Below are 56129 nucleotides of genomic sequence, written 5' to 3' on the forward strand. Positions count from 1 at the left end.
CGGCCACCTCCACCAGCGAGCGCACCGGCACGCCGGCCCGGCCGCCGCTCCGGCCGGGAGGGGCGGCGTCCGCGCCGCGAGGCGATGTCGACACCACCGTCCCAGGTGCCCCGGGCGCCGACCTCTCGGAGCTGCCGACCGGCGCCCTGGACCTCCCGGAGGTCGGCTCGGACGGCCTCGCCGAGCTGCCCACCGTCACCCCGGGCGACGCCTCCGGCACCACCGTGGCCACCGAGGCCGAGGAGCGCCGCGGCGCGGTGGCTCCCAGCGCGCTGCTGCTCTTCCTGCTGCTCCTCCTGCTGCTCGCCGCGCCGCTCGGCCCCGCCCGGCGGGTGCGGGCGGGCGACGGACCGTACCGGGGCCGGCGCCGGAAGCCCTGACCGTCCCGGCCTAGACTCGGGCCATGACCCACGTGCGCATCACCGAGACCCTGACGGCGGACGAGGTCGAGGCCGTCACCGCCCTCGCGGCGGCGGCCCGGGATGCGGACGGCGTCGGCCCCCTGTCCGAGCAGACGCTGCTGCGGGTGCGGCACGGAGCGCCCGCGGGCACCGCGCGCTTCCACCTGCTGTACGAGGGGCCCGAGCCGGGGACGGGGAAGCCGGCCGGCTTCGCCTTCGCCGAACGGGCGGCGGATCCGGCCGCGGAACCGGACTCCGCCGAACTCGTCGTGGCTCCCGACCACCGCTACCGCGGCCACGGCGCGCGGCTGCTGCGCTCGCTCACGGAGGACGCCGCGCGCGGACCGCGGGTGTGGGCCCACGGCCGGCTGGCCGGCGCGCAGGCGCTGGCACGGGCGGCGGGGTGGTCGCAGGTACGCGGGCTGTACAAGATGCGGATGGCGCTGCGCGACGCGGCGGGTGCGCCCGTCTCCCTTCCGGAGCCGGTGCTCAGGGGCGGCGCCGGGGACCGGTTGGCGATCCGCCCGTTCGAGGTGGGCCGGGACGAGCCCCTCTGGCTGCGGGTCAACGCCCGCGCGTTCGCGGACCATCCCGAGCAGGGCGCGGTCACGCTCGACGACCTGCGCCAGCGCGAGGCGGAGGACTGGTTCGACCCGGCGGGCTTCTTCGTGGCCGAGGACGCCGCCGGCGGCGCGTTCGCCGGGTTCCACTGGACGAAGGTGCACGCCGATGGAGCGGGCCTCAGCGATTCCGAGCCCGTGGGCGAGGTGTACGTGGTGGGGGTCGATCCGGACTGGCAGGGCGTCGGCCTGGGCCGCGCGCTGACGCTGGTCGGGCTCCGCCACCTGCGGGACCGCGGGCTGCCGTGGGTGCTGCTGTACGTGGACGAGGCGAACCGGGCGGCGGTGCGGCTGTACGAGTCGCTCGGCTTCACCCTCTGGGACGCCGACGTAATGTACGCGCCCCCGGCCTGACCCGCCCACGCCGGCCGCCGCGCGTCCGTCCGGCTCCGGCGGCCGGAAGCGCGCACGCTGCGTGAGCGGACCCGCGTGGGCTGAGATCAATCCTGGTCATGACACCCACATAGCCGACAAATTACGCATATTCGGGCTGGTTCACCTGTTCGCCGCCCGTCATCCGCCCGCTCTTCCCGGACATTCGGTGCGCCGTTCACCGTGCGTTCACTCTCGCTGGGATAGCTGGTCATCTGCCCTCCCTACCTTCACATTCGGCAGGGGACGCTACGGACCTGCCCAAAGGTGTACAGAGTCCAGAGGAAGGACACCAGGGCTGTGAAGCTCTCAAGGTATGGCCAGTTCGCGGGAGTGGCACTTGCCGGCGCCCTGGCGCTTTCCGCCTGCGGCAGCGACCAGGCGGTCGACCCGAGCGAGGGCGGCGCCTCCGCCGCGAGCGACGCGAACTGCGTCGAGGGCGGCGGCACGCTGGCCGGTGCCGGCGCCAGCTCGCAGGAGAACGCCATGAACGGGTGGGTGGCCGCCTACACGGGCGCCTGCGAAGGCACCACGGTGACCTACGACGCCGTCGGCTCCGGTGCGGGCGTTTCGCAGTTCCTCGACGGCGCGGTGGCCTTCGCGGGCTCCGACAGCGCCGTCGCGGACGAGGAGCTGGAGCAGGCGACCGAGCGCTGCAACGGTTCCAACGCCGTCAACCTCCCCGCCTACATCAGCCCGATCGCCGTCATCTTCAACCTTGAGGGCGTCGAGTCGCTGAACCTCCGCCCCGAGGTGATCGCCGGCATCTTCAACGGCGACATCACCACCTGGAACGACGAGGAGATCGCGGCCGACAACCCCGACGTCGAGCTCCCCGACACCGAGATCGTGCCGGTGAACCGCTCCGACGAGTCCGGCACCACCGAGAACTTCACCTCCTACCTCGCCGCGGCTGCCGGCGACGCCTGGCCGCACGAGCCGAGCGGCGACTGGCCGGTCGAGCCCAAGGAGGCCGCGCAGGGCTCCTCGGGCGTCGTCTCCGCCGTGGAGGGCGGCCAGGGGACGATCGGCTACGTCGACGCCTCGCACGCCGGTGAGCTCGGCACCGCGGCGGTCGGCGTGGGCGACGCCTTCGTCGAGTACAGCCCCGAGGCCGCGGCCGCCATCGTCGACACCGCCGAGGCCGTGCCCGGCAACGACGACGACCACGCCATCGAGCTGGACTACGCCACCGAGGACTCCAGCGCCTACCCGATCGTGCTGGTCAGCTACGAGGTCGCCTGCATGAGCTACGAGGACCAGGCCGAGGCCGACCTCGTCAAGAGCTTCCTCGGCTACCTGATCAGCGAGGACGGCCAGCAGGCCGCCGCCGACGAGGCGGGCTCCGCGCCGATCTCGGCCGAGCTGCGCGAGCAGCTCCAGGGCACCATCGACCAGATCTCGGCTGGCGCCTGATTCGCTACCCGGTAGCTCCAGGCAGGGGTAGGACCGCTCCCGACGGGGAGGGTTCTACCCCTAAGGGCGTTTCCGCGGGCCCGCGCCGCCCGCGGCGCGCCGACCCGCGGCCGTCCCGCCGCCGCGGTGGTCGCCGCCCCTCGGGACGGGGGCGGCCCGCCGCCCGCGTCACGGGCTCGGATACGGTACCCGACGGCCCGGCGCACACGGGCCCGAACCGAGCAGAGCACAGAATGTAACCGACCCCGTCACCGGCCGTCGGCGCGACCGCGGACCAGCGCGCTCCGCCCGGGAGCGCAACAGTGAACCATCTCGACCGGAGTCCCACATGACCACCACAGACTCGTCTACGACGGCCCGGATCCCCAGGGGCAAACGTCGGCTAGGCGACGTCGTCTTCGCCAACGGCGCACGCGGATCGGGCGTGCTGATCCTGGCGATCCTGGCGGGTGTCGCGGCCTTCCTCATCGGCCAGTCCTACGACTCGCTGAGCGCGAACACCGCCAACTTCTTCACCACCAGCGAATGGGCCGCCAACGTCCGGGAGGAACCGGCGTTCGGCGTGGCGGCACTGGCCTTCGGCACCATCCTCGCGGCGGCGATCGCGCTGCTGGTCGCCACTCCGGTGGCCATCGGGATCGCGCTGTTCATCGTCTACTACGCGCCGCGCCGCCTGGCCGCGGTGCTCGGCTACGTGGTGGACCTGCTCGCGGCCATCCCCAGCGTCGTGTACGGACTCTGGGGGATCGGCTGGCTGGTGGGCCAGCTCGGACCCTTCTACCTGCTGCTGGAGCGGTACCTGGGCTGGATCCCGCTGTTCGCGGGGCCGGTCTCGACGACCGGCCGCACCATGCTGACCGTCGGCCTGGTGCTCGCGGTCATGATCCTGCCCATCATCACCGCGATGACCCGCGACGTCTTCCAGCAGGTGCCGCAGGCGCACCGCGAGGCCGCGCTGGCCCTGGGCGCGACCCGCTGGGAGATGATCCGGATGGCCGTGCTGCCGTTCGGGCGGCCCGGCATCATCGGCGGCGCCATGCTCGGCCTCGGCCGCGCGCTCGGTGAGACGATGGCGGTCGCCATGATCCTGTCCCCCTCCCTGGTGGTCTCCTGGGCCCTGCTGCAGAGCGGCAACCAGACGATCGCGGCGCACATCGCGCTGCAGTACCCCGAGGCGACCGGCTACGGGGTGTCGGCGCTCATCGCGGCCGGTCTGGTGCTCTTCGCGATCACCCTGGTCGTCAACATGGTCGCGCGGTTCGTCGTCGCGCGCCGCAAGGAGTTCTCGTAAATGGCCACCACCACCGACCCGACCTCCACCGGCGCGGCCGGCGGCGCCCACCTCCGCAACGCCGGGCTGTTCGGCGGGACGCTGCCCCGCTGGGTCCCGCCGGCCCTGCTCGTGGTGCTCGCGGGCGCCGTGGCCGGCGTCCTGCTCGCCGCCGGGGCCTTCAACGCCCCGCTGCTGGCGGTGCTCACCACGGTGGCCTACGCGGTGGCGATCACCGTCGCCTCGGCGATCGTCGAGAACCGCCGCCGGGCCACCGACCGGCTCGTCACCGCGGTCGTCTACACCTGCTTCGCCCTGGCGATGGTGCCGCTGGTCTCGCTGCTGTGGACCGTGCTCGTCAACGGGCTCCAGCGGCTCGACGGCTACTTCCTGTCGGTGTCGATGAACGGGGTCACCCCGAGCATGGACGCCGGCGGCGTCTACCACGCGATCGTCGGGACCATCTCCATCACCGGGTTCGCGGCGCTCATCTCCATCCCGATCGGGCTGATGACCGCCATCTACCTCGTCGAGTACGGCCGGGGACGGCTCAAGCAGGCGATCACCTTCTTCGTCGACGTCATGACGGGCATCCCGTCGATCGTCGCCGGCCTGTTCGTGGTCGCGCTGTGGATGCTGCTGTTCGGCCCCGGCAACACCAACGGCGCCGCCGGCGCGATCTCCCTCTCCGTCCTCATGATCCCGGTCGTGGTCCGCTCTTGCGAGGAGATGCTCCGCCTGGTGCCCAACGAGCTGCGGGAGGCGTCCTACGCGCTGGGCGTGCCCAAGTGGCTCACCATCGTCAAGGTGGTGCTGCCGACCGCGATCGCCGGGATCACCACGGGCGTCATGCTGGCGCTGGCCCGCGTCATCGGCGAGACCGCCCCGCTCATCCTCACGGCGGGCTCCTCGGCCGTGGCCATCAACTGGAACCTGTTCGACGGCCAGATGATGAGCCTGCCGGTGTTCATCTACTCGCAGGTCCGCATGGGCGGCGCCATCAACTACGAGCGCGCCTGGGCCGCGGCACTCACGCTCATCCTCGTCGTGATGCTGCTGTTCCTCCTCGCCCGCCTGGTCTCGCGGTTCTTCGCCCCGAAGCTGGGACGCTGACCACCCCGTCCCCGCTCACCACACGCTTTCCGGAAAACCAGAGGTACCCACCGTGTCCAAACGCATCGACGTCTCCGGACTGCACGTCTACTACGGCGACTTCCTCGCCGTGGAGGACGTGTCGATGACCATCGAGCCCCGGTCGGTGACCGCGTTCATCGGCTCCTCGGGCTGCGGCAAGTCGACCTTCCTGCGCACGCTGAACCGCATGCACGAGGTCACCCCCGGCGCGCGCGTGCAGGGCAAGGTCATGCTCGACGACCAGGACATCTACGCCCCCGAGGTCGATCCCGTGGCGGTCCGCCGCGAGATCGGCATGGTGTTCCAGCGGCCCAACCCGTTCCCGACGATGTCGATCTATGACAACGTGATCGCCGGTGCGCGACTGAACAACCAGCGCATGCCCAAGGCCCGGGCCGACGAGCTCGTGGAGCGCTCGCTGCGCGGCGCGAACCTGTGGGACGAGGTCAAGGACCGGCTGAACCGGCCGGGAGCCGGCCTCTCCGGCGGACAGCAGCAGCGGCTCTGCATCGCGCGGGCCATCGCGGTGGAGCCCGCGGTGCTGCTCATGGACGAGCCCTGCTCGGCGCTGGACCCCATCTCCACGCTGGCGATCGAGGACCTCATCTCCCAGCTCAAGGAGAACTACACGATCGTCATCGTGACCCACAACATGCAGCAGGCGGCCCGCGTCAGCGACGTCACGGCGTTCTTCAACCTGGCCGGCACCGGCAAGCCGGGCAAGCTGATCGAGATGGGCGAGACGAACAAGATCTTCACCAAGCCCGACAAGAAGGAGACCGAGAACTACATCACCGGCCGGTTCGGCTGATCCGCGCGCCCGCCGGCTCCGGGCCGGCGGGCGTGCCCACGACGGGCGGCGCGCTCCGGCGCGCCGCCCGTCCGCCGTCCCGGGCCCTCACGGACCGAGCAGTGCCAGCGCCGGCGGGTACGCCGTGGCGCACAGCAGGTACACCCCCGCGGCCACCGCGGCGCTGCCGGGCACGGTCAGCAGCCAGATGAGCACGATGTCGCCGGCCACCCCCCAGCGCACCGCGGACAGCCGCCGGGTGGCGCCGACGCCGACGATGGCGGCGGTGACCGTGTGGGTGCTGGAGATCGGCACCTGCCAGACGAACGAGGTGGCGTAGGTGATGACCGAGACCGTCGCCTCCGCGGCGAACCCGCGCGCGGGGTCGAGGTGGATGACCCGCCGGCCCAGCGTGCGCATGATGCGCCAGCCGCCGGTGGCGGTGCCCAGCGACATCGCCACGGCGGCCGCGACGACCACCCAGCCCGGCACGTCGTAGCTGCTCTGGTAGCCGGTGGTCACCAGGGCGAGCACGACCACCCCCATGGTCTTCTGCGCGTCCTGCAGGCCGTTGCCGAGCGCCATGGCCGCCGCCGAGACGCTCTGCGCGAGCCGGAACTCCCGCCCCAGCCGGCGCGGAGCGGCGTTGCGGAACGCCCACATGATCGCGAGCATCAGCAGGTAGCCGAGCAGTCCGCCGGCGAGCGGTGACAGCGCCATGGGCAGCACGAAGCTGTGCACGACACCGCCCCAGTCGACCGTGCTCGCCGAGACCAGCGCCGCACCGACCATCCCGCCCACCAGCGCCTGCGAGGCCGAGGCGGGGATGCCGCGGAACCAGGTGAACACGTTCCAGACGATCGCGCCGACCAGCGCGGCGAAGAGCACCAGCAGCCCGTGGGTGCCCGGGAGCGGGGCGATGAGGTTCGCGCCGATGGTGCGGGCCACGCCCTCACCGAGGAAGGCGCCCACCAGGTTCATGACCGCGGCCATGGCGACCGCGACCCGTGGTGCGAGCGCTCGGGTCGTGATGGAGGTCGCGATGGAGTTCGCGGCGTCGTGGAAGCCGTTGGTGTACGCGAACAGCAGCGCCAAGGCGACGACCGTGGCCAGCGCTGCGGTTTCGGGGGGCACTCGACTGGGCTTCCGGTTGGGGGGTCAGGATTCCTTGACCGCGATGCTCTCGACGGTGTTGGCGACGTGTTCGAAGGCGTCCGCGGCGGTCTCCAGCTCCTCGATCACGTCCTTGAGCTTCAGCACGGTGAGCGCGTCGTACTCGCCGCTGAACAGGTGGGCCAGCAGCCGCCGGTAGATCTGGTCGGCCTGGTTCTCCAGCTGGTTGATCTCGATCCAGTAGCTGGTGAGGTCCTTCATGGAGCGCAGCCGCGGCATGGCCTCGGCGGTGAGCTCGGCGGCGCGCTCCAGCACCTCGACCTGGTCGATGATGCCCTTGGGGAGGCGGTCCAGCTGGTAGAGGCCGATGAGGTCCACGGCCGCCTCCATGGAGTCCATGACGTCGTCAAGGCAGGAGGCGAGGCGGTAGATGTCCTCCCGGTCGAAGGGCGTCACGAAGCTCTCGTTGAGGCGCCGCATGATGGCGTGGGTGCGCTCGTCGCCCGCGTGCTCGCAGGCACGCATCTTCTCGGTGATGGCGTCGCGATCGGCGCCCTCGCTGATCAGCTCGACCAGCAGCCGAGAGGCTATGACCAGGTTGTTCGCGGAGTCCGCGAACATCTCGTAGTAGCTGTCATCACGCGGAGTCAGGCGCAGGCGCACATCTCTCTCCCGAAGTGCGGTGGTCGTCCGTGAGGATGCTATTGGCACCAACCGGGTAAACCCGGCAAAACCGACAACGAAGCCGCGCCGCTCCTCCGGGCGCGACCCCACGGCACCCCCGTCGCGTCGAGCAGGGGCGCGTCACTCCTTGTTCACTTGGGATCACGTGGAACGCCTCGACCCCCGGCAAAAGCCAAGGTCGCGGAGCAATCATCCTAACCGCCCCATTCCGCGGGCAACAGTCCGGAGTGGCGGGCCGAACGCCTCCGACCATCCACCTACCGGGCCGGCAGGCACGTGAACAGGACACAAATCACAGTAGAACACACCATTCGCCGCCCCGGTCACCAGACGGAACCACGTCGCCACATCCGCTTTCCCTTCCGGTCGGACGGTGTTCGTCCGCGCCGCCGGATCCGAGCGCCGGGTCGGCCGGACGTTCCCGTTGTTGCGCTGCCCGTTCCGGCGGGCCGCCATCGGAGCCGCGCGCCGATCGTTTCGGGATCGTGACGCGGCGCGCCGAATCGGTCCAGCGGCGGCGCGTGCCGCGCACTGGCCTAATCTCGGGTCCGTGCCCTCGAAACCCACCGCGGCGCAACGCCGGCACGCCGCCCTGCGGTCCGCCCTCGACGACCAGCTCGCCGCGCTCGGCGAGCCCCCCTACGACGGCCCGGACCGCCCGGCCCTGGTCCTGACCGCCTGCGCCGCGGCGGTGCTGCGCGCCGCCGACCGCGGTGCGCGGCCGGAGCGCGCCGCCGTACGCGCGGCCGTGCGGGGCACTCTTGAGGAGCTCGCCCGCCGGGCGCCCGGCCACAGCCTGGAGGTGCGGGTCCCGCCGTTCGGCGCCGTCCAGTGCCTGGAGGGCCCCCGGCACACCCGCGGCACCCCGCCCGGCGTGGTCGAGACGGATCCACTCACCTGGCTGGCGCTCGCGCTCGGGGGACGGTCCTGGGAGGACGCGGTCGCGACTCACGCGGTGGCGGCCAGCGGCGTCCGCGCCGATCTGGGGCGCCTCCTCCCGCTGTGGTGACGGATCCCGGCGGACCCGGTCGAGGCCATGCCCCGCTTGACGCGGTCCCGGTGATCAGCCACTAAGCTGGGAAGCGTGTCGCATCCCGACGGCCGGCTCAGCATGGACATCGATCCACTCGAACGCGGACCGCAGGACGCCTGTGGAGTGTTCGGGGTCTGGGCTCCCGGCGAAGAAGTCAGCAAGCTCACCTATTTCGGTCTCTACGCCCTGCAGCACCGGGGCCAGGAGTCCGCGGGTATCGCTCTCAGCGACGGCGAGCGCATCGTCGTCTACAAGGACATGGGACTGGTCTCCCAGGTCTTCAACGAGGCGACCCTCGACTCGCTCCAGGGGCACCTGGCCATCGGCCACTGCCGCTACTCCACCACCGGGTCGCCGGTGTGGGAGAACGCCCAACCGACCTTCTACTCGTCCCGTGACGGGGGCCTCGCCCTCGGGCACAACGGCAACCTGGTCAACACCCCCGAGCTCGCGGCGATGCTGCCGGCCGACCGGCTGAACGCGACGACCGACACCGAGGTCCTCACCAGCCTGCTCGCCGCCGACCCCGAGCTCAGCGTCGAGGAGGCGGCGGTCCGGCTGCTGCCCGACGTGCGGGGCGCCTTCTCCCTCGTCTTCATGGACGAGCGCACCCTCTACGCCGCCCGCGACCCGCAGGGCATCCGCCCGCTGGTGCTCGGCCGCCTGGAGAGCGGCTGGGTGGTCGCCAGCGAGACCGCCGCCCTGGACATCGTGGGCGCCACCGCGGTGCGCGAGGTGGAGCCGGGCGAGCTCATCACCGTCGACGAGCGCGGCGTGCGGTCCCGCCGGTTCGCGCCGGCCGCTCCCAAGGGCTGCCTCTTCGAGTACGTCTACCTGGCCCGGCCCGACACCACCATCGCGGGGCGCAACGTCAACAGCACCCGTGTGGAGGTCGGCCGCCGGCTCGCCCGCCAGCACCCGGCCGAGGCCGACATCGTCATCCCGGTACCCGAGTCCGGCACGCCGGCCGCGGTCGGCTACGCCGAGGGCAGCGGCATCCCGTTCGCCCAGGGGCTCGTCAAGAACTCCTACGTGGGGCGGACCTTCATCCAGCCCAGCCAGACGCTGCGCCAGCTCGGCATCCGGCTGAAGCTCAACCCGCTGCGCGACGTCATCGCCGGCAAGCGCCTGGTGGTCGTGGACGACTCGATCGTGCGCGGCAACACCCAGCGCGCGCTGGTGCGGATGCTGCGCGAGGCCGGCGCCGCCGAAGTGCACGTGCGCATCTCCAGTCCGCCGGTCATGTGGCCGTGCTACTACGGCATCGACTTCGCCACCAAGGCCGAGCTCATCGCCGGGAACCTCTCCAACGAGGAGATCCGCGCCTCCATCGACGCCGACTCGCTCGGGTTCATCAGCCTGGACGAGCTCGTCGCCGCCACCGAGGTGCCCAAGAACCGGCTCTGCAGAGCCTGCTTCGACGGCGTCTACCCGGTCGAGGTCGACGAGGACTCCCGCGGCAAGTACCTGCTGGAGAAGACCTGCGGCGCGCCGCGCGCCGCGCTGGCCCCGGCGCGCCGCTAGTCCGCTTCCGTTCCCGACACCGCCGGACCCCGCGTCCCGCGGTCCGCCGCCCCGCCCGGCGGGGCGGCACCGAAACCGTTGAGAGGTTCTTTCCGTGGCAGAGGGCGCCAACACGGCTCCGGCCTACGCCGCCGCCGGAGTCGACATCGCCGCCGGCGAGCGCGCGGTCGACCTGATGAAGAAGCACGTGGCGCGTACCCGCCGACCGGAGCTCGTCACCGACGCCAGCGGCTTCGCCGGGCTGTTCCGGCTGGACACCACCAAGTACCGGGCTCCGGTGCTCGCCACCTCGACCGACGGCGTGGGCACCAAGGTGATGCTCGCGCAGGCGCTCGACCGGCACGACACCATCGGAATCGACCTGGTCGGCATGGTCGTGGACGACCTCGTCGTCAGCGGCGCCGAGCCGCTGTTCATGACCGACTACATCGCCTGCGGCTCCGTCGTCCCCGAGCGGGTGGCCGAGATCGTCGGCGGCATCGCCGAGGGCTGCCGGCAGGCCGGCTGCGCGCTCATCGGCGGCGAGACGGCCGAGCACCCGGGCGCCATGCGGCCGGAGGAGTACGACCTGGCCGGCGCCGGCACCGGCATCGTCGAGGCCGACGCGATCCTCGGTCCGGACCGGGTGCGCCCCGGCGACGTCGTCATCGGCATGGCGTCCTCGGGACCGCACTCCAACGGGTACTCGCTGATCCGGCACGTGGTCGACCGCGCCGGCCTGGACCTGCGGGCGCAGGTGCCGGAGCTGGGCGCTCCGCTTGGCGAAGTGCTGCTCACCCCGACCCGGGTGTACGCCAAGGACTGCCTGGCGCTGGCCGCCGCGACGGAGGTGCACGCGTTCTCGCACATCACCGGCGGCGGGCTCGCCGGCAACCTGGCCCGGTCGCTGCCGGCCTCGGTGGACGCCGTGCTGGACCGCTCGACGTGGAGCCCGCCGCCGGTGTTCGGCTTCCTCGCCGAGCACGGGGAGCTGTCCCGCGCCGATCTGGAGGGGACCTTCAACATGGGGGTGGGCATGGCGGCGGTCGTCGCCCCCGACGCGGTCGACGACGCGCTGGCGCTGCTGGCGGAACGCGGACTGCCGGCGTGGACCATGGGATCAGTCACACCCGGGACCGGGCGGGTGCGGCTCGACGGTGACCATGCCTGACCCCGTCGGCCGGCCGGACCGGCGCGGTGGCGCCGCCGCGCCGGACGCTCCCGGCCTCCGGCCCCGCGCCGCGCTGCGGGGGCAGGCCGGTCGGGTGCGGACACAGACGGGCCGGCCCGATCCCATGGTGTGGATCGCACCGGCCGTATCTGCCTGCTGTCCGCGGACCCGGTTAGGCGGATGCCCCGTGCCGCCGACGGCTCAACCCCAGAAACTAGCGAAGACGGTCCGATCGCTCGGAGTCGTCCCCCGTGTCCCCCATGGCGTCGCCGCCCACGTACTTGTCGGCATAGTCCGCATAACGGTCGACCAGGTCGTCGTAAGGGTCTTCGTAGGCGCCGTCCGACGCACCCGCAGGCTCCTCGGACGACACGTTGTCCTCAGCGACACCCAGCTCTGCCCGCAGCCGATCAAGGTCGGTACCACCGGCTCTGTACTTCAACCGCCGGGCGACCCTCTGCTGCTTGGCCTTGGCTCGGCCGCGCCCCATTGGCTCGACCCCCTCAACGATTTGGGTTTTCCCAAACCCCAGATCACTAGCAAAACCGCAATGCCGGGCTGACGGCCGTCACCGCACTGACGACAGGCGCCAGCTTACGTACGGATACAACCGTACCCGGTTTGGAACCAACCTGCCTACGCCGCCCGCTGATAAGCGGACGTGCCGCTTCGGCACGCCCTCGACGGCGCGTCGTCTCAGCCTGACACACCCATATGTCCCGCTCGCCGCCCCTCCGCGTCTCGTCAGCGGTCCCCCGTACGCGCCCGGGAGCGCCGGCGGGTCGCCGAGACCCGCGCCGACAGCCGTCCGGCCCGGATGTCCGATCAGTGAGTGCCACCGGCCACGATATATGCCACGATGCGTTCGTGCTGCCCTACACCGCCTATCTCCGTGTCTACCAGCCCATTGCCGCATTTTCGAGCCGGGACCAGGCCTACTGGCGGGCGTACGCGGACTCCCCCGACCGGCCCAGGCGGGTGGAGGCGGTGGCGGCGGAGCACGCCGAGAGCCTGCGGCGGATCGTCGCCACACCGCCGATCGCCGTTCCCGAGCACGAGAGCGGGGACGCCTACGTGCGCCGGGTGGGCCGGGAGCTCTACGTCTGCCCGTGGCAGACCCGGCTGCGCTCGTGGCTGGCCTTCCGGGAGTTCCGGACCGCGACTCCCGCCCGCGTCAGCGCGGCGTTCGTCCCCGAGGCGGTGGCCCGGTCCGCGGAGCTCGGCTTCGCACGCTGGCAGGAGCGCGGCGAACAGCTCCGCACCCGGATCCTCACCAGCACGTGGACCGTCCCGTTGAGCTGGTTCCTCCCGTTCGCGCCGGCCGAGCGCTGCCTGGTGCTCGACGCGGCCCCCGGGCGGCCGGCGGCGCTCGACGACACCGCGGCACCGCACCACCTCCGCGGCCCGGCGCAGCCGGCCGGCGACCGGCCCGACCGCGTCCCGGCGCCCCGCGAAGCGACGCGCGCGATGCTGTATGTCGCCGACGTGGCCGAGGCCCGCCGACGGCTGGGCCGGGCGGTCTCGGTGCTGCGCGGATCGGTGGGCGAGGGCGTGCTGCTGACCGCGGCCGAGCAGCTGGAGGACTGGCTGTCGGCGGTGGCCCACCCGCGCGGGCTGCTTGAACTCGACTACGGCGGGCTGGTGCACCTCCTCGACGACGCCGGGCTGCGCGCTGACGAGTCCGTCGCCGAGGTCGCGGCGGCGGTCACCGGGCTGGAGAACGGCCAGGAGGAGCTGGCGATGGCGATGTACCACCGGCTGACCCGGCGCTGGCGGGCCGTCCAGGCGCTGGAGCACGCCAACTGAACACACGCGGCCGGCGGGGTCCTGGGCCCGCCGGCCGCGCGGGTCCGCGGGCGGTGCCGGCAGGGCGGCCGCCACCCCCGGCCGGGCACCGCTCTGAGCGGGACGAACGCGAAGGATCGTCACGTTCCGCCCCTCGCCACACCGCACCGAACCTGGAGTACCAGGTTTCTGTTGACGTGATTCTTAATCCCTATCGGGTACACGTGGGATAGCTCAGGACGAGTGACGCACCTTGCATCAACTTTACTGAAACTGGGCATACCACCCGATAACTGCCTACTCAGACCGCTCCCCACTCGTCGCCGAGCGCACGCTGAGTAACCGGAAACCCGTGCCACTGCGCCGATACAGCCGGCGGACGGGAGTTGTCGACCATGGGCCACGTAGCGACCGAGCGCCTCAGCCAGAGGCGCGTAAGGGCTGGTGAATGGGTGCGTGACACCCCTCACCCGACCCCCTTGCCCCCGTTTCGGACCCCCGGCGTCCTAGCACTTTCGGCCCGCCGGATCGAGAAAAACAGGGCCGGAGAACGAAGTTTTGACCGAATACGCCACATGCCACTAAACGTGTCGCTAGAATCACTCAGCGTGACGCGCCGCATTGGTGACTTTGAGATGCCCCATCCAACAAAGTCGCGTTAAGTGGTCGCGTAATCACCTCGGGTGATGCCAATATAGACCTAGAGGGCAATATTGGACATCCGGGCCAAGTGCCAGGATAAGGCTCAGGATCGGTACACAGATCCAGGAGGAGAGGCCGTACACATGTCAACTCGCACGCCCGAGGCGGAGCCCCTGTTGACCCCTGCCGAGGTTGCCACCATGTTCCGCGTGGACCCCAAGACCGTCACGCGCTGGGCGAAGGCGGGCAAGCTGACCTCGATCCGGACGCTGGGTGGCCACCGCCGCTACCGTGAGACCGAAGTTCGTGCACTGCTCGCCGGCATCCCCAACCAGCGCGCGGAGTAGTTCTCCCCAGCTCGTGCCGTAACCGGGGGAGGGGAAGGACAGGGGGGACCGCCTGCCCACCCCGACATGGGCCGGGTCGTCACCGACGGCCCGCCCGGGGTTCGCCCGGCAGAGCCGAAGACAGCGCCTGTGCGGGTGTCCGGAGGGAGAGGGCCGGACAACGACCAGGCGGACAGCAGGACCACGCGGACCGGAGACGTGACCGCCGCGGACGGCGCCGCTTCCCAGCGCCGGCGCCCAGGTCATCCCCACCGGTTCCGTCCGCGGGACCATCCCCCGCGGCGGCCGCGTAGCGGTCCTGACCGATCACCCTGACACGGCCACGGCACCGCCGCGGCGGACCGCCGGCGACGCGCCATCGGAACCCGTTCCCGACCGCGCGTCCGCCGCCGGGGCGTCCGCCGGCCGGAAGCAGAGGGGCGGACCGGGGCACCAGCCCCGGTCCGCCGCCATCGCCCGCAGGAGTCCGTCGGGGGCTCAGGACACCACGTGCCCCTGCACGTACTCGGGCCCTCGGGCCTCCCACTCCATGAAGCGCTCGGTCTCGCTCAGCAGGCTCGCGACGAGCCAGACCGCGACACCGACGTCGTCGGCGAGTCCGAGGATCGGCGCGAAGAACTCGGGCACGAGGTCGATCGGCGAGACGATGTAGAGCGCCGCCAGCACGAACAGCGCGAGCTTGGACGTGGACATCTCCGTGTAGCGCCCGCGCAGCCGCGCACCGAGCAGCCGCGGAACGGCCGCCGCACGCTCCCACAGACCCGGCTTGCCGGGCTTGGTGCTGTCGTGCACCACCTTCCAGGCCGCGGCACCGGCGGCGACACGGTTGGACTTGCGCATTCTCTTCACCTCGGCATGTGTCGGTGGAACGGGGGCCGCGTTTTGAGATATGACGCGTCTCCGCTCCAGGTTGTTCCCGAAGATCGGTGCCGGCATTCCCCTGGATTTCTCACATGCCAGGCTTTCCCGACCTCGGACGCTTCGTCCGTCCCGCTCGGCCCGGTGCCGGGGACTCCGCCCGTGCCGTAGGTTGTGGGGCGGACACGTCCGTCCGCCGGCCGAACCGTTCGGGGAGCCATTCTGATGACGCGCCGCCACCTCGCCGACCGACCGGTACGCCTGCGGGGGGCCGGCCTGCTCGCGATGGCGGCGGCCGCGCTGCTGGCGGCCGGCTGCGCCGGAACCGGCGGCGTTCCCACCACCGACGTCACGGCCACGCTGCCGCTGCCGGCCCCGGACGCACCGGGCGACGAGGCCCACTCGCCCCAGGCCGACGAGGCACCTCCCGCCGGTCCGCTCGCCGGCCTGACAGTGGTCATCGATCCCGGGCACAACGGCGGGAACGCCGACGCGCCCGAGGAGATCAACCGGCAGGTCCCCGCCGGTCCCGGTACCAAGTCCTGCGACACCGTGGGGGCCGAGACGGCCGAGGGCTACCCCGAGCACGAGTTCACCTGGGACCTCTCCCAGCGGGTCCGCGACCGGCTGGAGGCGGAGGGCGCCCGGGTGGTCCTCACCCGCCAGGACGACACGGGCGTGGGGCCCTGCGTGAACGAACGCGCCGAGATCGGCAACGACGCCGGCGCGGACGCCGCCATCTCGCTGCACGCGGACGGCGCACCGGCGGGGTACCGCGGCTTCCACGTCATCGCCCCCGGTGAGGTGGCCGGGTACACCGAGGACATCGTGGAGCCGTCGATGCGGCTCGCGGAGGACGTCCGCGACCGCTTCGCCGAACTCTCCGGCCAGCCGCCGGCCGGCTACGCGGGCGAGGACGGCATCGACGTGCGCACGGACCTGGGCGGGCTGAACATGTCGACCGTGCCCAAGGTGTTCCTGGAGGTCGGCAACATGGGCGACCCGACCGACGCCGGCCACCTCGCCGACGAGGCGTGGCGGGACCGGGCCGCGGCGGGCGTCGCGGCGGGGGTGGCGGACTACCTGCGCCGGGAGTAGCCCGCCCCCGGGCGGCGCCGGGCCGGGGCCCGGGGCGCCGCCCGGGGGGCGGGGCCGCGCTACCAGCGAGCGAGGTGCTCCAGCGGGAACGGCGGGTTGGCCAGCGGCTGGACCGCCATCCGCATCAGCGGCAGCGGGTTGTCGTCGCCGGCCGTCCGGTTTCCGTTGAGCGCGCCGCATCCGGTGCACCGGTGGATGATCGCCCATTCGCCGTCGCCGCGGACGGCGACCGAGATGGGTTCCATACGCGCCCCGCAGTCCGAGGCGCGGTCACCCGGGACCCGGGCGTCGACGTGCCGGCTCCACAAGCAGTTCGGGCAGTGGTTGCGGTGCGCCGTACCCGGGGCGCTCAGGGAGACGTCCAGTCGGCAGTTGAGGCAGCGGAACGATTCCGCGCGCCGGTGGGCGCGGGAACGGGAATCGCGTCGGGACACGTCGTGTGCTCCATGCGTGAGAGGCGGGTGGGTGCGAACGCGTGAGCGTTCCCCGCCGGCTCCGCGGAGGGCGCCGGATCCGTGCCGGTCAGGTGTCCGGCCCCTCGACGAAGACGCGGAGTACGCTCGGAGCCCACCGGGCCATAGGCCACCTCTCTCATTGGGGAACACCGCGCGGGCGCGCGGTCCTGCGGCCAGTCAATCCTGAGCCGCCGCAGGCGGGCAACGGGTTTTCCGGCCGCGCTGCCGCCCGGGGGCGCAGCCGCGCCGTCGGGACCGGACGCCGGTCAGCCCGCGTTCCGGCGGCCCGGGCGGCCGCGCCGCCAGAGCGCCCGGCGGAACCGGCCGCGCCCCTGGCCGTAGGAGACGAGCAGGACGGCGACGGCGCCGCTGAGGACGATCCCGAGGAGTCCGGCCTCGGGACCGAACGTGCCGCCGGACCACGGTTCCGGACCGCTGGTCTCGGTGCGGAACAGCGGGTGGCCGAGGTCGTAGCCTCCGACGGGAGCCCCGAGCACCAGCCCCCCTGTCACACTCCACGCGAAGTCGAGGGCGATCACGAACCACAGGCTGCGGGTCGCGCCGTATCCCACCCCGAGCAGGATGCCGAACTGCAGCGCGACCGCCGCCACCGACCATGCCGTGACATGCGGCAGGAGCGCGTGGGCGGCCCCGAACAGCACGGCGCTCAGCAGCACCGCCGCGGCCGAGCCGAGCAGCCACTCCACGGCGGTGTAGAGGATGCCGCGGAACAGGACCTCCTGCACCACGACACTCACCAGGACGGCGGCCAGGGACAGCGGCCAACTCGTGCGCACCCCGACGAAGTCGACGTCGTACCAGCCGGCTGCCTGGCCGACCAGGACGACGTCGGTGACGAGCACGGTGCCGATGAGGGCGCCCGCCGCGGCGTGCCGGGGAGCGTTGCGCACGCCCCGGCGGAGCCAGCGGGCGCACACCGCCGACGGCGACCCCCGCGTGCCGCGCGCCGAGGCCCCGCCGGCCGCGCCGCGGTGCCGCGGCACGTGTCCCTCCATCCGGCCTCCCCCGACCTCGCCGGCGGCGGAGCGGCCCTGGCCGCCCCGCCGCGTTCAGCGCCGCTGTGTCCGCCGCGCCCCGTCCGCGGCCACCGCCGGGCGGCCGCGACCGGCACCGGCCGAGCGGGTGCGCCGGCGGGCGAGGCGCCGGCAGCACGCCTCGACCGGTCCCTCTCCACGCCGCGCCAGCCACCGGCGGCTCCAGCACACCTGCCCGGCCAGGATGGCGGTGGCGACGGCGGCGGCCGCCCACGGGCTCGCGGCGCCGGGCGGCCCCATGAGCGAGCCGGCCGCCATCAGCACGGGAGTCGCCACCAGGTAGCCGGTCACCGGCGCGCGTCCGAGCGGGCGCAGTGCCCAGACCAGGGCGGGGCCGAGCAGCGGCGCCCGCAGGGCGAGCAGCACCGCGGCGGCCGCGGCCGCTGCCGTGAGCACGCCGGTGACGCTCTGGATCTGCACCTCGTAGAGCCCGCCCGGGGGCAGTCCGTAGCCGAGGATCATGCCGGCCGAGCCGGCGGTCCCCATGAGCAGCACCGTCCACAGGTCGCGCGGATCGCGGGGCGGCCACGCCGGGGGCGGGCAGCGGACAGCCGCCATGCCCAGGAGCAGCGCCCCCGGGACCACCCAGTGCCCGCCGGCCGCCGTCGCGCCGAGCACGGTGCCGAGCACGCCCGCGAGCATGACGATCCAGCCCGGCAGGCACGCGGCGGGGAGCAGCACGCCCGCCGCGATGGCGGCGAGGGGCAGCAGCACGTCACCGGGGTGCAGCACCCGGTGCAGCGCCCCGAGGGCGGCGAGCAGCACCAGGGCGCGCAGGGCCCCCAGCCACACGGCCGCGGGGCGGTCGCCGCGCCGGATCCGGTTGTCCGCCAGGAGCGTGCCGACGGCACCCGCCAGGAACGCGACCAGCGGGAGGACGCGCTGTTGGGCGGCCGTGCCGAACAGGACCGCGGCGTCACCGAGGCTTCCGGAGCCCGGTGCCGCGAGCACCGGACTGGATGCGAGGACCAGGCCGGCGACCGCGAACCCGAGCAGGGTCTCCGCCTCGGGCCCTCGGGCGTCGCACACCCGTGGATCGGGCACGGCGGCCCGCCGACTCACCGTGTGGGTCATCGGGCCGCTCCTCCAGGCTCCGGCGCCGCCCGGATCGGGCGGACGGTGTCGCCTTCTAGGAACGCGCACCGGAGGGGGCGGGGCAACGGCCGGGAGGGCGGTGTGCGGTCAACAGTTGCGAAAGAACCGACAAAGCGCCGAAGCGGGCGGTGACCGGAGTGCGGGGCAGGCGTCCGGTGCACCGGGCCGGGGTGCGGGGGCCGAGCCGGACGGCGACGCGGCCGTCGGTCCGGTCGTGCCGAGAGCCCCGGGGCGGTCGGACGAGTTCCCGGAGACCGCCGGCGTTCTGATGGCGTTCGCCGCCGGGACCACCGCGCGGCGGGGCCTGTTACGCGAGGAGCCGACCGAGTCGCGGGGGGGTGGCCGGGCCGCAGGCTGCTTGCCGCTGGCGAGCGGGCGGTCCGCGCTCGGTGCGTGGCGCGGGGCGTCCGCCGTCACCGCCGGTCCGGGCGCGCTCCCCCGGACCGGGCATGCCGACGCCGGCACGCAGCCGCGGTGTCCGTGCGGGCCGGTGTCCCGGGCACCGGCCACCCGGCCCGGCCGGGCAGCCGCGGTCCGCGGGGCCTGTTCCATGAGGGTGACCGCGTCGTTGGCCCGGCCTTGGGGGCGGGTGAGCGCGGCGCTTCGCTCCCTACCGGGCGCGCAGGGCCGGGTGACCGCCGCCGGCGGCAGGGGCCGGGCCGTCCCCGGCCGTACCGGCCGCCGCCTGCCGCGGGCCGTGGGGCTCCGCCTCGGACGCCGCGTCAGAGCTTCGGCCGGTGTTCCCCGCGGCGCGGGCCGCCGCCGTGAGAACGGCGGCACCGCCCCGCTACCAGGCGTGCACGGCGCTGCGCGCTGCCGGACCGCCCGGCCCGGCCGGAGGGGCGGTCCGCGATCAGCCGGTCCCGGTGGGCGCCGGGTCGGGGCGCAGGCTCGCGAGCAGCAGGTCAGCGTAGTAGCCCCCGATCGCGGCGCCTGAGAGCGCGCCGTCCGGCCGGTACCACATGCCGAGGTGGTGCACGGAGCCGAAGAAGTGGTTGACCACCAGGTCCGCGGGCACGTCGGCGCGGAAGACGCCCTGCCGCTGGCCGGTCCGGATCATCTCGCGGAACCGCTCGTGGTACCGGCGGCGCTCCTTGCGGACCGCTCCGCGCCGCTCCTCCGAGAGCATGTGCAGCGATCGGAAGAAGATCACCGTGTCGTCGAGGTTGTCCACCGTGGTGAGGACGACGTCGGCCGCTGCGGCGTGCAGCCGCTCCGCGAGCGGGCCGTCCGCCTCGGCGAACTCCTCCAGGCGGCGGGTCTGCATCGCGAGGACCCGCTGGTAGACGGCGAAGAGCAGGTCCTCCTTGGACGAGAAGTAGTGGTACATCGCGCCCTTGGTCACGCCGGCCGCGTCCACGAGTTCTTGGACGGACGTGCGCTCGAACCCGTGCTGGGCGAACAGCCGGGTGGCCGCGGAGAGCAGGCGTTCCGGCACCGGGAGGGAAGCGGGGTCCGGCGGAGAGGCCGACCGTCGGTCCGTCGCGTCAGCCATGGTCCGTTCCCCCGCCCGGTGTTCGTCGGTTTCGGCTCCGAGCGCGGTGCCGGCTCGTTCCGGGGTCCCCCGGCCCGCGCACATCCCCCCACAGTAGTGGACGGCACATACCGCCTGGTCGGTGGGAGGACGTGGCCTGCGACACTGGCAAGCCATGCGGCGGCTGCCCGCGCCGCGGTCGGCGCGCGCCGCGGGGGAACCGTCGCCGGTCGGGTGTCGGCGGGCCCGAGGACGGGCATCCGACGCACCCGAGCACCGCGGCGGGGGACCGGCCGGACCCGCCACCGGCCGCGGCGGAGCGGCTTATGACGCCGACCAGCGCGGTGCGGTCGGCCGCGCAGGGCGGCGACGTGCGCGGTGCAGGCGGCCCCGACGCCTCGCAGCGATCACCCGTCCGGCGTCGCCAACCGATTCCGCCGCCCCGGTGGCCGCCACGGCCAGCCGCAGGGCGCACGGTCCGTAGCTCCCGGGACAGCGGCACGGGCGTCGGCCCCGCCCCCTGGGCGGGGGCTGCCGTTGGCGCGGGCACGGCGGGCCCGCAGCGTTCGGGCGTGTCCGGCAATTCGCCGAGCCAGCGCACGAGGCCGGTCAGCAGCACAGCGGACCGCAGCGATGGGCAAGCCTGTCGCAACGGGGCGCGATCGCACGGAGCTGCTTGAGCCGAGCAGAGCACGGCCCAGTCAGAAGTCAGCCCGCCCCGCGACCGACCCGGCTCCTCCTGACCGACTCTCCGGGTTCGGTGAATCAACCGGTCTGATCGTCGCTCCGCGCGCGACACGCCGCGCGGGGGATGCCCCGGCGAGTTTCGCCGCGTCCGCACTGGTCATGGCGGCGCCAGCGGAACCGTATCGGCGACATGCCGAACGGGAGCCGCGACGCGGCCTAGGCTGAGCTTCGCGGTCGGAGGCCGGAGACTCACTGGTCATCGAACATGTGTTCGACTAGAATCGCGCCTCGTGAGTCTCTACAACGAACGGATCGACGTCAGGTCGACCACCGGCGGCCACCCTGCGCTCTTCGCCTGGCGCGGCCACATGTACCGCGTCCGCCGGATCATCGGTACCTGGGACAGCGCCCCGCACACCCCCGACATCGGCGTCCGCAACGGCACCGACGTCCGCCTGGTCCGGGTTGCGGCGGAGTCCGACCACGGCGAGGCCAACATCGCGGACATCAGCCTCGACACGTCCACCAACCGCTGGACGATGCGCCGCCTCTGGAGCTGACCGCCTCGCGGTTCCGGTCGGCCCGGCCGCGGTCGCCGGGCCGACCCGCACCGCGAAGCCGGTCCGGGCCCCGCGCCCCGGCACGTTCCCACCGCACGGCGGCGCTACGCCCGGCCCGACCGGAGGCGGCAGGGGGGCGGCACGGGCCCGCGGATGGTGCACGCGGTCTCCGTCACCACGGGCGGGGTCATCGCCCCGGGCACGGCCTTCGGTCCGGGCGGCTTCCCCGCTCGTCACTGGTAGCCGGCCCCCGCCGCGGCGGCTCCGGACCCACGAGCTCCGGCACGCCGGAGCGCCCGCGATGAATCCGGCAGCGCACGCGTCAGCTGGCGACCTGGTCTTCCGCGGCCTCCGACCCGCTGTCGCCCGGCTCGCCCTCGCTCTCGGGCTCCTCCGCGCCAGCGTCCTCGCCCACGCACGCGTTCGTCGGGGTGTCGCCCACGTCGCTGAAGCCGAAGGCCACGGCCTCCCACTCGCCCGAGTCGTTCACCTCGTACATGGCGTTGGCGGTCGCGATGCTGGAAGCCGGGGAGTTCGGCAGCTCGGAGACGTCACCGGTCTCCAGGTCCTTCATCTTCAGGTACTGCTGGTCTACGCAGAAGTCGATCTGCACCAGCTCCGCGGAGTAGGCACCGACCAGGCCGTCGTAGAGCCGGATGGAGCCGGCCGGAGCCGCCCCGGCCGCCGCCCAGTCGTCGAGCAGCTGGTTGAGCGGCTCCACCGACGGACTGTCCGCCTGCAACCAGGTGTCGATGAACCCGCGGTCCGCACCGCCGCCGTGCGCCGACTGGTACAGCGCCGCGTAGGTCTGGAAGAAGGCGTCGGTGGCCTCCTGCTGGGGCGCCCCCGCCGGCTGGTCCAGCTCGATGATCACCTCGACGTCCTCGGGGAAGCCGTCCTCCCAGCCGCCGGCACCGGGCGTCGGTTCGGCGCTGGCGGCCGTGTCGGCCTCTTCGCCGTCCGCTCCGGACGACGCGCACCCGGCGGTCAGCGCCAGGCAGGATCCGACCGCCGCCATGGCGAGCAGAGGCCCCCGTGTTCTCATGTTCGCAACGCTTCCTTCCTCGCCACGGCGTACCCCGTGGGCTGACCCGGCCCGGCGCCCCCTCCTGGCGCGCCGAGCGGGATCCACCCTGACCGCCGCAAACGCAGGGTCGCAAGGCGCGCAGCGTGTGGGAAAACCGACGGAACGTGACCGGCGCGGACCACATCTAACGGGTATTTGCGCGGCGCCAGAATCCGATGGCCGAGCGGTACTCAGGGCAGCGCCCGGCAGACTGGACCACCATGACCGCGAATCCGGCGACGCCACGCTACAAGGCACTGGTCGACGTGCACACCCTGCTGGTCCGGGACGGCCGCCTGCTCCTGCTGCGCCGGGCGAACACCGGGTACGCCGACGGCAGCTGGCAGCCGCCCGCCGGCCACCTGGAGGCGGGCGAGAGCGTCCTCGCGGCGGCCGCGCGGGAGGTACGCGAGGAGGTCGGCGTGCGGGTCGATCCCGCTGAGCTGAGGTTCGGCCACGTGTGCCACCACCGCAGCGAGGAGGGCCGGATCGGGTTCTTCTTCGTCGCGCGGACGTGGGACGGCGAGCCGTACAACGCGGAGCCGCACAAGCACGACGCCGTCGCCTGGTTCCCGCTGGCCGCCCTCCCCTCCGACACCGTGGCCTACTGCGCGGCCGGTGTCGCGGACTCGCTGGCCGGCGTGCGGTTCGGCCTGCACGGCTGGCCGGACGGCCGCTGACCCGCCCGCGCCCCGGAGGCACGGCGGAGTCGTTCTACGATGTCAGGCGATGCGCATACTCGTGGTCGAAGACGACGACCGGGTCGCACGGGGGCTGGTCACCGCGTTGCGCAACGCCGCCTACGACGTCACCCGGGTGTCCACCGCCGCGGCGGCGCTGCGCGCGCCGGCGGCGGACGTCGTGCTGCTCGACCTCGGGCTCCCGGACGCCGACGGCATCGACCTGCTCCGCCGGCTGCGCGAGCGCCCCGAGACCGCCATCATCGCCGTCACGGCACGGGCCGAGGAGCGCGAACGCGTCCGCGGGCTGCGGTCGGGCGCCGACGACTACGTCGTGAAGCCGTTCGGGATCGCGGAGCTGCTGGCCCGCATCGATGCCGTACTGCGCCGGACACGGGCCGCGCGCTCAGCGGCGGACCGGCCGGAGCCTCCGCTCACCGTCGGCCCGCTGTCGGTGGACGTCCGCGCGCGCCAGGCGGTGCTGGCTGCCGCTCCGCTGTCACTGACCCGCAAGGAGTTCGACCTGCTCGCGCTGCTGGCCGCACGCGCCCCCACGGTGGTCAGCCGCGAGGTGATCCTGGACCAGGTGTGGGGGGCCGCCTGGGAGTCGTCGTCGCGCACGCTCGACACCCACATCGCGGCGCTGCGCGGCAAGCTGGGCGACCAGGTGCGCATCCAGACCGCTCGCGGCGTCGGCTACCGGCTGACCGCCGGGGCGGGTTCGGGCTGAGCCGTGCTGCGCCGGCTGCTCGTGGTGCTGCTACCGCTCGCCTTCCTCGTGGTGGGCGCACTCGGCGTGCCGCTGGCGACGCTGGTCGCCCAGCAGCGGACCGAGGAGGCCTACGTCGACCGGCTGAACGACGTCGGCCGGTTCGCCTCGCTCGCCGACTCGGCGCTCGGTTCCGGCCGCACCGAGGCGCTGCGGATGGAGCTGGAGCGCTACGAGGACCTGTACGGGATCCCGGTCGCGCTGCTCGACCCCTCAAGCGAGGTGGTGATCAGCTCCAGTTCGGGCGGCCGGGTCACCGAGGCGCTGGCCGAGCCGGGGACGCGCTCGGTGCTCGGCGAGGCGCTCGCGGGCTACCGCCCGGAACCACCGACCGCCGTGTGGCCGTGGGACGACCGCCCGCTGATCCTCGCCGAGCCGGTGGGGCGCGACAGCGAGGTGGTGGGCGCTGTGGTCCTGGTCTCGCCCACGAACGAGCTCCGGTCGGCGATCCTGCGGGACTGGGGTGCGCTGGCACTGCTGGAACTGGTGCCGCTGACCGGGCTCGCCCTGGTCGCCTGGCCGGTGTCGCGCTGGGTGCTGCGCCCGGTGCGCATGCTCGACGAGGCCACGGCCGCCATCGCCGAGGGCGACCTCACCGTCCGCGCGGACTCCGCCGGCGGCCCGCCGGAGCTGCGGCGGCTGGCGGCGTCGTTCAACGCGATGGTGGACGTGGTGGAACGGGCCCTGCACCGGCAGCGCGCGTTCGTGTCGGACGCCTCGCACCAGCTGCGCAACCCGCTGGCGAGCCTGCGCCTGGCCGTGGAGAACCTGTCCCCCTACCTCACCGAGCCAGACGCGCGGGCCGCCTACGACGACGCGGTGGAGGAGGCGAAGGCGATGAACCGAATGCTCAACGCCCTCCTCGCCGCCACCCGGTTGGAGAGCTTCAGCAAGGCCGAGCCGGTGGACCTGGACCTGGTGCTGGACACCCGCCTGGAACGATGGCGGGCGCTCGCCGCCGAACGCGGCATCACCCTGAAGACGCACATCCCGGCGGGCCTGCGCCTGCTGGAACCACCAGGCGGACTGGGCAGCATCCTCGACGAGCTGATGAGCAACGCCACCCGCCTCTCCGCCGGCGAACGCATCGTCCTCCGCGCCCGCCCGGCGGACCCGGCCGGCGGCATGGTGGAGGTCCACGTCAGCGACGACGGGGTGGGCTTGGACCCGGAGGAACGGCAGAACGCGCTCCGGCGCTTCTGGCGGGCGCCGAAGCACCAGAACGTGGTGGGCACGGGCTTGGGACTGGCGATCTGCGCGGAGCTGGTACAGGCCGCCGGCGGGGAACTGGCGTTGCAGCCGGGGCTGCCGCAGCCGCATGGCGACGGGTACGGGCTCGATGTCACGGTTCGGCTGCCGGCGGCGCCGGTGGTAGTGGAATCCGAGTGATCGAAGTGCGGGGTCGGCCGATGGCGAGCTAGGACTGCTGTTCGTCGATCCTGTCGAGTTCTTCCATGTTCATCGGCGCCAGTGGTTTATCCGTCAGGTGATCATCGCGCTTCCCCCGTCGAATACCAAGGAATCCCACTTCAATAAAGCCCGTACCGTCCAACCTGAAAGCATTTCCCCGTTCGTACATCAACAGAAGAGGCTCGAACGGGTGCGAGAGGTTCGGGAGCCGCTCCCCGGCGTCGCGCAGAGCCTCGAAGTGCAACGCCCAGGCACATGTCCATATCGACGTCTGAGATACATGGTAAGGAATACTCTCCTCTACCGCGTCCACAAGGCTTTGATCGGCGCGAATATCGGGGTTCACACACGCGGCAATGTCAACGAACGGCCAAGGTATGTCCAGAGTCTTCGACCAGCGAGCCGAGCGCCGCAGGTATTCAGACATCAGGTCAGCCTGAGATTTCCTCTTTGTACGCGGATTCGGCCAAGCGAACGAGATGATCCTATCCGCAAGTTCTTGCACTCTATTCTTCATCCATAAATTCCTTTCGAATCACCGCGAGGAGATCGTCCAGGTTCGACAGGTCACCTTCCAGAGCAAAGTCTAGCGGCTCCCTGTCCATGCCACTGTAATGCTGAAAGTCACCATTCTTGTCGCCTGGCGCCATGTCATGCGCACCGTAATATTCGTGGACAGGGGAAGACATTCCCCTGTCATCGAACGCGTCTGGGTGGTCGGACCGGTAGGGAACCCCGTCTCTCATGAATTCAAGTTCAACACCTTCATGGGCGATGAGACTCCGAAAAGCCTCCTCCTGCTTGATAGACAGAGTTCCCTGTTCAGCCTTGAGCCAAAGTTCCCCCACTTCATGCATTGGAGCGAAACGCCCCACGTTTGAATGATTCGGCTTTATAGCCACTACGTGCTCATCGAAAAACAGATGTCTCTTGATTTGCTCCAATAGCTCCTTTGAATACCCGGTATTATCAGATATCCGTTCAACATCCGATGTCATGTTTCTAATTCGCTCGTAATAGCGCACAGCCTGCACATTGTCCGGCGTGTCGACGTAAACATTTCCATCGTTGTCAACCCAGTGCCCATTCGGATCAACCCGGCCGAGATTCACCCACTCCCACCGCCGCATGTCAAGAACTTCAGCAGCCGTCAGGTTATTCTCGTCGACGGTGTAGACGGTCCCGTTTACACCTCCATCGAACCCCTCCCTCCCCTCGACGCCATTGTCGCTGAAATGATCTGCGAGGTCCGAAACATCACCCGAATCCTGAGCACTTCCAAGACTCGAATAGGGTTCTCCGCCTTCCGTGCTTCCTTTGACATCGAATCGGTCATTGGCCGAGTTGAGGTGCGCTGACGCCACCGGGGTTAAGTGCGTCGTCACCATGTCCCCGGTCGCTGATCGATGCTTGCGCCCGGTGGTTGTCCGCACCCACCTGGACGAGGTGCCGGTCGTTGAGTGCCCCCACGATGCCGTCGGGGTGGGAGAGGTCGGCCAGGTCCAGGTCGGTGCGGAAGCGCTGCACCAGGTCCTGGATCTGCTGGGTGGTCGCCAGCTGGTCGGCGGGCCCTCCGGTCCGGGTGATGGACGCGGGGACGCCGATCCGGGTGTCGGTGTGCGGCAGGTGCGGAGCATCAGGCAGAGCGTGGCCTGTGCCGCTGAGGGCCTGCACCGCTCGCATGCCGCGGTTGGCCCACATCGCCGCACCCACCGGCGCGCCCACACCGGTGGCGAGCAGGGCGGTGCTGACCGCGACCTCGCCCAGGTTGAGCACTGACTGGCTGATCGTGTAGCCGGGCCGCTCGGCCCACTCGCGCCACGGAACGACCGAGTGCGCGACCTCCAGCCACGCCGCGCCCGCGTTGGCGCCCTGGGTACCGGTCCCCCATCCCTCGGGGCCGTAGACGCCGATCAGCGCGCCGAGCCCCTCCACGGTCTCCACCCGGTGCGCCACCGCGTTGTCGCCGATCTGCCCGAAGCCCTGATCCGCGGTCCACCACCCGTGCTCACCGTGCAGGCCCCAGTAGCCGCCCCGGTCCTGCACCAGCCCGACAGCGAGGTCGGCGACGCCGTCCCAGGCGTCCCGCCAGAACGGTGCGTCCCACTCCTGCGGTCCGCCCCACGGCATCACCGCGCCGTCCGGCACCTCGCCCATGCCGTACACCTGCTCGCCCGGCCGGCACTGGCTGGCCCCGGACGGATCGGGAGCGACGAAGGTGGTCCCACCGGGGAGCAGGCCGGTGATGGCGTTGGCGCACTCACGCTCGGCCTCCTCGTAGGCCGCCACCGCCGCGGTGACACCCTCGGTGAGCTGGTCGTGCTCATCGACCTTGTCCTGGTCCTTGCGCCAGTCGTCGTCACCGGCGATGGAGTCCAGGAAGGCGTAGGCGTCGGACCGCAGAGCGAGGAGCCGGGACTTGAGCTTGTCGGCCTCGTAGGCGAACGTCGTCAGCGCGTCCGCCGCGCCCGCGAGCGCCTCGGCGGCGTCCTCACCGTTGACCGCGACCGGATCCACGGCCGCGAACAGCTCGCCGGCTTCCGGCGCCTGGTACACCCCGTCCAGCCGGCTCCAGGTCTGCTTGATGTCGTGACCGGCTCCGGCGATGCGCTCACCGGCGGCCTTCAGGCTGCTCGCGGTGGTCAGAAGCTCCTCGGCGGCGACTCCGGGGACGGGGATGGCCCCGGGGTTGATCAGGTCCTGGCTCACCGCATCACCGCACTTTCACTCGCGGCCACGTCGGGGGATCGCCGGACACGCCATGGCGTGTCCGGACGGGTGCAGATCGTATCGGCCGGCCGTGACGCTGCGTGCACGGCGCTCGGCCCGGGAGCAGGGGGTCAGATGTCGAGGCCGCCGATGTTCCCGGCGTTGGCCTGGGCCTCGGCGGCCATCTCCAGGTTGCCGTCCAGGTAGGCGACCGTGGCATCGCCGCAGCCGGTGGCGGCGCTCGCCGCCTTGGCCACCATCGCTCCGAGTGTGCCGCCGACGGAGGTGACGAACTCCGCCAGTGCGGTGGAGATGGGACCGCTGGCCGCGCAGGAGGACGCGTACTCGGTGAGCGAGAGGACCTCGTCGACGTCACCGGCCAGGCCGCCCGCGCCGTCAGAACCACCGACGTACCCGCTGACCTCGGTGAGGATCTCCCCCACCCCGGCCGGGCGGATGTCCCACGCGGTCACCCCGCACACCTCCTCGCCTGGACCGATCGGCGCCGCGGTTACGCACCGCGACGTCGATCATTATCCCCTCCAACGGCGACAATCCAGCGGTGATATGGGGTCCGCAGTCCCGGGACGGCGTCGATTGACCGGATTCGGTCAGCCCACAGCGATACCCACCGTCACGTCCCCTGCGTCCACGCCGGCCCGTCCGGCTCCCCAAGCCAGACCTTGTGCGCCCCCTCATGGTTGACGGTCAGCCCGAAATCGGTGATCAGCCGTCACCGCTCTCGTGGTCGTGGCGATGGAGGCCGCCCGGCCCCGGAGGGGGTCTCGGGGCCGGGCGGCGGACTGACGGGTGGCTGGGTGGGACGGCGGTCACCCGCGAAGCGGTACCGCCCAGCGGGCGCGCGGTGGGCGGTGTGGCCGAGCGGCCGGGCGTATCTGCCGGGCAGGGCGCCGGGCGATGACGCGGGCCGGCGGTGGCGCGTTCATGGCGGGCATCGCGCGGCGGGTAAGGATTCGGCTCAGTTCCTCGACGCTGGCAGCCTCGATCAGGCCGTCGGTGGTCATGGCCCACCAGTTGGCCGTGCTGACGCCGTACCAGACGACGACGCCGGGGAAGTGGCGCTGGAGTTGGGCGGCGGCACGCTGGTGGGCGTGGGGCGGCAGGCTCACCGGGCTGCGCTGCGGAGGGGTCACCGGTCCACCGCCGGGCTCTGCTGCGCGGGGACCGCCGCCGCGAGGCGGGCGAGTAGCCGTTGCACGTCGCCGAGGGCCCAGCGCGTGTGCACGGTGCCGTCTGGCGTGCGGACGGTGTACTCCCAGCCGTCGCGCGTGGGTGTGCGGGTGAGTTCGTAACCGGAGGGAGCTTCCTCCGCGATGGCGGCGAACTTGCTCAGGTGTTCGGAGTGCTCCAGGTCGTCCACAGACATGAGGCATCGCTCCAATCAGGCCGGATCCCGGCCAAGGAATGAATACGAGCCCTAGAATGACATTGTCAGACTGACCCGTCAATAAGACAGTGTCAATCTGACAAAATTGCCCGACTTTGCGAACTCAGATTTCATGACCGCGCAGTCATGTGTCCGATCATCAATGGAGCGAATCGTGTCGAAACGGCGCAGCCCAACCATCCGACGACGTCGCCTTGCCGCCGAGCTCCGCAGAATGCGGGAAGCCGCTGGCTACACAGTCGAGGAGGCCCGCAAAGCCCTTGACTGGTCATCCGGGCGCCTGAACCACATGGAAGGCGGACGGCTCTCCCGTCCGGACGCGAGTGCGCTCCGAGATCTGATGAACCTGTACAACGTCACGTCTCCCGAGCGTCGTGACGCCATCCTCGCGCTGGGCCGCCAGTCCAAGGAGCGCGGTTGGTGGGACACCTACAGCGATGTGTTGACCGACTCCTACGTCGCCTTCGAAGCTGAAGCCAGCGCCATCAGCAACTATCAACCGATCGCCATCCCCGGGCTGCTTCAAATTCCCGAGTACGCCGCTGCCATCGCCCGAGCCGGGTTGGCACGGACGGACGCGGAGATCGAGCGGGTGGTCGAGTCCCGCCGGAAACGACAGGAAATACTGGAGGGTGACGATCCGCCCGAATTCCGGGTGGTGATCGACGAAAACGCGATCATGCGGCTGCTCCCGAACCCGGAGTTGGCTCATGCCCAGCTAACTCATCTGATCAAGGTCGCAGACGGTCTCAACAGTGTGACCATTCAAGTGTTGCCCTTCTCCGTCGGCCTGCACGCGTCGACGCACGGCTGCATGGTCATCCTGGACTATCCGGACCCACTCGATCCGTCTATCGTCTACCTGGAGACACGCTCAGAGGGGCTGTATCTGGAGGAGCCAGCGCAAGTAGCTGGTTACCGCCAGGCGTTCGAGCACCTGAGCATGGACGCGTTGTCCAAGTCCGGCTCAATCGAGTTCCTGAAGAGAGCCCTCCCGGACCGGTAAGGAGTCGTCGTGCCCCCCATCTCTGACCCCGTCTTCCGCAAGTCGTCTCACAGCGCTGGGGCGAACGAATGCGTCGAGGTCGCCTCCGTCCTCGGGAGTAGAGCCGTCCGTGACTCCAAACACCCCAAGCTGGGTCACCTCACCTTCGGCTCGCAGGAATGGACCGCCTTCCTCGGCACTCTCCGGCGGCAGACCACCTAGCAAGACGGCGGCCCGCGCACCATGGTGCGCGGGCCGCCGCTGTATTCATTCCGTGCCCGATACTACCCCGGCATCGCATCGGTCGCTTCTGACCGCCCCGCGAACCACGCCCCGCCGTCACTCGCCAGTCCGCGCCGCACGCGGTCGTGCACGTGCGGTGGCAGCGGGGGCAACCCGTCGACGGGGAACCACCGGACCTCCAGCGACTCGTCGCCGTCGGCACGGGGCTCGCCGCCGACCGGGCGGCAGCGGAAGGCGATGTCCAGGTACTGGACTTGGTCCCCATTGTCGTAGCTGAACGGCGGTTCGGTCGCCACGCTAGAGACCCACAGGGGTTCGGCCCGCACCCCGGTCTCCTCCATGATCTCGCGGACCAGGGCCGCAGCTGGCTGCTCGCCGGGTTCGAGGATTCCGCCGGGGGTGGACCACTCGCCGTCGTCGGCGCGGCGGTGCAGCAGGATCCGGTCGGCCGCGTCGAGGACGACGCCGGTCACCCCCATCAGCCAGAGGGGGTCGTGGCCGACCCGTTTGCGGAGTTCGAGGATGAACTCGGGTGTCGCCATGCCCCGACCCTACTGACCTTCGCCACTGACCTTCGCCACTGACCTTCGCCGGGTCGCCGGGGCTCACGCCTTCTGCTCCCGGAACCACCGCACCGCCCCCGGGTGCAGCGGGACAGGCCCGGTGGCGATGCCGGTGCGGACGTTGATGTGCGCGGCCTCCGGGCGGTCGGCGGCGATCGCGGCGGACTCGGTGAAGACGGTCTCCGTGACGAGGCGCGCGGTCTCCTCCGGAAGGTCGTCGCGGGCGAGCAGCAGGTTGGGGATCGCCACCGTGTCGCAGGCGGCGACGCCGGGGTAGGCGGTGGCGGGGATGGTGGCCGGGATGTAGGTGCTCGGGTAGGCGTCGGCCAGCCGGTTCGCCTCCTCGCGCAGGGAGACCAGCCGGATTTGGCTGTCCTCGGCGAGGCGGCTCACCGCCGGCGTGGGGATGCCGGTCAGCGAGAACAGCGCGTCGATGTCCCCGGCGATCAGGGCGTCCGCCGAGGACGCCTGGTCCATGCGGACGTCCTCGACGTCGAGTCCGGTCAGCTCCACCAGGCGGCGCATCGTGAACTCGGTCCCCGACTCCTTGGCGCCGAACGACACCCGCTGGCCGGCGAGGTCCTCGAACGCCTCGACCGGCGAGTCCGCGGCTACCACGAGGTGCAGGTGGCTGTCGTAGACCCGGCCCAGCGCGGACAGGTCCGGCGACGGTTCGCCGCTGTCCCCCACAGCGGCGTCCAGGCTCGAGAAGCCGATGTGCGCCCGGCGCTCGTGGAGCAGCCGCAGGTTCTCGGTGGAGGCGCTGCTCGGCAGCGCCGTGACCCGGGTCTCCGGGAGCTGCCGGTCGAGGACCTCGGCGAGCGCCGCCCCGATCTCGCGGAACACCGCGCCGGGCGGCCCGGTGGCCAGGACCAGCCGGGCCGGCCCGGACGCGCCGTCCGGCGCCGAGCAGCCGGCCAGCGCCGCGAGCGCCCCGAGCAGGACGGTGCGGCGGGTGACGACAGGGTGTCCGGGCACGTGGTCAGCCTATGCGGGGGTCGAGGCGCGCATGGCGTCGGCGATCCAGGTGAAGACGGTCGAGTCCTCCTCCCGGATGTCCTCGGACTCGGTCCCGTTGATCACCGCCACCAGGGACAGGTACCGGCCGTGGGTGTCGTCGTACACGGGGCTCTCGGCAGCGGCCTCCTCTTCGGCGATCCGGCGCATCATGTCGGGGAGCCGCCGGTACCCGTCGGCCATCCGGTTCCGGACTTCGGGGGTGAGCGGTGTGTCGGACAGCGCCGTGGCCGCCTCCATGAAACGCGTGACGGCCTGCTGCGCCCAAGGGGACCGGGGGGACTCACCGGCGCGGTACGCGGCGAGGACCTCCGCCACGAGCCGGCCCCCGTTCTCGTGCACGAAGTCCTGGAACGGCGCGCTCGCCACGTCCCTTCCCACATCCGTGGTGTAGGTCTCCCGAAGGTAGTTGCGGACCGCGTCGCGGAACGCCGGGTCCCGCACCAGGTCGCCCAGTTCGATCCACGCCTCAAGTTGGGCGGCCGTGGGGTCCGCGGACAGGACCGGCCGCATCGTGCGCAGCCGGTCGACGAAGCCGTCGGGCACGTCGAGGCCCTCACCGACCTCGTTCCAGAAGGCGTCGATGATCTGCTCGCGTTCCTCGTCGGTCATCGAGATGAGCTTGTGCATCAGGTCGGCCTGCGCGGTCGTGCAGCCCTGTCTGATCAGGGTCCTGAGCACCGCCCTCCTGGCCCGCAGGGCGTGCTCCTGGCGCTCGACGATCCCCAGGTGGGTGGTGAGGAGGTCGTGCAGGGTCGTTCCCCCTTCGAGCAGTCGGCGGATCTCGTCCAGCTCGGTGTCCAGTTCGCGCAGGGTGCGGACGAGTTCCAGGCGGGCGATGGTGTCGATGTCGTACAGGCGGTGGCCCGCCTCATTCAGGCGCGTGGGCTCGACGAGTCCTTCGTCGGCGTAGAAGCGGACGGCGCTGACGCTGAGGCCGCTGCGGCGCGCGGCGTCTCCGATGGGGTACAGCTCTTGGTTGCGCATGGCAGCCACCGTGGCGCCTCAAGCTGCTTGAGATGCAAGCCCATCGACCGTAGGGCCCATCCCGGGACCGTGGGACGCGCCGCAAAGCCCGCAAACCCCCCAAGAACCCCCGTTCTCCGCGACTCCCCACGCATCACCCATGGTGATGTTCGGCTACGCACCGGCGCGAAATGTCAGATGAATCTGAAGTTTCCCCCACGTGGCTTGCCTGTTACGGCCGGCAGTGAGGAGCATCACGTGACGCCCCGCACATGACGCAGTGAATGGAGGTGCCCCCGTGCCCGCCTTTGGACGAGCGGTCCCATCCGGCGACGGCGGTTCCCCGACCGACCCCGCACGCAAGGACGCCGCGGCCGGCCCGGCGGAGCCCGCCCGCCGCAAGCGCATCTACCACCAGCTCTACTTCTGGGTGCTGGTCGCGATCGCGCTCGGCATCATCGTGGGAATCGCCTTCCCCGCCCAGGCTTCGGGCATGAAGTGGCTCGCGGACCTGTTCATCAAGCTCGTCAAGGTCGTCATCGCGCCGACGATCTTCTGCACCGTCGTGGTGGGCATCGCCAACCTCGGCGACCTGGCCAAGGCCGGCGGGCTGGCCCTCAAGACGCTGACGTACTTCATCGCCACGACGCTGCTGGCGCTGACGGTCGGCCTGGTCACCGTGAACATCCTCCAGCCCGGTGTGGGTCTGAACCTCAGCTTCGACGAGGCCGACGCGGCCGCCACCCTCGACCAGGCCTCCGAGGCCGGCGGCGAGGGGGTCTCGGGCTTCATCCTGCACCTGGTCCCCGACTCGTTCTTCTCCGCGTTCGTGGACGGCCAGCTGATCCAGGTCCTCGTGCTCGCGATCCTGGTCGCCTGCGCGCTCACCATGCTGGGCGGCCGGGCCAAGGGCGCCATCCGCGCGCTGGACACCGGCGCGCACGTCATGTTCGGCGTCATCAAGATCGTGATGTACGCGGCGCCCATCGGCGCGTTCGGCGGCATGGCCTACACCATCGGCGAGTACGGCGGCCAGATCCTGGGCAGCCTCGCCTACTTCATGGCCAGCTTCTACCTGACCTGCGTGCTCTTCATCGTCGTCTTCCTGGGCATCATCTCCCGGGTCACCGGCTTCAGCCTGTTCAAGTTCATCCGGCTGATCCGCGACGAGCTGCTGATCGTGCTGGGCACCTCCTCCAGCGAGTCGGTGCTGCCGCGCATGATGGTGAAGCTGGAGGCCGCCGGCGCCAAGAAGTCGGTGGTCGGCCTGACCATCCCGACCGGGTACTCCTTCAACCTCGACGGCACCGCGATCTACATGACCATGGGCGCGATCTTCATCGCGCAGGCCACCGGGTCGGAGATCTCGGTGTGGACGCAGATCGGCCTGCTGCTCTTCATGCTGCTCTCCAGCAAGGGCGCGGCCGGCGTCAGCGGCGCCGGGCTCGTCACGCTCGCCGCCTCGCTGGCCGCCTTCGACAGCGTCATCCCGCTGGCCGGCATCGCGCTCATCGTCGGCATCGACCGGTTCATGTCCGAGGCCCGCGCCCTCACGAACCTGATCGGCAACGGCGTCGGCAGCCTCGTGATCGCCCGCTGGAACAAGGACCTCGACCGGGACCGCCTCAAGGAGGTCCTGGACAACCCCAACCTGATCGACATGGACGCGCTCATGCGTCCCGGCGGCGCGGACGACGAGGACGCCGCCCGCGCCGGCGAGTCCGCGGCGACCCCCGAGAGCAACGGGTCCGCCCCGGAGCGCCCGACCGGCGCCGCCAAGGAGCCCACTCCGGCCGGCTGAGCCGGCGAGCCCCGCGCCAAGCCTCACCGGCCGGCTCCCCGAGACGGGCGCCCGCGCACCTCCCCCGGGTGCGCGGGCGCCCGTCGCCCGTTCCGGCCGCCCGGCGGCCGGGCACGCCGGCCCGCCCCGTGCACGCGGCGCGTACGATCGGAACGGCCATGAGGACCATCAGACGCGGCGGCGAGTGCGAGACCGAGGTCAGGAGGTCGCGGTTCGTCTGCGCCCTGGCCCGGGTCGCCGACGAGGACGAGGCGCGCGCCTTCATCGCCGAGCGCCGCCGACTGCACTGGAACGCCACGCACAACTGCACCGCCTACGTGGTCGGCCCGGACGGCCGGGTGCGGCGGTCCAGCGACGACGGCGAGCCGTCCGGTACCGCGGGCGTGCCGATGCTGGAGGTGCTGCGCCACCGCGGCGTCACCGACACGGCCGCGGTCGTCACCCGGTACTTCGGCGGGGTCAAGCTGGGCGCGGGCGGCCTGATCCGGGCCTACGGCGGCGCGGTGTCGGCGGCGCTGGACGCCGTCGGGGTCGTGGAGCGGCGCACGCTGCCCGTGGTCGCGGTGATGGCGGACTACCTGCACGCCGGCCGGCTGGAGAACGACCTGCGCGCGTCCCGGCACCGCGTGCTCGCCGTGGAGTACGGCTCCGATGTCCAGCTCGACGTCGTCCTCGCCGAGGACGACCTCCCCGCCTTCGAGGCGTGGCTGGCCGAGGCGACCGGCGGCGAGGCGCTGTGCGAGGCGCGCGGCAGCACGACGGTCGAGGTGGAGCCGGACCAGGTGTGACGCGGGGCCGGCCGGTACCAGCCGGCCCCGCGCGGTCACGGCCGGGCGGCGAAGGGCAGGTGCCTCGGGCTCACCACGGCCGGTCGCCGTGCCCGGTCGCGGCCAGCCAGAGGGCCCGGAAGGCGCTCTTCGGACGGTGGTTGTAGTCGTCGTCCCCCGGTAGCGACGGCAGCAGGTCCAGGACGGCGGAGAGGTGCCCGCGGCGGGCGGCCTCCTCGATCAGCAGCTCGGTGGGCCGCTGCCGCCGGGCGCGGGGCCGCCCGAAGTCGGACGTGCGCCGGGAGACCGAGCCCGTCAGCCGGGCGCCGACCGCCGCCAGCCGGCTCTTGGCCTCGGCGCGCTTCATGGACCGGAAGGTGCCGGTCAGCACCACGGTGCGTCCTTGTAGTTCCATGGTCGCCAGACCCTGGTGCCGGCCGCCGACACCCGGCCGCGCCGGCGCTCCGGGGGCGGCCGCGGGCCGCCGGCCGGTCCCCGGGCGCGCCGGCCGCCCGTCTCAGGACGGCAGATGCTGCTCGATGGTGCGCACCAGGCGCGGGTCCTCCGGCTCGGTCGCGGGGCGGTAGCGGCCGAGGACGGTGCCGTCGGGTGCGACGAGGAACTTCTCGAAGTTCCACTGCACGTCGCCAGCCTCCCCGTCGGTGTCGGGGTGGCGGGTCAGTTCGGCGTAGAGCGGGTGGCGGTCCGCCCCGTTCACCTCGGTCTTGGCCAGCATCGGGAACGTGACGCCGTAGGTGAGGGAGCAGAACTCCCGGATCTCGGCGGGCGAACCCGGTTCCTGCCCCATGAACTGGTCGCAGGGCACGCCGACCACGGAGAAACCGCGCTCGGCGTACCGCTCGTGCAGCCGCTCCAGACCGGCGTACTGCGGTGTGAGGCCGCACTTGGAGGCGACGTTCACGATGAGCAGGAGCCGGTCGGAGGGGAGCGCGGCAGCCTCCCCCTCCAGGGTCCGCAGGGCGATGTCGTGAATACTCATGTGGCCGACCCTAGGCCGACTTCCTCGATTCTGGGCCGTCGGGCGGCACCACGGCGCCCCGGCGGCCAACACGCCGGGTAACGACCCGGGCAAGGGGCGTGTCGCCCGGCGGCCGCGCGTTCTAGGATTCGGGCTACCTGCCGTCGTCCTAGGGAGTGACCGCCGATGCGCGGATGGCGGACCCCGTTGGTGCGCACCGGGGGGTTCGTGCTGCTGCTGGCCGTCACGGCGTGCACCGGCGGCGCACCCGCGGAGCCGGCACCCGCCTCACCGCACCCGGTGCCCACCGTGTTCACCGGCGCGGTCCCGCCCGGGCTCGGCGCCGAGCCGGTCCGGGTGCTGCACGGTGCCGGAGGCGAGGGACCCGACATCCTGGACGACCCGATGGGAGTCCGGATCCAGTCGGTCGGCGATGCCTTCCTCATCAGCTCCAACAGCGAGGAGCGGCACCTGCTGCAGCGGGCCTCCGACGGAGCCGCGCTCTGGGAGAGCGACCAGCGGGTCGAGGGCTTCCCCTCCGACCGCGGTGGAGCGGACGTGCTCGCCGTGACCGCCCGCGACGGCGACCGCACCACGGTGGCGGTGGTGGCCGCGGACGGCGAGACGGTGTGGAGCGGCAGCGACCCCCGGGACGTCTACGTGGACGGCTGGGTGGTGCACCGCCCCTCCGGATGGAGCGCCGACGACCCCTACGGCGAGTTCGTGGTGCGCGGCACCGGAGGCGGCACGGCCTGGAGCTTCGTGTTCGAGGAACCGCCGGACGAGGAGGACGCGCCGGAGGCCGCCGACGACGGCGCCGAGGCCGATCCCGGCCGCATGGGCGCACCGGTGGGCGCGCGCGGCGACGTACTGCTCCTGGACGACGGGGCGGGCCTGCTGCAGGCCCGGGACCTCGGCGCGGACGGGGACCTGCTGTGGAGCGCGTCGGCCGACGACCCCGACATCTCGGGGGGCCGGGCGCTTCCGCAGCCGCGGCCGCACCTGGTGGGCTTCTACGACCTGTCCGAGACCGGGCCCGGCCCGGCCGACGGCACGGGCTCCGGCGGCCCCCATCCGACGCGGGCCCCGGAGGACGCGGAGACCGGCGGCGAGCCGGAGGGCGGCCGGCCGAACGCCGGCGCCTCCGCGCCCGGTGAGGGCGCCGGCCCAGCCGGCGGCCGCGCCACCGCCCTCGTCCGCTGGGGGGTGCCGGAGGCCCCGTCCCGGCTGTCGCTGCACGACCTGCGCACCGGCGACGTCCTGTGGTCGCTGCGCGAACCCGGCGCCAATCCGGTGGACCGGGCCTTCGACACCGAACGGCTCCCCGGGACGGTGTACGACCGCACCACCGGCACGCTGCTCGTGCCGCAGCGCAGCGGCGAGACGCCGATGATCGCCGTCGACCTGGCGGCCGGGGAGATCCGCTGGCAGTTCGACGGCGGTGCGGAGCGGGCCATCTCGCCCACGTTCGCGCTGGCCGGATACGTGTACGGGGACTCCCGCGGCGCCGAGGACGGCGACGTGCAGGTGGTGCTGGAGGCCGCCACCAAGGAGGTCGTGCCCGGGGCGTCCACCGGCTACGTCGAGGCGGTGACGGACGACGGCTACGCCCTCGTGGTGCAGGACCGGCAGCGCTTCGTGTTCCCGCCGGCCGGCGACCGCCCGGACGCGGGGCGCTCGGCCACCCCCTCGGGCACCGCCACACCGCGCTGAGCCGGCCGCGGCGCCGGCCCGGCAGCACGCCACCATTCCCGGTAAACACGACCGATATAGTGGGCAACGCCCCGCGACCCCCGCGGCGGCGGATGACCGGAGGTCGGTGTGGCGGAAGAACCACCGCTGGAGGCGGCAGGCGTCGAGCAGGCACGGGACGACATCCTCCGATCGCCCGCCCAGGAGCTGCACCGACCGGCGGAGGACCTCGCCCGCGCCCTGGCCCGGCGGCCGCACGGCCCGGGGGCGGCGGAGGACCTGCGGCTGCTGAAGCGGATGCACGGGGCCGCGGAGCTCTTCGCGGCAAGCCTGCGCAGGGCCCGCGACGCGGACGGGGTGGAACGCGAGCACGCGCCCGACCTCGTCGGAGCCTCCCACCTGGAGGTGCTGCTGGCGCGGCGGGAGTACGATGCCCGCACGCTCGGCCCGAAGGTGACGGAGAGCCTCATGTACCGGTTCCGGGCGGACGCGCCACCGGCGGCCGGCCCCCGCCCGCCGGCACCGCCCGCGCCCGGCCGCGGGCGGTCGGGGGGCGCGACGCGGGGGTGACCCGTGCCGGGCCCGCCCTCGGCCGCGGACGCGCCGGGCCGCACCGGCCGGCCGACCGGACCGACGCGGAGCGGGCGGAGGAGGCAGGGGCTGGCCGGACACCTTCTTCCCTCGTCCTTCCCTCGTCCCCGGCGCGGCGGGAGGTCCCGTCGTTCGACGTCCGGGGGATCACCTCCGCACCTCCCCCGCGGTCCTGAATCCGCTCGGTGGAATCTTGGCAGGGGAGCCCGCACGCGGGCGGCCCTCCGCCGGGCGGCACACCGGCGGCCCGGATCCGGCGAGGAGCACGCGCCCGCTCAGCGAGTGAGCGGCGCCGCCGCGGACCGCGCCCGGGCCGCCCGCACGGGCACGTCGGTGACCGCTGGACGCTGCCGGGCCCGGGCCCGGCGCTGCACCGCTGGCGGACCGGCCGCGCCCCTCCGGAACGGGGCTAGGATGCGGATCCTCGTGATCTTGGGGGAGGACCCCTCCATCCAGCCTGGGGAGACCATGGACCGGCATGAGGATCTGAGTGACGCGATCGCGCGGGGCCTGGACAAGTACCACCGGCAGCGCCGGAAGGCGGAGTGGGACGACACCAAGAGGATGGCGTCCTGCTTCGGCATCGGCTGCCTGGCGCTGTTCGTCCTCTGGATGGCGGGAAGCATGATCTACTTCCTGACCCTGTTTCCCTTCGCTCCGCAGTGACCCGGGACCCGGCCCGCGGCCGGTGCGGGCGGGCCCGGCGCCGGCCCCGGTGCGCTGGACCCCGCTACTGCGAGTTCCGAGCGGAATTCTCTACGATCTCGAAATATGAACATGCCGGAGAACGGAGCCCCGATGCCCGCGCCGCCGGACCTCGCCGCCGGCTTCCCGGAGGCCACGGCCGAGCAGTGGCGACGGCTGGTGGTCCAGGTCCTGCGCAGGAGCGGAACGGAGGTCGGGCCCGACGAGGAGGCCCCGGAGCTCCGGCTCGCCCACACCACGTACGACGGGATCACGGTCCGGCCCCTCTACGTCCCCGGTGACGACCTCGACTCCGGTGTGCCCGGCCTCCCGCCCTTCACCCGCGGCGGACGGCCGGAGGGCTCCGTCGTGCACGGCTGGGACGTCCGGCAGCGGCACGCGCACCCCGATCCGGCGGTCTCCCGCCGCGCGGTGCTCGCCGATCTGGAGAACGGGGTCACCTCGCTGTGGCTGGTGGCCGGCCCGGCCGGCGTGCCCGCGGACGCGCTGGCCGACGTGCTCGCCGACGTGCACCTCGACCTCGCGCCGGTCTTCCTGGAGGCCGGAGCCGGGTACGCCACCGCCGCTGACGCGCTGCTCGCCGCGTACGCCGAGCGGGGTGTGGCGCCGAGCGCGGTGCGCGGCGGCCTCGGGGCCGACCCGCTCGGGACGGCCGCGCGCACCGGCGAGCCGGTCGACGTCGCGGCCGCGGCGGCCTTCGCGGCCGGGTGCGCGGCCGCGCACCCGGACCTGCTCCTGATGACGGCGGACGCCACCCCCTACCACGACGCGGGCGGGTCGGAGGCCCAGGAGCTCGGCGCCGCCGTGGCCACCGGGGTCGCCTACCTGCGGGCCCTCACCGCGGCCGGCCTGCCCCTGGCCGAGGCCGCCGGCCGGCTGGAGTTCCGCCTGGCCGCGACCGCCGACCAGTTCCTCACCATCGCGAAGCTGCGCGCGGCGCGCGCCATGTGGCACCGGGTCACCGAGGTGTGCGGCCTGCCGGTGCCGCACCGGGCGATGCGCCTGCACGCCGTGACGTCGGCGGCCATGATGACGCGCCGCGACCCCTACGTGAACATGCTGCGGACCACGCTCGCCGGGTTCGCGGCCGGGGTCGGCGGGGCGGACGCCGTCACGGTCCGCCCGTTCGACGACGCCCTCGGGCTGCCCGACGACTTCGCCCGCCGGATCGCCCGCAACACCCAGTCGCTGCTGCTGGAGGAGGCGCACGTCGCGCGGGTCGCCGATCCCGCGGGCGGGTCCTTCTACGTCGAGCGGCTCACCGCCGAGCTGTACGCGAAGGGATGGGAGTACCTGCAGCGTGTGGAAGCCGCCGGGGGCATGGCCGCGGCGCTGGCCTCCGGCCTCGTCGCCGCCGACCTTCACCAGGTGTGGGAGCGCCGCCGCGGCGACCTGGCGCACCGCCGCACCCCGGTGACCGGGGTGAGCGAGTTCCCCGACCTCACCGAGCCCGTCGTGGGCCGCGAGCCCGCGCCGCAGGCGCCGGCCGCGGCGGCCGCGCTGCCCCGGCACCGCTACGCCGAGGAGTACGAGGCGCTGCGGGACCGCTCCGACGCCCACCTGGCGGCCACCGGCGGACGGCCGCGGGTCTTCCTGGCCACCCTCGGGCCGGTCGCCGTCCACACCGCCCGCGCCGCGTTCGCGGCGAACCTGTTCCGGTCCGGCGGCATCGAGCCGGTCTCGGTGGGTGCCCTCGACGGCCCGGACGCGGCCGCCGCGGCGTTTTCGGGCAGCGGCGCGCGGATCGCCTGCATCTGCTCCAGCGACGACGTCTACGCCGACCAGGCGGTGGGTACGGCCGCCGCGCTGCGCGCCGCCGGGGCCGAGCGGGTGCTGATCGCCGGCCGGCCGGACGCGAGTTGTGCACAGGCGGTGGACGACGCCGTCTCCACCGGCTGCGATGCGCTTAGCCTGTTGACAGAACTCGCCGACTTCCTGGGGGTGGCGGCATGACCGCGGTCCGACCCACCGAGGCCGTTCCCGACTTCAGCCGGGTCGACCCCGGCACACCGGTGGCCGCCGCCGACCAGACCGTCGCCTGGCGCGAGGCGGTGTCGGCCGCCATCGGCAAGGGCCCCGACTCCCTCGTGTGGGAGACCCCGGAGGGCATCGGCGTGCGGCCGCTCTACACCCGGGCCGACCGCGAGGGCCTGTCCTTCGTCGGCGGCTACCCCGGCATCGCGCCGTACCTGCGCGGCCCCTACCCGACCATGTACGTCAACCAGCCGTGGACCATCCGCCAGTACGCCGGCTTCTCCACGGCCGAGGAGTCCAACGCCTTCTACCGCCGCAACCTCGCCGCCGGCCAGAAGGGCCTGTCGGTGGCGTTCGACCTCGCCACCCACCGCGGCTACGACTCCGACCACCCGCGCGTGGCCGGCGACGTCGGCATGGCCGGCGTCGCCATCGACTCCATCCTCGACATGCGGCAGCTGTTCGACGGCATCCCGCTGGACCGGATGAGCGTGTCGATGACCATGAACGGCGCGGTGCTGCCGGTGATGGCGCTCTACATCGTCGCCGCTGAGGAGCAGGGGGTGCCGCCGGCCCGGCTGGCGGGGACCATCCAGAACGACATCCTCAAGGAGTTCATGGTCCGCAACACCTACATCTACCCCCCGCAGCCCTCCATGCGGATCATCTCCGACGTCTTCGCCTACACCTCCCAGCGGATGCCGCGGTTCAACTCCATCTCGATCTCCGGCTACCACATGCAGGAGGCCGGGGCCACGGCCGACCTGGAGCTCGCGTACACGCTGGCCGACGGCGTCGAGTACATCCGGGCCGGCCGCGCCGCCGGGCTGGAGGTCGACGCCTTCGCGCCGCGGCTGTCGTTCTTCTGGGCCATCGGCATGAACTTCTTCATGGAGGTCGCCAAGCTGCGGGCCGCCCGGCTGCTGTGGGCCCGGCTGGTCCGGGAGTTCGGCCCCGACGACCCCAAGTCGCTGTCGCTGCGCACCCACTCGCAGACCTCGGGCTGGTCGCTCACCGCGCAGGACGTGTTCAACAACGTGGTCCGCACCTGCGTCGAGGCCATGGCGGCCACCCAGGGGCACACCCAGTCGCTGCACACCAACGCGCTGGACGAGGCGCTGGCGCTGCCCACCGACTTCTCCGCGCGGATCGCGCGCAACACCCAGCTGCTGCTGCAGCAGGAGTCCGGCACCACGCGGGTCATCGACCCGTGGGGCGGCAGCGCCTACGTCGAGCACCTCACCGCCGAGCTCGCCGCCCGGGCCTGGACGCACATCCGCGAGGTCGAGGAGGCCGGCGGCATGGCCCGGGCCATCGACGCCGGCATCCCGAAGATGCGCATCGAGGAGGCCGCGGCACGCACCCAGGCGCGCATCGACTCCGGCCGCCAGCCCGTCGTCGGCGTGAACCGCTACCGCACCGCCGAGCTCGACGACATCGAGGTGCTCAAGGTCGACAACACCCGGGTGCGCGCCGAGCAGCTGGAGAAGCTGCGCCGGCTGCGGGCCGAGCGCGACGACGCCGCCGTCCGGGCCGCGCTCGACCGGCTCACCCGCGCGGCCGCCGGCACCCCGCACGGCCTGACGCTGGAGAACAACCTGCTCGCGGCCGCGGTCGACGCCGCACGGGCGCACGCCACGGTCGGCGAGATCTCCGACGCCATGGAGAAGGTGTTCGGGCGGCACTCCGGTCAGGTCCGTACCATTTCCGGGGTGTACCGCGACGAAGTCGGCTCCGCCGCCCAGGACGACCCCCGGCTGGAATCGGTCGCCGAGCGGGTGGCCCGGTTCGAGGAGGACGAGGGGCGCCGGCCGCGCATCCTCGTGGCGAAGATGGGCCAGGACGGCCACGACCGCGGCCAGAAGGTCATCGCCACCGCGTTCGCCGACCTCGGCTTCGACGTCGACGTGGGCCCCCTGTTCCAGACTCCGGCCGAGGTGGCGCGGCAGGCGGTCGAGGCCGACGTGCACATCGTCGGGGTGTCCTCACTCGCCGCCGGCCATCTCACACTGGTGCCGGCGCTGCGGGACGAGCTCGCGGCGATGGACCGGGAGGACATCATGATCGTGGTCGGCGGCGTCATCCCGCCCGCCGACTTCGAGGCGCTGCGCGCGGCCGGCGCGGCCGCCATCTTCCCGCCGGGCACGGTCATCGCCGAGGCCGCCGTGGACCTGCTCGACCAGCTCACCGAGCGGCTCGGGCACGGCTCGTGAGCGTTCCCCGCGGCGGCGCCGCGGCCGGCCGCCCCGGCGCGGCGGGGCGGCCATGAGCCGCCGCGTCGACGTCGAGGCCTACGCCGAGGCGGTACTGGCCGGCCACCGCCCCACCCTGGCGCGCGCGATCACGCTGGTGGAGTCGCGGCGCGCCGACCACGCCGAGCTCGCCCAGCGGCTGCTGGTCCGGCTGCTGCCGCACGCCGGTAACGCGCACCGGGTCGGAGTCACGGGGGTACCCGGGGTCGGCAAGTCCACCTTCGTCGACGCGCTCGGCAGCCGGCTCACCGCGCGCGGGCATCGGGTGGCGGTGCTCGCGGTCGACCCGTCCTCCACCCGCACCGGGGGCAGCATCCTGGGCGACAAGACCCGCATGGCCCGGCTCGCGACCGACCCCGCCGCGTTCGTCCGGCCCTCGCCCACCTCCGGCACGCTGGGCGGGGTGGCCCGCGCCACCCGGGAGACCATGGTCCTCATGGAGGCGGCCGGCTTCGACGTCGTGCTCGTCGAGACCGTCGGCGTGGGGCAGTCCGAGGTCGCGGTGGCCAACATGGTCGACTGCTTCCTCGCCCTGACACTCGCCCGCACCGGGGACCAGCTGCAGGGCATCAAGAAGGGCCTGCTGGAGCTGGTCGACATCGTGGCCGTCAACAAGGCCGATGGCCCGCACGAGCGCGAGGCCCGGGCGGCCGCGCGCGAGCTGTCGCGGGCGCTGCGCCTCCTCCAGCCCACCAGCCCGACGTGGAGGCCCCCGGTGCTCACCTGCAGCGGGCTGGAGGGGACCGGCCTCGACCAGGTGTGGGCAGCCGTGGTGGACCACCAGACCGCGCTGCGCCGCACCGGCGAGTTGGACGAGAAGCGCGCCCGCCAGCGGGTCGACTGGATGTGGGACCAGGTCCGGGACCAGGTCATGGACCGGCTGTACCGGCACCCCGGTGTGCGGGAGCGGTCGGCGGAGCTGGAGGCCCTGGTGCGTTCCGGGGAGCTGACGGCCACTCTGGGTGCCGAACGGCTGCTCCAGGCGTTCACCGGCGACTCCGGTGGGTGACGGTCGGACCTTCACACCGGCACGCGACACTCCAGGGACAAATGTCCGCAACGTTAATATTCATCCCATTTACTGGGACCACAGTGACCGGCACCGCACGCAACTCCCGTAATTGGCGGACGCTACGGGAAAATTTCTCGCTCATCTCCATTCCCGTGCGCCCGTTCCGCTAATACCGTGTGTGGTCAGAGCCTTACGGGAATCAGGCGGGCGACAGGCGGGTCGGGCCGACCCGCCGAACGGCGTGTCCGTCCCTGCCGACGGCCGCCGAGCGCGCGGGCGTCGCCGTCGGGGTGGCCGCGCCGCGTTCCGCCGTTGCCCTATGGTTACAAGGGGACCCCTCAAACTGACGTGGGGCTGGGAGGAGTGAACGTGCACAGGCTTGGGCTGAACACCCGGGTCGAGAACCACAGCGTTATCGTGCAGGTCGAAGGTGAACTCGACATCGCGACCGCTGGCGACCTCCAAGAGCATGTCCTGTCCGCCATCGACGCACACGGGCCGTGGCTGATCCTCGATTTCTCCCGACTGGACTTCATGGACTCCAGCGGGTTGAACGCCGTCATCAACGGCTACCGCGCCGTGAAGGAGCGGGGCGGTAGCCTGGCACTCGCCGCGCCGAACGAACGCGTCACGAAGGTCGTGCGGCTGGTCGGCCTGCACCGCCAGGTGCCGGTGCACCGGACGGTCGCGGCCGCGGTCATCGCGATGGAGGCGCTGGAGGCCAAGCAGCAGGCCGGCTGACGGCGGTCCGCGGCCGAGCCCCCGGCGTCGCCCGTCGCCCCGGGCCCCCAGCCGCACCGCCTGCCGGCGGCAGCCTGGCACCCCGGCAGCGTGTCTCCGGTCCGTCCGCCGACGGGCGGGAGGCACGCTGTCGATGTCCGACGCCCTGCGAGGAAGCGACACCACCCCCGTACGGGAGCACCGCCCAGCGGGGAGAGGACACCGCCCGCGCCGCTCGGGCCCGGGCCGTCATCTGGAGGCCGCGTGCGCCTGGACCTCGGCTGGAACCACAACGCCCACTACCACCCCCTCCTGCTGCGCACCGTTCCGGACGGCTGCGGTCGCGCGCTCGACGTCGGATGCGGAGCCGGCCGGTTCGCCCGAGCGCTCGCACCGGCGGTCGAGGGCGTGGACGCGATCGACGTGTCGGCCGACATGATCGAGCGGGCGCGGGCGCGCACCCCGGCGCGGCTGGGGATCCACTACACCGCCGCGTCGCTGCAGGCGTTCGCCCCCGAGCAGCGGCGCTACGGGTTCATCTCCGCGATCGCGTCCCTGCACCACATGCCGCTGACGACGACGCTGCGCACGCTGCGGGCCGCCCTGGCCCCCGGCGGGGTCCTTGCCGTGGTCGGTCTGTACCGGCCGGAGTCCCTCTCCGACCTGGCGGCGACCGCGGCCGCCGCGCCGCCGCACTGGGCGCTCGGGGCCGGGCTCGCCGCGGCCCGCGCGGTCACGCGGACGCCCGATCCGGAACGCACCGACGGCGCCGCCATGCCCGTGCGCGACCCCCGCGCGAGCCTGCGGGAGATCGGCGTGGTCGCGGCCCGCGAACTCCCCGGCGCCCAGCTGCGCCGGCTGCTGTACTGGCGGTACGTGCTCGTCTACCACCGCCGCTCCTGAGCTGCCGGACCGCCCGCGCCGCGGCCGGCAGCACAATGGAGGCATGACCGAAGCGGAGATCGACGCACTCGGGCTGCTCACCGACCCGCTGCGCCGGGCGCTGTACCGGTACGTGGCAGGCCAGGACCACGAGGTCAGCCGGGCGGAGGCCGCCGAGGCCGTCGGCGCCCAGCGCAACCTCGCCGCCTTCCACCTGGACAAACTGGTGGCGGCCCGGCTGCTGGATGTGCGCCAGCAGCGGATCTCCGGCCGCACCGGCCCGGGCTCCGGGCGGCCGGCCAAGCTGTACCGCCGCTCCACGCGGCAGCACACCGTGCAGCTGCCGCCGCGCGACTATGAGACCGCGGCGCACGTACTCGCCGAGGCGGTGGAGCGGCACGGCGCCGACGCGGCGCTGTACGCCGCCGCCCGCGAGGAGGGTGAGCGCCGGGGAGCGGCCCTCGCCGCCCGGGCACCGGATGCGGACATCGCGACGCTGCGGTCCTACCTGGGGGAGTGCGGCTACGAGCCGGTCCCGGACGAGGGCGCGGGCTCCGGCCAGGAGGCGGCCGGCCCGCCCGACCGGGTGCGGCTGCGCAACTGCCCCTTCCACACCCTCGCCGCGGCCTTCCCACCGCTGACCTGCGGAATGAACCTGGAGCTGCTGCGCGGCCTGCTGGCCGGGGCGGGGTGCAGCGGCCTGTCGGCGCGCCTGGCACCCGAGTCGGGGCGGTGCTGCGTCGAGATTTCTAAAACCAATGAGAATTGACTTAGAACCCCGGTGCGTGGTGAGGTGGTCGGCATGACCGAGCACCACCTCGCCCAACTCAACATCGGCCGGCTGCGCGCACCGCTGGACGACCCCCGCATGGCGGACTTCGTGCGGGAGCTCGCCCCCGTCAACGCGCTCGCCGAGTCCAGCCCCGGTTTCGTGTGGCGGCTGCGCGAGGAGGAGACCGACGACGCGACCGGGCTGCGGCCGTTCGGTCCCGACATCCTGGTCAACATGTCGGTGTGGGAGTCCTACGACGCGCTGTGGGCCTTCACCTACCGGACAGACGGCCACCTGGAGGTGCTGCGCCGCCGCGCCTCCTGGTTCGTCCGCGACCCGGCCCCCACCCTGGTGCTGTGGTGGGTGCCGGCCGGCACCGCGCCGTCGCTCGACGAGGCCGTCGAGCGCCTGGCCCGGCTGCGCGCCGACGGCCCGTCTCCCGAGGCGTTCGACTTCCGCTCCCCCGCCGACCCGCCCGGCGCCACCGCGACATGAGCGCGGCGCCCCCTGCGACATCGTCGATTAATCGGGTCCGGACACGTAGGGTCGCGACGTGGCCGCACAGAGCGCCCGACGTTGATCGACAGGGGGACCCGTCGTGCCGAAGCACCGCACCGCACCCGCCGCTCTCGCGGCGCTGGCCGTCGCGCCGGCGCTCGTCGTGGGCGACGCCACCTCCGCCCACGCCGCCTTCCCGCAGCCCGTCGTCGTCCACGACCACTTCCGCCCGTTCGCCGAGGGCGTCGTTGCCGTGACCTACGACCCCGCCGTCCCCGCGGGCTCGCACGTCGCGGTCAGCGTGGTCGCGGAACCGACCGCGGCGGACACACTGGGCATCCACCCGGACCACGCCACGACGGAGTTCTGGGTCTCCTTCACCGGACTGCTGCCCAGCCGTGCGTACAGCGTGCACCTGGCCACCGGGGCGTGCGGCCCGAGCCCGGCCGACGCCGGGCCGCGGTACCAGAACATGGTCGACCCGGTGCAGCCGTCCGGCGACCCGCTGTACGCCAACGCGACCAACGAGATGTGGGTGGACCTCACCGCCGACGAGTTCGGCGGCGCCGCGGGCGAGAGCACCGTCCCCTGGCGGGTGCGCCCGGGCGAGGCGCGGTCGGTCGTCGTGCACGCCGAGCACACCCACACCACCCCGGGCATCGCGGGTCAGGCGGGCGCACGGCTCGCGTGTGTCAACCTGCCGCTGTAGCGGAGGACCAGGCGTCCGACCCGACCGCCGCGGTACGTCCCGTCGAGCCGCGGGGCGCCTCCGGGGAGTGGCCAGCGGCGGGGATCCGTACGGGATCGGAGGCCGGGAACCGCGCCGAGGAGCTTTCGGAACCCGGCCGTCCGGCAACGCCCGCCGCGGCACGAGCACAGGGCAGGAGCTTCGGCGGCTCGCTGCGACCCACCTCGGTGACCTGGGCACCCGGACCGCCGGGACCATCGGGGCTGCCGCCCGGCACCCGGGTGCGGAGGTCGCTCCGCGGCGGAGATCGGGCCGTCCCGTACCCGGCACGGCCCGATCTCCGCCGCCCCGGTGTGGAGCAGGTCCCGCCTCTCGCCCCGACCGGCCAGTGCCGCATCGGACGCCCGCCTGGCTGCCGGATCTGGCAGGGTGGACGGCGAGACGGGCTGCCACGGATCCGGGGTCCCTGCCGCGCTGTCCCCGCCGACGCTCCGCCCCCGGCACCCCGCCGGACCGCCAGGAGGGGCGAACTGAACATCGAGGTCTATCCCGGCGCCTCCCGGCTGCCGCAGGTGACGTCCAGCCTGGAGCAGCTGGCGGCGTTCTGGTCCGAGCCGGTGCCGGCGCGGGGCGCCGCCCTGAGGGCACTGCTCGGCCACACCTACGCAGAGGCGCTGCGGTCCCGGTGGAGCCACGGCGGCTACGGTTTCGTCTTCCTCCGCGAACGCCGGGAGCGGCCGGCGGAGGCTCCTCCCCCGGCCGGGTTGGTCGAGCGGATGCTCAGCACGGCGTTCCTTCCGAGCTCCGGCACCTTCCCCCTCCACGACGCGGGGGAACGGGAGCTGGAACCACTCGACCGGAGCGCGCCCGTCAACCTTCCGCCCGCGGCCTGGGGCACCGTGGACGCCGCCCTGTCCACCTGGCTGGACGAGTGGCTGCTGTTCCGCCGCAGCGGCGCGTGGGTCCGCCAGGACGACGTCCCGCCCTCGATGGAGCACACATTGACCCGCCCCTGGCAGCGGTGCGTCGGCCAGCTCGTGAACGGCGCCCGGTGGGCGGCGGCGACGTCGTTCGTGGCGGAGGGGTCCGTTTTCCGCCGCGGGCTCGATGCCTGGGGCGACCACGGCACCGCTCTCGTCGTCGCGACCACCGCGGAGGTGCATGTCCTCCAGGTGGGTCTCTGGACCGACTGAGGGGCCGGCCGGGGTTGGGCGGCGCGACACCCGCCGGTGGCGGCGGGGCGTGGGGGGCGCTCACGCCGCACCGCACGCCCCGCCCCCGGGGTCAGTCCGGGATCACCCTGCGCAGCACCAGCCGTTCGGCCACCGTCCACGCCGTGCTCGCGGCCAGGTAGAGCCCGGCGGCGAGCGGCACGAACGCCGCGATGGCCACGGTGATGAACGGCAGGTAGGCGATGACGCCGAGCCCCGGCACCGCCGGCTGGCCGGCGGCGGCGTTCTGCCGGAGCTGCGGCAGGGTCAGCCACTGCCGGGACGCCCACGCCACCAGGGCGATCACCGCCAGCAGGACGGCGAAGACCACCGGTCCCTGGCCGCCGGCCGCGAAGGCGTCGGGGAGCGTGGCACCGAGCGGGACGCCGCCGAGCGTGCGGGTCAGCAGCGAGTTGGGCTCACCGCCGATCTCGGGCGTGATGAACAGCCCGTAGAGGGCGATGAACACGGGGGTCTGCGCCAGCATCGGCAGGCAGCCGGCCAGCGGTGAGACGCCTTCCTCCGTGTAGACCTTCTGCATTTCGGCGGTCAGCCGCTGCGGATCGTCGCCGTGCTCCTCGCGGACCGCCATCAGCCGCGGCATGATTCTGGCGCGCGCCTTCTCGCCGCGTACCTGGGCGTAGTTGAGCGGCAGCACGGCCAGGCGCACCAGCGCGGTGAGCGTGACCACCGCGACGGCCGCCGCCGAGGCGGCGAGCATCGGCTCGAAGAAGCCGGTGAGACCGGTGACGACGGTGTGGGCGAGACCGATCGCGGCCGCGATCGGCGGGAAACTGTACATCTGGACCTCGAAGCCCCTCGTCTGCTGGGAAGAACGATCACCGAGGAGGCGGCCGGGCCGGACCCGTGGTCCGGCCGGTCCGGTGCGCCGACGCACGTCGACGTCCCGCGGCCGTGCCGGGCACATGGCGCCGGCGGGCGCCCGGCGACGACCGGCACCGCCCGCGGACCGTCCGGGCGGGACGGCGCGGCCGGTTCCGGCAGGTCGCGGTGCGGCGCGGGACGACGGTGGGCGGCGCCCACCGGACCGGCGCTAGCCGGCCGCCGGGGCGGTGGCGGGCGCGCGCGGCCGGGCCCGGCCCGGAGCGTCGGGATCGCGGAAGGCGAGCAGCACCCGCCGCTCGGAGCGGCGCAGCATGGCGCCGCAGCGCGTGCGCACGTCGTTGTCGGCGCACGGCCGCGAGCGGCGGTCCCGCACCGTGACCCAGGCGAGGGCCGCGCCGACCGCGACGACGGCCAGCAGCGTGACCGGGCCGATCACCAGGCCGCCCACGGGGAGCAGCACGTCGGTGTCGATGCCGAGAAGCAGCACGTGCGCAACCGCGTACAAGGTCGGCACGTCCGTTCTCCTTCGCGGCGGGGTCGGGTGTGCGCTCAGGATAGCGGGACCGGTCGCCGCGGCGGCGCCCGCCCGCCGCCCGTCCCTCGGAAGGGGCGGGCGGCGGAGCGGATCAGCGCGGCGGACCGTCGATGAGCGCCCGCGCTCCCCTGCGGAGCAGCGCTGCTGAGACGCGGGTACCGAGCCGGGTCGGCCGGTCGGGGTCGTCGCGTTCGCAGACCTCGATGACATGCCGGCCGTCGCGGGTGAACACCATGCCGCGCAAGGAGAGCCGGCCGTCCGGCAGCGTGTGGCAGTGCCCCGCGATCGGGCTGCCGCCATGGCCCCGCAGCCCGTGCAGCAGGGTGCGCTCCGCGGCGACGTGGGTCCGCGTGGTGCCGTCGTCGATGCGGTAGAGGAGGTCGGCGATGTCGGTGTCGCGGACCCGGCACTGCACGCCGGTCACGCCCGCGCCGACCGGCGGGCACATCATGTCGAGCGGGAGCAGTTCGGCCGCGCGGCCGGCCGTGTTCACCCGGTCCAGTCCGGTGCGGGGGAGCACGAGCGCCTCGTAACCGGAGTCCCCGTCGAGCAGGTCGAGGCGGTCGGCGGGGTCCGGCGCGTCGCGGATCCGGCGGACCCGCAGGTCCGGACGGTAGCGGAGCAGCTGCGCGGTGCGCCGCACGGAGGTGGTGCCGACCACGGTGTCCGGCGGCGCGTCGGCGAGGGTGCGCAGCGGTGAGCCGGAGCGGAAGACGACGACGTCACGGACGTCGTCGCGAGGCAGGTAGGCGCCGAAGGTGACCCCTTCGGGTAAGGGGACGTCTCCGGGGACGTCCGTCATGCTGTGGACGGCGAGGTCCACCCGGCCGTCGAGCAGCCGGCGGTCGATCTCGCGGTGGAACACCCGCGCGCCGCGCACGGCCGGGACCCGGCTCCGGCGGTCCCCCGGGGCGGGGATCCCCACGATCTCCGTGGTGATCTCGGGGGCGGCCTTCAACAGCAGGTCCTGCACGTGCCGCGCCTGCGCCAGGGCCATCGGGGTAGTGCGGGTACCGATGCGTAACAGCGCGTCATGAGTGAGCACGCAACCACGATAGGCAGGCGCCCGGCGCCGTGGGGTGCGTTCGCCCAGGTTGGAACGCCGGCGACCGCGACCGGCCACAGGCGGCCGTGGCCGGATCCGACCACGGCCGCCGCCCGGCGGTCACGTCGGCCCCGGCGGTCACGGGCCGCGTCGGGGCCGGCGGCGACGAACCGAACGACACGCCGCACAACGCTCGGCACAGTGACACAGAGTTGCGAATATATACAGTGAGTGACATCCCGACTGCGCGAATGAGGATGAGAACCGTGCCGATCCGCCCCGCCAACCTCGCCACGATGTCCGCCGCCATCGCCGGGGCCGTGTCCTCCGCCGCCCCGGACCAGGCGGGCCGCGGGCCGGTGACGGTCGTCTACGCGTCCGGGCACCACCAGACGGTCGAGGGCCTCGGCCGCCGCGCTCTGGAGAGCGGCGAGGGCGGCGTCGTGGCGGTGCGGGCTGATTCCGGTACGAGGTACGTGCTGTTCGCCGACGCCGCGCTTCCGCCCGGCGGCCGGGACCGCACACTGCACTCCGGGGCCGGCCCGGTGTCGTTCGCCACGCCAGTGCGGGCGGGCGCCATCGCCCTCGGGCGCCTCCCGCGCACGCACGGGGTCAGGTGATCCGCCGCGCGCCGACGTAGTGCCGGTCGTAGTACGCGGACATCTCGACGACCTGCACCTTCTTCCCGGAACTCGGGGCGTGCACCATGCGTCCGCGCCCCATGTACAGACCCACGTGTCCGGGGCCCCGGTAGAAGAAGACGAGGTCGCCGCGTCTCAGCTCGGCGCGCGGGACGGCCACGCCGCGCCGGTACTGGTCGTAGGTGGTGCGGCCGGTGACCACGCCGACCCTCCCGTAGGCCCACTGCACCAGGCCGGAGCAGTCGAACGACTCCGGTCCGGAACCGCCGTACCGGTAGGGCTTGCCGACCTGGCTGATCGCGTGGCGGACGGCCACGATGGGCGCCGGTGCCCAGCGCTGCACCCGCTGCTCCGCCACCTCCGCCGCGAGTGCCGCTCCCGGGAACAGGCCGAGTGCCGTGGCGGCGGCGACCGCCGACAGCGCCGCGCGGCCCCGGCGCCCCGCCTCCCCGCGGGGCCGCTGGACCCCGGTGCTGGACGGTATTCGCATGGCTGACTCCCCCCTTGATCGCCCGGCAGCCGCCTCGAAAACGGCCGCGACCGACAACGCTGCAAGGAGAACACAGCGCCCCGCCGTTTTCAGCTAACCGCCGGTGGCCCGCATGTCTTCAGCGAAACATTGCCGTTCACCGGCGGCCGCATGGAGCGCGCCGCCGGTATGCGCCATCGAACGGTCAAATCCCGTTTCCTGGACAGGGGGCAACGGAAACCCGGAATTGCCCTTGGCTGGAACAATCCGGACGGAAGGCCGCACCCTCACTCGCGCAGGCAGTCGACGAACACGCTCTCCAGCCGGGCGACCAGGGCCGCGCGGTCCGAATCCCGCAGCGCCGTCGCGCCCTCGACCCGGCGCAGGACTCCGAGCCCCAGCACCACCCCGACCGCGACCGAGGCCCGGGCCCGCGCGTCCGGCCCGCCGATGTGGCGGGCCATGGGTTCGAGGATGGCGTCGCGCAGCCGCTCCTGGTAGACCGCCTGCAGGTCGGGGTCGGCACGGGACTGCTCCAGCGCGCGCCGCAGCGGGCTCGGCTCGCGGAGCACCTGGTCCACCATGTACTCGGCGAGCCGGCGCGGCAGCGTCCCGGGGTCGCCGTCGAACATCCCGGGGAACACCGCCTCCTCGGCGATGACCTCGGCCAGCAGCCCGCGCTTGGCCCCGAAGTACCGGTTGATCAGCGCGACGTTCACGCCGGCGCGCGCGGCGATCAACCGGGAGGACACCCGCTCGTAGCCCTCGGTGGTGAACAGCTCGCGGGCGCTGTCGAGGATGCGCTGCCGCGTCGCCTCCCGGTCGCGCACCCGCGTCCGCTCGGCGCACTCCTCGGCGGCGTCCGGCCGGTTCATCTCACGGTCCCTCGTCTCTGCCCGCCTGCACTCGTCCCGCACGTGGCGGTGCCCCCGCGTCCGCCGCCCGGAGGTTCTGTGCACTATAACGCCCCGACTTGACAAGTCAACACTGTTTACTTATACCGGTAACGTACTCATGTCCTCTCCCCGCTCGCCCGGTGGGGGACGGTCATGCCCGGATGATGTCGATGGGGGTTCGGTGACAGAGCTCGGGGAACGAGCGGCGCGGCAGGCGGAGGCGACCGGCGGGGAACCGCCCACCGGTCCGGGGGACGCGGAGCCGCGCTACACGCGGCGCCAGGTCGTCGAGATCCTGATCGGCCTCATGCTGGCCATGCTGACCTCGATGCTCACCACCTCGATCGTCGGCACCGCGCTGCCGACGATCGTGGGCGAGCTGGGCGGCCAGGACAAGCTCGCGTGGGTGGCCAGCGCGACGCTGCTCACGATGACCGCCTCGACTCCGCTGTGGGGCAAGCTCTCCGACATCTACGGCCGCAAGCTGCTGTTCCAGATCGCGCTCGTGGTCTTCATCGCGTCCTCGGTGGCCGCCGGCTTCGCCCACGACATGACGTGGCTGATCGCCGCCCGGTTCGTCCAGGGCATCGGCGCCGGCGGGCTGGCGGCGCTGCCGCAGATCATCCTGGGCGACGTCGTCCCGCCGCGCGAGCGCGGCCGCTACTCCGGGTTCCTCGGCGCGGTGTTCGGCGTCTCCACCGTGGCCGGCCCGCTGCTCGGCGGCTTCCTGGTGGACAGCCCGCTGGGCTGGCGGTGGTGCTTCTTCATCACGGTCCCGGTGGCGGTGGTCGCCTTCGTGGTGATCCAGGCCCTGCTGCGGCTCCCGGTGCAGGAGCGCGGCCGCACCCGCATCGACTGGTGGGGCGCGACGTTCATCGTCGGCGCCGCGAGCGCGGTGATGCTGCTGCTCAGCCTCGGCGGCAAGGAGTTCGCGTGGAACTCGGCGCCGACCTACGTGCTCGGCGCGGCGTCGCTGGTGCTCGTGGCACTGGCCGTCCTCGCGGAGCGCCGGGCGCACGACCCAATCATCCCGCCGCGGCTGTTCGGCGACAGCACGTTCGTCCTCGCCTCGCTGGCGTCCCTGGCCGTCGGCATGGCGATGTTCGGCGTGATGATCTACTTCCCGCAGTACCTGCAGATCGTCAAGGGCATGAGCCCGACCGCGTCGGGCCTGATGACGCTGCCGATGGTGCTCGGGATGCTTGCGGCCTCGGTGTCGTCGGGCCTGGTGGTCAGCCGCACCGGCCGCTGGAAGGCCTTCCCGATCGCCGGAACGCTGCTGATCGGGCTCGGGTTCGGCACCCTCACCTGGCTGGAGGTGCACTCCAGCCTGGTCCTCGTCGGCCTCGGGGTCGCGCTCGTCGGGCTGGGCCTCGGGCTCAGCATGCAGATCCTGATCCTGGCGACCCAGAACGCGCTGTCCCGCGCCGACCTCGCCGCCGCCACGTCGGCGGTGTCGTTCTTCCGCAACCTCGGCGGCGCCGTGGGGGTGGCCGCGTTCGGCGCGATCATGACCAACCGCCTGGACACGGAGCTGGCGCCGCTCACCGCGGCCGCCGGGGCGGACGGAGGGACGGCGGCAGCGGCCGCCGGCTCACCCGCGGCGATCCACGCACTGCCGGCCGGGGTGCAGGAGCTCGTCGTCACCGCGTTCGGCGACGCCATGCACACGGTCTTCCTCACCGGCGTGCCCATCGCCGCGGTGGGCTTCGTGATCGTGCTCTTCCTGCGTCCGCTGCCGCTGCGTACCGGTCACCGCCGAGCACGGGTGCCG

Annotated in this window: 58 protein-coding genes and 1 pseudogene (1 of these 59 running past the window's edge); 34 read left to right on the top strand and 25 right to left on the bottom strand. The window is 72.8% G+C overall.

The features are described 5' to 3' along the window. The 6 genes and pseudogenes from DEF28_RS27395 to pstB all read left to right on the top strand — a co-directional run. Positions 1–380 (top strand): annotated as a pseudogene (locus DEF28_RS27395) (hypothetical protein); the annotation flags it as partial. Between the two features lie 23 nt (positions 381–403). Then, a complete protein-coding gene (mshD, locus tag DEF28_RS01800; RefSeq protein WP_114399395.1) occupies positions 404–1375 on the top strand; it encodes a mycothiol synthase in 972 nt (323 codons plus the stop codon). A gap of 318 nt (positions 1376–1693) precedes the next feature. Next, positions 1694–2809 (top strand): phosphate ABC transporter substrate-binding protein PstS, encoded by a 1116-nt coding sequence (gene pstS, locus DEF28_RS01805; RefSeq protein ID WP_114399396.1) that lies wholly within the window; start codon positions 1694–1696, stop codon positions 2807–2809. Positions 2810–3137: 328 nt separating this feature from the next. Continuing rightward, positions 3138–4100: a phosphate ABC transporter permease subunit PstC gene (gene pstC / locus DEF28_RS01810; RefSeq protein WP_114399397.1), complete on the top strand. Its 963-nt coding sequence runs from the start codon at positions 3138–3140 to the stop codon at positions 4098–4100. Further along, positions 4101–5192: a phosphate ABC transporter permease PstA gene (gene pstA, locus DEF28_RS01815; protein ID WP_114399398.1), complete on the top strand. Its 1092-nt coding sequence runs from the start codon at positions 4101–4103 to the stop codon at positions 5190–5192. It begins immediately after the preceding gene. Between the two features lie 52 nt (positions 5193–5244). Further along, positions 5245–6024 carry a phosphate ABC transporter ATP-binding protein PstB gene (pstB, locus tag DEF28_RS01820; protein ID WP_114399399.1) on the top strand — a complete coding sequence of 260 codons (780 nt, stop codon included), beginning with the start codon at positions 5245–5247 and terminating at the stop codon, positions 6022–6024. 87 nt (positions 6025–6111) lie between these two features. Here pstB and DEF28_RS01825 read toward each other — a convergent pair whose 3' ends face one another. Together DEF28_RS01825 and DEF28_RS01830 are read right to left on the bottom strand one after the other, a co-directional pair. Next, entirely contained in the window at positions 6112–7137 is a 1026-nt protein-coding gene (locus tag DEF28_RS01825; protein ID WP_114399400.1) for an inorganic phosphate transporter, read from the bottom strand. A 24-nt stretch (positions 7138–7161) separates the two neighbouring features. Beyond that, positions 7162–7779, bottom strand: coding sequence for a DUF47 domain-containing protein (locus DEF28_RS01830; RefSeq protein ID WP_114399401.1), 618 nt, complete (start codon positions 7777–7779; stop codon positions 7162–7164). Between the two features lie 571 nt (positions 7780–8350). Here DEF28_RS01830 and DEF28_RS01835 point away from each other — a divergent pair. The 3 genes from DEF28_RS01835 to purM all read left to right on the top strand — a co-directional run bounded on the left by DEF28_RS01835 (position 8351) and on the right by purM (position 11507). After that, positions 8351–8809, top strand: a complete 459-nt coding sequence (locus tag DEF28_RS01835) for a sterol carrier family protein (RefSeq protein WP_114399402.1) — start codon at positions 8351–8353, stop codon at positions 8807–8809. Positions 8810–8911: 102 nt separating this feature from the next. Next, positions 8912–10357, top strand: coding sequence for an amidophosphoribosyltransferase (gene purF / locus DEF28_RS01840; RefSeq protein WP_220270030.1), 1446 nt, complete (start codon positions 8912–8914; stop codon positions 10355–10357). A 94-nt stretch (positions 10358–10451) separates the two neighbouring features. Continuing rightward, on the top strand, positions 10452–11507 hold the full coding sequence (gene purM / locus DEF28_RS01845; RefSeq protein WP_114399404.1) for a phosphoribosylformylglycinamidine cyclo-ligase: 1056 nt from the start codon (positions 10452–10454) through the stop codon (positions 11505–11507). 214 nt (positions 11508–11721) lie between these two features. Here purM and DEF28_RS01850 read toward each other — a convergent pair whose 3' ends face one another. Next, entirely contained in the window at positions 11722–11997 is a 276-nt protein-coding gene (locus DEF28_RS01850) for a DUF3073 domain-containing protein (RefSeq protein WP_114399405.1), read from the bottom strand. 377 nt (positions 11998–12374) lie between these two features. Between DEF28_RS01850 and DEF28_RS01855 the strand changes: the two genes are divergently transcribed. Together DEF28_RS01855 and bldC are read left to right on the top strand one after the other, a co-directional pair. Next, a complete protein-coding gene (locus DEF28_RS01855) occupies positions 12375–13313 on the top strand; it encodes a hypothetical protein (RefSeq protein ID WP_114399406.1) in 939 nt (312 codons plus the stop codon). A gap of 764 nt (positions 13314–14077) precedes the next feature. After that, positions 14078–14281 (top strand): developmental transcriptional regulator BldC, encoded by a 204-nt coding sequence (gene bldC / locus DEF28_RS01860; protein WP_067965399.1) that lies wholly within the window; start codon positions 14078–14080, stop codon positions 14279–14281. Between the two features lie 477 nt (positions 14282–14758). On the opposite strand, the gene DEF28_RS01865 is transcribed toward bldC, so the two are convergent. Next, positions 14759–15121 (bottom strand): YkvA family protein, encoded by a 363-nt coding sequence (locus DEF28_RS01865; protein ID WP_114399407.1) that lies wholly within the window; start codon positions 15119–15121, stop codon positions 14759–14761. Positions 15122–15364: 243 nt separating this feature from the next. Here DEF28_RS01865 and DEF28_RS01870 point away from each other — a divergent pair, with 243 nt between their 5' ends. Next, positions 15365–16237, top strand: coding sequence for an N-acetylmuramoyl-L-alanine amidase (locus tag DEF28_RS01870; protein ID WP_181874381.1), 873 nt, complete (start codon positions 15365–15367; stop codon positions 16235–16237). 59 nt (positions 16238–16296) lie between these two features. Here DEF28_RS01870 and DEF28_RS01875 read toward each other — a convergent pair whose 3' ends face one another. The 4 genes from DEF28_RS01875 to DEF28_RS01890 form a co-directional block, all read right to left on the bottom strand. Then, complete coding sequence (locus DEF28_RS01875; protein WP_114400951.1) at positions 16297–16671, bottom strand: RNHCP domain-containing protein; 375 nt, start codon at positions 16669–16671, stop codon at positions 16297–16299. A gap of 287 nt (positions 16672–16958) precedes the next feature. Continuing rightward, complete coding sequence (locus DEF28_RS01880) at positions 16959–17708, bottom strand: CPBP family intramembrane glutamic endopeptidase (protein ID WP_114397725.1); 750 nt, start codon at positions 17706–17708, stop codon at positions 16959–16961. Positions 17709–17762: 54 nt separating this feature from the next. Continuing rightward, positions 17763–18821, bottom strand: coding sequence for a DUF418 domain-containing protein (locus tag DEF28_RS01885; protein ID WP_114397724.1), 1059 nt, complete (start codon positions 18819–18821; stop codon positions 17763–17765). Positions 18822–19695: 874 nt separating this feature from the next. Further along, entirely contained in the window at positions 19696–20337 is a 642-nt protein-coding gene (locus DEF28_RS01890) for a TetR/AcrR family transcriptional regulator (RefSeq protein ID WP_114397723.1), read from the bottom strand. 956 nt (positions 20338–21293) lie between these two features. Between DEF28_RS01890 and DEF28_RS01895 the strand changes: the two genes are divergently transcribed. Beyond that, the gene (locus DEF28_RS01895; protein ID WP_114397722.1) at positions 21294–21563 is read left to right on the top strand and encodes a DUF6504 family protein; all 270 of its coding nucleotides are present in this window, start codon (positions 21294–21296) and stop codon (positions 21561–21563) included. 322 nt (positions 21564–21885) lie between these two features. On the opposite strand, the gene DEF28_RS01900 is transcribed toward DEF28_RS01895, so the two are convergent. Further along, positions 21886–22608, bottom strand: coding sequence for a hypothetical protein (locus tag DEF28_RS01900; RefSeq protein ID WP_147280112.1), 723 nt, complete (start codon positions 22606–22608; stop codon positions 21886–21888). A 242-nt stretch (positions 22609–22850) separates the two neighbouring features. On the opposite strand from DEF28_RS01900, the gene DEF28_RS01905 reads away from it, so the two are divergent. Genes DEF28_RS01905 through DEF28_RS01915 form a run of 3 tightly spaced genes read left to right on the top strand, consistent with a single transcriptional unit; the run spans position 22851 to position 25467 of the window. Further along, on the top strand, positions 22851–23309 hold the full coding sequence (locus DEF28_RS01905; RefSeq protein ID WP_114397720.1) for an NUDIX hydrolase: 459 nt from the start codon (positions 22851–22853) through the stop codon (positions 23307–23309). A gap of 49 nt (positions 23310–23358) precedes the next feature. Continuing rightward, entirely contained in the window at positions 23359–24039 is a 681-nt protein-coding gene (locus tag DEF28_RS01910) for a response regulator transcription factor (protein ID WP_114397719.1), read from the top strand. Between the two features lie 3 nt (positions 24040–24042). Continuing rightward, complete coding sequence (locus DEF28_RS01915) at positions 24043–25467, top strand: HAMP domain-containing sensor histidine kinase (protein WP_114397718.1); 1425 nt, start codon at positions 24043–24045, stop codon at positions 25465–25467. A 28-nt stretch (positions 25468–25495) separates the two neighbouring features. Here the strand turns inward: DEF28_RS01915 and DEF28_RS27200 are convergent, their stop codons facing one another. The 6 genes from DEF28_RS27200 to DEF28_RS01945 form a co-directional block, all read right to left on the bottom strand. Further along, the gene (locus DEF28_RS27200; RefSeq protein WP_147280111.1) at positions 25496–25915 is read right to left on the bottom strand and encodes a hypothetical protein; all 420 of its coding nucleotides are present in this window, start codon (positions 25913–25915) and stop codon (positions 25496–25498) included. 79 nt (positions 25916–25994) lie between these two features. Next, positions 25995–26876, bottom strand: coding sequence for a hypothetical protein (locus DEF28_RS27205; RefSeq protein ID WP_147280110.1), 882 nt, complete (start codon positions 26874–26876; stop codon positions 25995–25997). Then, positions 26821–28197 carry a hypothetical protein gene (locus DEF28_RS28765; RefSeq protein ID WP_114397715.1) on the bottom strand — a complete coding sequence of 459 codons (1377 nt, stop codon included), beginning with the start codon at positions 28195–28197 and terminating at the stop codon, positions 26821–26823. Before DEF28_RS28765 ends, DEF28_RS27205 begins: the two co-directional genes overlap by 56 nt. A gap of 131 nt (positions 28198–28328) precedes the next feature. Next, positions 28329–28670, bottom strand: a complete 342-nt coding sequence (locus DEF28_RS01935) for a DUF6507 family protein (protein WP_114397714.1) — start codon at positions 28668–28670, stop codon at positions 28329–28331. Positions 28671–29027: 357 nt separating this feature from the next. Next, positions 29028–29351: a hypothetical protein gene (locus DEF28_RS01940; protein WP_114397713.1), complete on the bottom strand. Its 324-nt coding sequence runs from the start codon at positions 29349–29351 to the stop codon at positions 29028–29030. Beyond that, on the bottom strand, positions 29348–29584 hold the full coding sequence (locus tag DEF28_RS01945; protein ID WP_114397712.1) for a hypothetical protein: 237 nt from the start codon (positions 29582–29584) through the stop codon (positions 29348–29350). The genes DEF28_RS01940 and DEF28_RS01945 overlap by 4 nt, the downstream gene beginning before the upstream one ends. A 175-nt stretch (positions 29585–29759) precedes the next feature. On the opposite strand from DEF28_RS01945, the gene DEF28_RS01950 reads away from it, so the two are divergent. Continuing rightward, complete coding sequence (locus DEF28_RS01950; protein ID WP_114397711.1) at positions 29760–30611, top strand: helix-turn-helix domain-containing protein; 852 nt, start codon at positions 29760–29762, stop codon at positions 30609–30611. A gap of 9 nt (positions 30612–30620) precedes the next feature. Continuing rightward, on the top strand, positions 30621–30812 hold the full coding sequence (locus tag DEF28_RS01955) for a DUF397 domain-containing protein (RefSeq protein ID WP_233515042.1): 192 nt from the start codon (positions 30621–30623) through the stop codon (positions 30810–30812). Positions 30813–30874: 62 nt separating this feature from the next. Here the strand turns inward: DEF28_RS01955 and DEF28_RS01960 are convergent, their stop codons facing one another. From DEF28_RS01960 to DEF28_RS01970, 3 genes are all read right to left on the bottom strand, one after another. Beyond that, positions 30875–31375: an NUDIX hydrolase gene (locus tag DEF28_RS01960; protein ID WP_114397710.1), complete on the bottom strand. Its 501-nt coding sequence runs from the start codon at positions 31373–31375 to the stop codon at positions 30875–30877. Between the two features lie 63 nt (positions 31376–31438). Continuing rightward, entirely contained in the window at positions 31439–32374 is a 936-nt protein-coding gene (locus DEF28_RS01965) for a TAXI family TRAP transporter solute-binding subunit (protein ID WP_181874282.1), read from the bottom strand. 9 nt (positions 32375–32383) lie between these two features. After that, the gene (locus DEF28_RS01970) at positions 32384–33400 is read right to left on the bottom strand and encodes a MerR family transcriptional regulator (protein WP_114397709.1); all 1017 of its coding nucleotides are present in this window, start codon (positions 33398–33400) and stop codon (positions 32384–32386) included. A 277-nt stretch (positions 33401–33677) separates the two neighbouring features. Between DEF28_RS01970 and dctA the strand changes: the two genes are divergently transcribed. Both dctA and DEF28_RS01980 read left to right on the top strand, forming a co-directional pair. Next, complete coding sequence (dctA, locus tag DEF28_RS01975; protein ID WP_114397708.1) at positions 33678–35180, top strand: C4-dicarboxylate transporter DctA; 1503 nt, start codon at positions 33678–33680, stop codon at positions 35178–35180. 158 nt (positions 35181–35338) lie between these two features. Beyond that, positions 35339–35968 (top strand): YigZ family protein, encoded by a 630-nt coding sequence (locus DEF28_RS01980; protein ID WP_114397707.1) that lies wholly within the window; start codon positions 35339–35341, stop codon positions 35966–35968. Positions 35969–36038: 70 nt separating this feature from the next. Here the strand turns inward: DEF28_RS01980 and DEF28_RS01985 are convergent, their stop codons facing one another. Further along, positions 36039–36362: a BRCT domain-containing protein gene (locus DEF28_RS01985; RefSeq protein WP_147280109.1), complete on the bottom strand. Its 324-nt coding sequence runs from the start codon at positions 36360–36362 to the stop codon at positions 36039–36041. Positions 36363–36464: 102 nt separating this feature from the next. Then, positions 36465–36947: a glutathione peroxidase gene (locus DEF28_RS01990; RefSeq protein ID WP_114397705.1), complete on the bottom strand. Its 483-nt coding sequence runs from the start codon at positions 36945–36947 to the stop codon at positions 36465–36467. Between the two features lie 165 nt (positions 36948–37112). Here DEF28_RS01990 and DEF28_RS01995 point away from each other — a divergent pair, with 165 nt between their 5' ends. From DEF28_RS01995 to DEF28_RS02055, 12 genes are all read left to right on the top strand, one after another. After that, positions 37113–38639 carry a hypothetical protein gene (locus DEF28_RS01995; protein ID WP_114397704.1) on the top strand — a complete coding sequence of 509 codons (1527 nt, stop codon included), beginning with the start codon at positions 37113–37115 and terminating at the stop codon, positions 38637–38639. Between the two features lie 108 nt (positions 38640–38747). Continuing rightward, entirely contained in the window at positions 38748–39188 is a 441-nt protein-coding gene (locus DEF28_RS02000) for a hypothetical protein (RefSeq protein WP_114397703.1), read from the top strand. Between the two features lie 447 nt (positions 39189–39635). Beyond that, positions 39636–39875, top strand: coding sequence for a hypothetical protein (locus DEF28_RS02010; protein ID WP_147280108.1), 240 nt, complete (start codon positions 39636–39638; stop codon positions 39873–39875). A gap of 105 nt (positions 39876–39980) precedes the next feature. Beyond that, complete coding sequence (locus DEF28_RS02015) at positions 39981–41867, top strand: methylmalonyl-CoA mutase family protein (RefSeq protein WP_114397700.1); 1887 nt, start codon at positions 39981–39983, stop codon at positions 41865–41867. After that, the gene (gene scpA / locus DEF28_RS02020; RefSeq protein WP_114397699.1) at positions 41864–44101 is read left to right on the top strand and encodes a methylmalonyl-CoA mutase; all 2238 of its coding nucleotides are present in this window, start codon (positions 41864–41866) and stop codon (positions 44099–44101) included. Before DEF28_RS02015 ends, scpA begins: the two co-directional genes overlap by 4 nt. Positions 44102–44153: 52 nt before the next feature. Continuing rightward, positions 44154–45149, top strand: coding sequence for a methylmalonyl Co-A mutase-associated GTPase MeaB (meaB, locus tag DEF28_RS02025; RefSeq protein WP_114397698.1), 996 nt, complete (start codon positions 44154–44156; stop codon positions 45147–45149). Positions 45150–45521: 372 nt separating this feature from the next. Continuing rightward, positions 45522–45893 carry an STAS domain-containing protein gene (locus tag DEF28_RS02030; protein WP_114397697.1) on the top strand — a complete coding sequence of 124 codons (372 nt, stop codon included), beginning with the start codon at positions 45522–45524 and terminating at the stop codon, positions 45891–45893. Positions 45894–46136: 243 nt separating this feature from the next. Then, entirely contained in the window at positions 46137–46775 is a 639-nt protein-coding gene (locus DEF28_RS02035; RefSeq protein ID WP_309485890.1) for a class I SAM-dependent methyltransferase, read from the top strand. Positions 46776–46818: 43 nt separating this feature from the next. Next, entirely contained in the window at positions 46819–47523 is a 705-nt protein-coding gene (locus DEF28_RS02040) for a helix-turn-helix transcriptional regulator (RefSeq protein WP_114397696.1), read from the top strand. Between the two features lie 33 nt (positions 47524–47556). Then, positions 47557–48021, top strand: coding sequence for a DUF3291 domain-containing protein (locus tag DEF28_RS02045; protein WP_114397726.1), 465 nt, complete (start codon positions 47557–47559; stop codon positions 48019–48021). Positions 48022–48124: 103 nt separating this feature from the next. Further along, positions 48125–48733: a superoxide dismutase family protein gene (locus DEF28_RS28265; RefSeq protein WP_114397695.1), complete on the top strand. Its 609-nt coding sequence runs from the start codon at positions 48125–48127 to the stop codon at positions 48731–48733. Positions 48734–49284: 551 nt separating this feature from the next. Continuing rightward, positions 49285–49905 (top strand): hypothetical protein, encoded by a 621-nt coding sequence (locus DEF28_RS02055; RefSeq protein ID WP_114397694.1) that lies wholly within the window; start codon positions 49285–49287, stop codon positions 49903–49905. 91 nt (positions 49906–49996) lie between these two features. Here DEF28_RS02055 and DEF28_RS02060 read toward each other — a convergent pair whose 3' ends face one another. From DEF28_RS02060 to hemC, 3 genes are all read right to left on the bottom strand, one after another. After that, complete coding sequence (locus tag DEF28_RS02060) at positions 49997–50725, bottom strand: YidC/Oxa1 family membrane protein insertase (protein WP_114400526.1); 729 nt, start codon at positions 50723–50725, stop codon at positions 49997–49999. A 252-nt stretch (positions 50726–50977) separates the two neighbouring features. After that, complete coding sequence (locus DEF28_RS02065) at positions 50978–51283, bottom strand: DUF6412 domain-containing protein (protein WP_114400527.1); 306 nt, start codon at positions 51281–51283, stop codon at positions 50978–50980. Between the two features lie 112 nt (positions 51284–51395). Then, entirely contained in the window at positions 51396–52349 is a 954-nt protein-coding gene (gene hemC, locus DEF28_RS02070; RefSeq protein WP_199493102.1) for a hydroxymethylbilane synthase, read from the bottom strand. 266 nt (positions 52350–52615) lie between these two features. Between hemC and DEF28_RS02075 the strand changes: the two genes are divergently transcribed. Beyond that, entirely contained in the window at positions 52616–52969 is a 354-nt protein-coding gene (locus DEF28_RS02075; RefSeq protein WP_114400529.1) for a hypothetical protein, read from the top strand. On the opposite strand, the gene DEF28_RS02080 is transcribed toward DEF28_RS02075, so the two are convergent. Together DEF28_RS02080 and DEF28_RS02085 are read right to left on the bottom strand one after the other, a co-directional pair. Beyond that, positions 52962–53480, bottom strand: coding sequence for a C40 family peptidase (locus DEF28_RS02080; RefSeq protein WP_199493104.1), 519 nt, complete (start codon positions 53478–53480; stop codon positions 52962–52964). The two genes, DEF28_RS02075 and DEF28_RS02080, sit on opposite strands and share 8 nt — an antisense overlap. Positions 53481–53746: 266 nt before the next feature. Further along, positions 53747–54334 (bottom strand): TetR/AcrR family transcriptional regulator, encoded by a 588-nt coding sequence (locus DEF28_RS02085; RefSeq protein ID WP_114400530.1) that lies wholly within the window; start codon positions 54332–54334, stop codon positions 53747–53749. Between the two features lie 139 nt (positions 54335–54473). Between DEF28_RS02085 and DEF28_RS02090 the strand changes: the two genes are divergently transcribed. After that, positions 54474–56129, top strand: the 5' portion of a protein-coding gene (locus DEF28_RS02090) for an MDR family MFS transporter (protein ID WP_114400531.1). It continues 96 nt past the right edge of the window; 1656 of the gene's 1752 nt are visible here — the first part of the coding sequence; the start codon lies at positions 54474–54476; its stop codon lies beyond the right edge, outside the window.

The sequence above is a fragment of the Marinitenerispora sediminis genome (genome assembly GCF_003336425.1).
Classification (GTDB): domain Bacteria; phylum Actinomycetota; class Actinomycetes; order Streptosporangiales; family Streptosporangiaceae; genus Marinitenerispora; species Marinitenerispora sediminis.

Bases quoted from the DNA above. Each gene is read 5' to 3' on its own strand.
- mshD (WP_114399395.1), top strand. From the start codon at position 404: ATGACCCACGTGCGCATCACCGAGACCCTGACGGCGGACGAGGTCGAG.
- pstC (WP_114399397.1), top strand. From the start codon at position 3,138: ATGACCACCACAGACTCGTCTACGACGGCCCGGATCCCCAGGGGCAAA.
- pstA (WP_114399398.1), top strand. From the start codon at position 4,101: ATGGCCACCACCACCGACCCGACCTCCACCGGCGCGGCCGGCGGCGCC.
- purF (WP_220270030.1), top strand. From the start codon at position 8,912: ATGGACATCGATCCACTCGAACGCGGACCGCAGGACGCCTGTGGAGTG.
- DEF28_RS01850 (WP_114399405.1), bottom strand. From the start codon at position 11,997: ATGGGGCGCGGCCGAGCCAAGGCCAAGCAGCAGAGGGTCGCCCGGCGG.
- bldC (WP_067965399.1), top strand. From the start codon at position 14,078: ATGTCAACTCGCACGCCCGAGGCGGAGCCCCTGTTGACCCCTGCCGAG.
- DEF28_RS01865 (WP_114399407.1), bottom strand. From the start codon at position 15,121: ATGCGCAAGTCCAACCGTGTCGCCGCCGGTGCCGCGGCCTGGAAGGTG.
- DEF28_RS01870 (WP_181874381.1), top strand. From the start codon at position 15,365: ATGACGCGCCGCCACCTCGCCGACCGACCGGTACGCCTGCGGGGGGCC.
- DEF28_RS01880 (WP_114397725.1), bottom strand. From the start codon at position 17,708: ATGGAGGGACACGTGCCGCGGCACCGCGGCGCGGCCGGCGGGGCCTCG.
- DEF28_RS01885 (WP_114397724.1), bottom strand. From the start codon at position 18,821: ATGACCCACACGGTGAGTCGGCGGGCCGCCGTGCCCGATCCACGGGTG.
- DEF28_RS01890 (WP_114397723.1), bottom strand. From the start codon at position 20,337: ATGGCTGACGCGACGGACCGACGGTCGGCCTCTCCGCCGGACCCCGCT.
- DEF28_RS01900 (WP_147280112.1), bottom strand. From the start codon at position 22,608: ATGAGAACACGGGGGCCTCTGCTCGCCATGGCGGCGGTCGGATCCTGC.
- DEF28_RS01905 (WP_114397720.1), top strand. From the start codon at position 22,851: ATGACCGCGAATCCGGCGACGCCACGCTACAAGGCACTGGTCGACGTG.
- DEF28_RS01910 (WP_114397719.1), top strand. From the start codon at position 23,359: ATGCGCATACTCGTGGTCGAAGACGACGACCGGGTCGCACGGGGGCTG.
- DEF28_RS27200 (WP_147280111.1), bottom strand. From the start codon at position 25,915: ATGTCTGAATACCTGCGGCGCTCGGCTCGCTGGTCGAAGACTCTGGAC.
- DEF28_RS27205 (WP_147280110.1), bottom strand. From the start codon at position 26,876: ATGGTGACGACGCACTTAACCCCGGTGGCGTCAGCGCACCTCAACTCG.
- DEF28_RS01945 (WP_114397712.1), bottom strand. From the start codon at position 29,584: ATGTCTGTGGACGACCTGGAGCACTCCGAACACCTGAGCAAGTTCGCC.
- DEF28_RS01960 (WP_114397710.1), bottom strand. From the start codon at position 31,375: ATGGCGACACCCGAGTTCATCCTCGAACTCCGCAAACGGGTCGGCCAC.
- DEF28_RS01970 (WP_114397709.1), bottom strand. From the start codon at position 33,400: ATGCGCAACCAAGAGCTGTACCCCATCGGAGACGCCGCGCGCCGCAGC.
- DEF28_RS01980 (WP_114397707.1), top strand. From the start codon at position 35,339: ATGAGGACCATCAGACGCGGCGGCGAGTGCGAGACCGAGGTCAGGAGG.
- DEF28_RS01985 (WP_147280109.1), bottom strand. From the start codon at position 36,362: ATGGAACTACAAGGACGCACCGTGGTGCTGACCGGCACCTTCCGGTCC.
- DEF28_RS01990 (WP_114397705.1), bottom strand. From the start codon at position 36,947: ATGAGTATTCACGACATCGCCCTGCGGACCCTGGAGGGGGAGGCTGCC.
- DEF28_RS01995 (WP_114397704.1), top strand. From the start codon at position 37,113: ATGCGCGGATGGCGGACCCCGTTGGTGCGCACCGGGGGGTTCGTGCTG.
- DEF28_RS02015 (WP_114397700.1), top strand. From the start codon at position 39,981: ATGAACATGCCGGAGAACGGAGCCCCGATGCCCGCGCCGCCGGACCTC.
- scpA (WP_114397699.1), top strand. From the start codon at position 41,864: ATGACCGCGGTCCGACCCACCGAGGCCGTTCCCGACTTCAGCCGGGTC.
- meaB (WP_114397698.1), top strand. From the start codon at position 44,154: ATGAGCCGCCGCGTCGACGTCGAGGCCTACGCCGAGGCGGTACTGGCC.
- DEF28_RS02040 (WP_114397696.1), top strand. From the start codon at position 46,819: ATGACCGAAGCGGAGATCGACGCACTCGGGCTGCTCACCGACCCGCTG.
- DEF28_RS02045 (WP_114397726.1), top strand. From the start codon at position 47,557: ATGACCGAGCACCACCTCGCCCAACTCAACATCGGCCGGCTGCGCGCA.
- DEF28_RS02060 (WP_114400526.1), bottom strand. From the start codon at position 50,725: ATGTACAGTTTCCCGCCGATCGCGGCCGCGATCGGTCTCGCCCACACC.
- DEF28_RS02080 (WP_199493104.1), bottom strand. From the start codon at position 53,480: ATGCGAATACCGTCCAGCACCGGGGTCCAGCGGCCCCGCGGGGAGGCG.
- DEF28_RS02085 (WP_114400530.1), bottom strand. From the start codon at position 54,334: ATGAACCGGCCGGACGCCGCCGAGGAGTGCGCCGAGCGGACGCGGGTG.